Consider the following 57,671-nt stretch of genomic DNA (forward strand, 5'->3'; position numbering starts at 1 on the left):
ACTCCGGGACTCCGGGACTCCGGGACTCCGGGACTCCGGGACTCCGGGACTCCGGGACTCCGGGACTCCGGGACTCCGGGACAGAGGATCCTCCATCCCGCGGCCGGCGGCAACTGGATGTTTCCCGTGAAACATCCGCTTGCCGCCGGCACCGCGGCGCGTCCGCTGCTACTTGCGGCCGACGCGGCGCTCCGCCCGCGCGGCCCGCTTGATGGACTTCTTCGGCGTGCGTTCCGCGCGGCTCAGCCGCTCCGCCGACAGGACCATGGTGGGGGTGGCGAGTATTCCGGAGCCGCATTCCAGGACGGAGAAGTTTCCGGCCCCGGCCAGCTCGACCGCGGCGCGGTCGCGTTCCAGCTCCTCGACCACACTGGCCCCCTTGAGGGCGAGCATATGGCCGTGCTCCCGAAGCAGCGGTATCGACCACTCGGCCAGTCGGGCCAGGGGAGCGACGGCCCGGGAGGTGACGACATCCGCGCCGCCCGCCTCTTGGATGACGCCGGGCTGCTCCGCCCGGCCGCGTACCACGGTGACCGTGAGTCCGGCCGCGTCGATGAATTCCTTCAAGAAGACGGTGCGGCGAAGGAGTGGTTCCACTAGGACGATACGGAGGTCCGGACGGGCCAGGGCGAGGGGAATTCCGGGCAGGCCGGCCCCGCTGCCGATATCGACCACGGAAGCGCCCTCGCCGATCAGTTCACCGACTACCGCACAATTGAGGATGTGCCGCTCCCATAGCCGCGGCACCTCCCGCGGGCCGATCAGTCCGCGCTCCACTCCGGCGGTAGCGAGTGCGGTCCAGTAATCACGTGCCAACTCCAACCGGGCACCGAAGACGATCTCCGCTTCGGCCGGCGGCAGCGATTCCGGTGGGCCGGCCTCCGAATCGCCGAGATCTGGTTTCACGTGAAACACCCTTCTGTGGTCGTGTCGACTCGCTGATATGAACATTCTCTATCGGCCCTCAACCGTAGTTGTCGCGGCACAGCGGCAAGGGAGGGATAGTGGAAACGGGTAAGGCCCGGGTCCACGGACCCGGGCCTTACCCGACCACTCGGCACCCGGCCAGCGCACGGGTCGCGGACTCACTCCGGTACTACAACCACCCGACGGTTCGGCTCGACGCCTTCGCTCTCGCTCGCGACACCCTCGATCGAGGCGACCGCGTCGTGCACGATCTTGCGCTCGAACGGAGTCATGGGGGCGAGCTCTTCGGGGGCTCCGGTCTGCAGGACACGCTGCGCGGCCGCGGCGCCGAGCGCACTCAGATCCGTGCGACGCTTGGCACGCCAGCCCGCCACATCGAGCATGAGGCGACTGCGGATACCGGTCGACTGCTGCACCGCGAGCCGGGTGAGCTCCTGGAGCGCGTCGAGCACCTCGCCGCTGTGGCCGACCAGTTTGGTGAGGTCTTTGCCACCGTCGATACTCACCACCGCGCGGTCGCCTTCGACGTCGAGATCGATATCGCCGTCGAAGTCGAGCACGTCGAGCAGCTGTTCGAGGTAGTCGGCGGCGATCTCACCCTCTTCGATGAGCGCCTCCTCGGCGTCGCTCACCGCGTCGTCGGACTCGGTCTCCACGACGGTCGTGGATACGGTGGCGTCCCCACCTTCGGTCTCGAGAGTCATTTGTTTCCTTTATCTGCTCGCCGGACCCCGGCCTGCCCCGGCCGGGATCACGATCACAAGGGGTCTGGAGGAGTGGCTCAGCGCCGGCGCTTCTGATTGGCCCGGCCGCGGTTACCCGGTCGTTTCTGACCGCTCGACCGACGCTGGCCCGACTGTTTACCACCCGACTTTGTGGTCGGCTTCGCCGCTGCCGAACCGTTCGTTTCCGCCTTGCCGGTCTCCGCCGAATCGGAATGGGCCTCGCCGCCGGGTTTCACCGGCTTCTTCTTGATGTCGACGGGTTTGGCGCCGGGCTTGGGTGCGTTCTCGGCCTGTTTCGCTGCTTTGGCCTGACGCTTGGCTTCTTCTTCTTTGGCCATCCGGCCGAAAACGAGGTGCTGCTGACCGTAGGTCCAGATGTTGTTGGAGACCCAGTAGAGAAGGATGGCGATCGGCAGGAAGGGGCCACCGACGAGCACACCGAACGGGAACACCCACAGCGCGAGCTTGTTCATCAGCGCGGCCTGCGGGTTGGCTGCGGCTTCGGCGCTCTGGCGGGCCACCGAGGCCCGCGCGTTGAAGTGGGTGGCGATCGCGGCAATGATCATCAGCGGGATCGCGACCGCGGCGATGCTGACCTTGCTCGGGACACCGCCGTAGTCCGCGAAGGCCAGCAGCTCGTCGGCCGGTGCGGTGATGAACGCCGAGATCGGCGCGCCGAAGATACGGGCACTCAGGAAGGACTGCACATCGTCGGCGTTGAAGACGTAGTTCGGAGTGTGCGCGTTGGTGTACGGATCCATCCCGAGCTGGCCGAAGCCATGACCGGTCCGGTTGAACGAACGCAGCACGTGGAACAGACCGAGGAACACCGGCACCTGGGCCAGGATCGGCAGGCAACCCATGAGCGGGTTGAAGCCGTGATCCTTCTGCAGCTTCTGCATCTCCAGCGCCATCTTCTGGCGGTCGTTCTTGTACTTCTTCTGCAGCTCTTTGATCTGCGGCTGCAGTTCCTGCATCTGCTTGGTGGTACGCACCTGTCTCACGAACGGCCTGTAGAGCACCAAACGCAGCGTGAAGACGAGGAACACCACGGACAGCGCCCAGGAAAGGCCGTTGTCCGCCCCGAAGGCGAAGCCGAAGACCCGGTGCCAGAACCAGAGGATCCAGGACACCGGATAATAGATGAAATCGAGCACGGCTCTATGCACTCCCGTCGGTAGTGTCACCGATCACCGCATGCGGTGATCCCTTACAAGCTTCGGTCCGCGGATCGTCGTGGTCGACGTTGCGCCGCCGCTCCGGTACGGGATCCCACCCACCAGGGTGCCAGGGGGCGCATTTGGCCAGTCGCACGGCCGTCAGTCCGAGACCGATCACCAGCCCGCGGGTGCGCAGTGCCGTGACCGCGTACTCACTACAGGTGGGGGTGAACCGGCACACCGGCATGCGAGTGGGGGAGACGTAGGTCCGGTACAGCTCGATCGAGAAGATCAGAATATTCGCGGGCCACCGGCGGACGGTCGCCGCGTACGCGCCCAGCGCGCTCATCGCGACGCACCCCGGCCGGCCGTCACGGACGATAGGACACCGAGCTTGCGCAACCCGCTGCGCAGCTGGCGGCTCAGCTCGCCGCTGCCGGCGGCGGCGGCACCGGGAAGTGCGCGGATCACGATATCCACCTCGGCGGGGATGTCGGCGGTCAGTTCTGCACAGATATGACGCAGGCGGCGGGCCGTGCGGTGCCGTACGACCGCGTTGCCCACCGCCTTGCTGACGATCAGCCCGAATCGCGGACCGCCGAATCGAACCGGCGCGTCGCGCAGTGCCGAGTCGGATTCGGCCGGATCGGTCAGCACATGGACGACCAGGTCCCGATTTCCCGTTCGCCGACCACGCCGTACCGTTCGGGAGAAATCGGCACGGTGGTGCAGCCGGTGCGGCTCAGGAAGCACCCGGACGCCCGAGGCTCGTCGAAGCCGCCGCTGCGGTGTAGCTACCGGCGGCGTGGGTTACGGGGTTCGGCGGACCCGGCATCGGACACCGAATTCGACGGGGAATCAGGCGGTGAGGGTGCCGCGGCCCTTACGGCGGCGCGCGGAAACGATAGCGCGGCCCGCACGGGTCCGCATCCGGAGACGGAAACCGTGGACCCGCGCCCGACGACGGTTGTTCGGCTGGAACGTCCGCTTGCCCTTGGCCACGGTCAACACTCCTCGAATTGGTGGGCGCCCTACGGCACCCGAAGCTTTTCGGTGATTCTGGCGATGTCTGCCCGGCGCCGCGGTCCTGGCGAACGGTCAGCACAGAACGGTCACCACGCCGGGGGGTGACTGTACGAGAGTACTTATCCGGTTCTACCGGGTCAAACTCGGCCCCCGGGTCGTGGCGGACCCGGGAACGTCGGCCGATCCCGGACCCCGGCCCGCGGTGGCGATGATCACCATGCGATCGTGGGGCGCGTAGAGGGGTGCAGGTCGGGCGCTCACGGCCGACCCGCGCACAGCGCGGGACCGCGGGTGGTGGTCCGCTGAGATTGTCCCCACCTGTGGATAATTGTGTGGAAATACCCTGTGAATGGCATATTCGTAGGGCCGAAGGTGCCACGCCGCAGCCGGAAGATCGGGGATTCCGGGCAGCGTCCCCGGGCACCGTATCCACGGGGATACGGCAGATCGGTGGTGCGGACGTATGCGGTGTCACTGGGACGAACCAGTACAGTAGACGCACCGCGAGCCCCGGACGTCTGCGCCGAGCAACCGACTCCCGGGGAGGACACTGGATGGACGACGAGCAGAACGTACTGGCCACAGTGTGGCCGGAGGTGGTCGCGGAGTTGACCACCGGTTCGCCCGACGGCGCTATCGGCGCGGTGACCCGAGCTCAGCAGGCGTGGCTCAAGCTGGTCAAACCGTTGATGGTCGTCCAGGGTTTCGCGCTGCTCTCGGTGCCCTCCTCACTCGCTCAGGAAGCCATCGAACGGGACCTGCGTGAACCCATTCTCCGGTCACTCGGCCGTCGGCTCGGGCCACAGGTGGAAGGTCTGGGGGTCCGGATAGCCGCACCCCTGCCCACCGGCGCCGACAACGGTCCCGCCCGGCACGCCCGGATGACCAGCCGGCCCGAGCCGCCCGCCCGGTCCGAGCATTTCGGCAACGGCCGGGCCCGGCCGGGTCCCTCCACTTTTCCCGCGACCGACCCCTCTTTTCCCGCGATCGGTCCGGCCGAGGCCCTGCGCGATTCCGAGGGCGGTGAATACCCGGGCCGCGGATACCAGCCCGACCCCGGCTTCCCGCACCCCGCGGAAGTCCCCGGCGAGCCGCGTTTCCCCGGCCGCGGCTTCTCGCATGAGGCCGAACTACCCCTGACCGGCGAATTGCCCCGCAATCCGACGCTGCCGCGCGGCACCGATCCGCTGCCGGGGGAGGCGCCGCGCCGGCCCGGCCTGCCCGAACTGCCGCACGGCGGAAGCTTTCCGTCCGATCCCGCACTACCCCGGGAAACCGAGGATCCGATACGGGATCCCTACCCGGCGCCACGGTCCTACCCGCGCGAGTACCCACCGGCCACGGAATATCCGCGGGACAACGGCTACGAGCGGGACCGGGAATATCCGCCCGCGGAGTACCTGGACCCCTATGCGGGCAGCCGCGGCGATATCGCCGACCCGGTGACCAACGGCCGGGAGCGTGGTGCGCCGTCGGTCCGCGACGGCGGACCCGAAATGGATCCGATCCTCCCGCCGCGCCACGCCGCCCGGCCCGCTCAGGAAACTCTGTTCGCACCCGATCTCGCCCCCGGCGATCTCGCGCCGCGGGACGAGGTCCGCGATACCGACCGCGACAGTCTGCGCGAGAGCGTGCGCGACCCAGGGGTCGATCCGGAACCCGACGTGCACCTCGAGGACGAGAAGGTGGTGAACGTCCGGGACTCCTGGCCCACCTTCTTCGCGAAGTCCCCCGGCGCCGGGGATACGGCGAAGCCGTCGGCCAGCCTGAACGCCAAGTACACCTTCGAGACCTTCGTCATCGGCGCGTCCAACCGTTTCGCGCACGCCGCGGCCGTCGCCATCGCCGAAGCCCCGGCCCGCGCCTACAACCCGCTGTTCGTCTGGGGGGCGTCGGGTCTGGGCAAGACTCATCTGCTGCATGCCGCCGGTCACTACGCCCAGCGGCTCTTCCCCGGGATGCGGGTCAAATACGTCTCCACCGAGGAATTCACCAACGACTTCATCAACAGTTTGCGCGACGACCGCAAGGTGGCGTTCAAGCGCCGCTACCGGGAGACCGACATCCTGCTGGTGGACGATATCCAGTTCATCGAGGGCAAAGAAGGTATCCAGGAAGAGTTCTTCCACACCTTCAACACCCTGCACAACGCGAACAAGCAGATCGTGGTGTCCTCGGACCGGCCGCCCAAACAGCTGGCCACGCTGGAGGAACGCCTGCGAACCCGCTTCGAGTGGGGTCTGATCACCGACGTGCAGCCGCCCGAGTTGGAGACGCGGATCGCGATTCTGCGCAAGAAGGCGCGCATGGATCGCCTCGATGTGCCGCACGACGTCCTGGAACTCATCGCCAGCCGGGTGGAACGCAATATCCGTGAGCTCGAGGGCGCCCTGATCCGGGTGACGGCTTTCGCGTCGTTGAACGGGCAGCCGCTGGATCAATCGGTGGCCGAGGTGGTGCTGCGCGACCTCATGCCCGAATCACAGGATGTGGAGATCACCGCGTCGACGATCATGGGCGTCACGGCCGAGTACTTCAACACCTCGATGGACGAACTGACCGGCCCGGGTAAGGCCCGCCCGCTCGCCCAGGCCCGGCAGATCGCCATGTACCTCTGCCGGGAACTCACCGATCTGTCCCTGCCCAAGATCGGTCAGGCGTTCGGGCGCGACCATACGACGGTCATGTACGCGGAGAAGAAAGTCCGCAAGGAGATGTCGGAGCGCCGCCGGGTATACGACCAGGTCCAGGAGCTCACCGCACGGATCAAACAGCGCTCCCGCTGACCGTCGCGTCCGCGCGGCGGCCGGGACGCCCCGGGAGGCGGAGCCGAAGCACGTGCGGCCGACGGTTCGGGGGAAGGGGAGCAGGGATGCCGTTCACCGGACTGCCGGCGACCGCGGCATGGTCGCATCAGGACGCCCGGTCGGGCTTCGAGGTGGTCCACCTGCGGCAAGAGGACGACGGCTGTCGTATGGACGGCTGCACCACCGCCGTCGAGGGTGATCAGGCCTGGTTCGTGCACTACGAGATCACAGTCGATCCGGGCTGGGCGACCCGTACCGCGCGCATCACCGGCCGGTCGGCGGCCGGGTGGCATACGGTGTTGCTCGAATCCACCGGCGCCGGACGGTGGCTGGTCGACGGTGCGGAGGCGCCGTATCTGGACGGCTGCCTCGATGTGGACCTGGAATCGTCGGCGATGACGAATATGTTGCCGGTGCACCGCCTGGAGCTGCCTGTGGGCTGCCGGGCCGCGGCACCCGCGGCCTACGTTCGCGCGACCGACCTCTCTGTCGCACGTCTGGAACAGGAATACCGCCGCACCGCCGACGATGGCACCCGGCACCGCTACGACTACTCCGCGCCCGCATTCGATTTCGCCTGCCGCTTGGTCTACGACACCTCGGGCCTCGTGCTGAGCTATCCGGGGATCGCCACCCGCTTCGCCTGAGCTGCCCTCACCACGCCGGGGATTCGTAGGTCCGCCTCCGAGCCGTGGCGTGTAGGTGCCAGGGGCTGTACGGCCGCCGCGGCGGGACCGGTGGCCCGGTTGTCGAGCTGCCTCATCCGGCCATCGAGGCGGCTCTGACACCATGCGTGACCCGGGGTCATCGGCCGGCCATCGATCCGAGCCGCCCGGATCCGCCGGTCCGGCGGCGGACACTCTCCGGTCCTGAAGATCTCTGGCTCGCCGCAGGCCGGAACCGGAAGCCGTTCCGCCACAATCCGCTTGGCGATCCGGACGAATGCCCCGTTCTCCCGCAGCTGTCGCCGGATCCGATGGACCTCGGCGTGTCGGAAGCATCCACAGGTACTTCGCTAACAGCCTGTGGAGCCTTTGAACTGCGGTTTTGCCGTATCCACACCTGTGGATTCCCCAGGTTGTCCACTGGTCCGTCCACAGGATCGGTGGGGGGCTGGGGGCAAGTTGTCCACATGCTGCTTATCCACAGTTTCCACAGGCTATTTCGTCCACAGCTACTGAACAGCGATGTTTCGGTCAGAGGGTTGGGGACAACCTGTGGATTCCTCGAGGAATCCTCGAGGAATCCACAGGTTGTCCACCGATCCATGCACAGTGTGCACAACTGGCCGGAATCTGGGGACCGAGTTGGGGACGCACTGTGGACGCGGTGTGGACAACAAAACCTGTCCACAGCCGCCGTCGATTCATCCTCGAGTTATCCCCTGGCCATCCACAGGCGGACACGCAGTGTGACCTGGTAAAACGAGCGGAATCCACAGTTTCCACAGGGCCTATTACTACTCCTGTTCTTCATCTAGAAAATTTCTCTTCAAAACAGGTTGTGTGGACAAGTCTCGAGCGCACCCGCGCCGACGCCGGGCGCCGGAGGGAGACAAGGACAGCGAGGAGGTCGTCCGGGAGAGCGGCGATCGTGGGCGTGGGCGGCTCCGCACGGCTGCACAGATCTCCCCACTCGTTCGATGGCCGGTGGCCGGACTCGTTCACTGCTCCCTGCCCACACCGGAACCTCGCGCCCGCTACGCTCCGGCGCTCGTCGGCAGTCGAGACCCGCCGCGCACCCGCGCCCGAAGAGCCGGGATGCCGTACTCGGGACCGATCGCGTATCGGCACACGGTCGGCGGCGGGCCGACGCACTCGGCATGTCGATGTGCAGAGCCGCCCCGACGTCGCGCTCGGCCGCCGCGAACCGAAACCGGTACGAAGTTGTCCACACCGCTACCGCGGGACGGCTGTGGATACGGTCACACCACGCGCCCTCGCGAATATCGGAGCTACGGAGCGCACGGTCCACCGCGGCCACATCCGATGTTCATCCACAGCTGTGCACAGCCGTACCCGGGCGATCGGCCCAGGCAGCGGCGATACGGCTCCCTACTACCCGCCCGGCCTGGCCGAGGCACCGCCGGAGGACGTATCCTCCACTCGGAGGGGCAGCCGACCACGTAGCTCGAAACGGGGTACGGTCTGATGTCGGCCGCTTGTGCCGGACTCCTGGGGCGGTAGGTCCGGATCTCCGGCCCCCGCACCGACCGTCGTGCCCCGCGCCGGTGGTGGAGTCGGCACCGCGGGATACACGGGGGCAGCACAGCCGTCGATCCACACTGAACGGGAGAGGACACCTCGGGCGATGGACCTTGCAGGCATGAAGTTTCGGGTCGCGCGTGAGGATTTCGCGGAGTCGGTCGCCTGGGTGGCGCGCAGTCTGCCGTCCCGTCCGCCGGTCCCGGTACTCGGCGGAGTCCTGCTGGTCGCGGACGAGGACGGACTGACCGTTTCCGGGTTCGACTACGAGGTCTCCGCGCAGATGCGGGTCGCCGCCGAGGTCGCCGGCCCCGGTCGCGTGCTTGTCTCGGGCAAACTGCTGGCCGATATCACCAAGGCGCTGTCCAACAAGCCGGTGGACGTTTCCGTGGACGGCACCCGCGTGCTGATCCAGTGCGGCAGCGCCAAGTTCTCGCTGCCCACCATGCCGGTGGAGGACTATCCCCAGTTGCCGGAGGTACCGCAGTCGAGCGGGGAGCTGGCGGTCGAGGTGTTCGGCGAGGCGGTCGGCCAGGTGGCCGTCGCGGCCGGCCGCGACGACACACTGCCCATGCTGACCGGTATCCGGGTCGAGATCGAGGGGCCGCAGGTGGTCCTGGCGGCGACCGACCGGTTCCGGCTCGCGGTGCGGCACATCCAATGGCAGCCCGCCCGCACCGATATCGAGACCGCGGTGCTCATCCCCGCCCGCACGCTGTCCGAGGCCGCCAAGACGCTGGGTGCCTCCGATCGGCCCGTGCAGCTGTCGCTGGGCTCCGGAGCGGGTGCCGACGGGCTGCTGGGCATCGTCAACGGTGGTCGGCGCACCACCACCCGGCTGCTGGATGCCGAATTCCCCAAGTTCCGCCAGTTGCTCCCCAAGGAACACACCTCGATCGCGACGCTGGAAGTCGCCTCGCTCACCGAGGCGATCAAGCGTGTGGCGCTGGTTGCCGAGCGTGGTGCCCAGGTGCGACTGGAATTCTCCGGCGAAGGACTGTTGTTGTCGGCGGGCGGCGACGATGCCGGCCGGGCCGAGGAATGGCTGACCGCCGATTTCCGCGGCGAACCGCTGACCATCGCCTTCAATCCCGGTTACCTCATCGACGGTCTGTCCGCGCTGCGTGCCGAGCGGGTCACCTTCGGGTTCACCACCCCCAGCCGCCCGGCTGTGCTGCTGCCGGCTCGTGAGGAGGAGCCGGAGCCGCTCGAGTCCGGTGCGTATCCGGCGCTGGAGAGCGACTACATCTACCTGTTGATGCCGGTCCGGCTCCCGGGCTGAGCGGGCGTGGGTTCGGTAGCGACGAACCGGCGCACCTCCACCCGGTACCGCCGGTGCCGGTGTACCGTGCCTGCGGTGGCGGCCGGTAGCGATACCTCCGCAAACCAGCGCCACGACCTGCGCTCTCCCCAGTTATCCACAGCTGTGGATAACTGGGCTGTCATTCCCCGGATGGTGTGAACAGGTGCATATCCGTGCTCTGACCTTGCGTGATTTCCGATCCTGGGAGCACGCTGAGATCGAGTTATCCACAGGCCCTACGGTTTTCCTGGGGGCGAACGGTAACGGCAAGACCAACCTGCTCGAAGCGCTGGGCTATCTGTCCACATTGGGGTCGCACCGGGTTTCCAGTGACGCCCCACTCGTCCGGGCCGGCGCCGAACGTGCCCGGATCGGCGCGAATGTGGTGCACCTGGGCCGCGAGTTGCGGATCGATGTGGAACTCAACCGTGGCGCGGCCAACCGGGCACAGATCAACCGGTCCCCGGTGCGCCGGCCGCGCGAGATTCTCGGCATCCTGCACACCGTCCTGTTCGCTCCCGAGGATCTGGCGCTGGTCCGGGGCGATCCGGGGGAGCGGCGTCGTTTCCTGGACGAGTTGTGTACTGCGCGGCGACCCGGGCTGGCCGGTGTGCGCGCCGACTACGACCGAGTGCTGCGGCAGCGTTCGGCCCTGTTGAAATCCGCGGGCCGATCCGCGCGGGGAGATCTCGGCACGCTGGACGTCTGGGACGGACATCTGGCGGGTCATGCCTCGATCCTGCTGGCGGAGCGGTTGCGCCTGGTCCACGAGCTCCATCCGCATCTGGCCCGCGCGTACGCGACGCTCGCGCCGGAGTCGCGGCCGGCGGCGATCGGGTACCGCAGCGGGGCACTGCCCGCGGAATTACTCGATCCCGGCCGTTCGCCCGACCCCGGTGACCCGGCGCTGCTGGAGGGCATCCTGCTGCGCGAACTCGCCACGGCTCGGGCGAAAGAGCTGGAACGAGGGGTTTGCCTGGTGGGCCCGCACCGGGACGAGCTGGAACTGATGCTCGGTGAAACGCCGGCCAAGGGTTTCGCCAGTCACGGTGAGTCCTGGTCGTTCGCGCTGGCGCTGCGGCTGGCTGCCTTCGAACTGCTCCGCGCGGACGGGGCCGAACCGGTGCTGCTGCTCGACGATGTCTTCGCCGAGCTGGACCGGCGTCGCCGCACCGCACTCGCCGCGGTGGCGGCGGCGGCCGAGCAGGTATTGATCACCGCGGCGGTCCCCGAGGACGTGCCGGCCGAGCTGGTCGGCGCTACTTTGCGGGTGACGACCACCGGAGATCCGGAGCACCGGATTTCCGGATTCGCGACGGAGGGCCCGGTCACCGGTGGTGACCCGCCGACGGCGGTCGCCGGTGATTCGCCGGGTTGACGGACACGCGCCCGCCGCCGTCTTGCATGCGCGCCGGGCCATTCGTAGAGTGAGCCGGTACACCGGGCCGTTATCCCCCGTCCGGTATCAGAACCCAGTTATCCACAGCCTGTGGATAACTTATTGGACCAGGTCGTCGCCCCGTACCCCGGACGCTCGCCCGGTCTGTGCGGTGACACCCTGCTCCGGTACCCGATTTATCGGCCCTGACCTGCGGATTTTTCCGGTATATGGGCTATTGCTCCGGTCCTGGTGGCGCGGCGCCGACAACGGGTTCCCGGATGTGCACAGCCTGAGGAAAAACCGGTCGAACCTGGGGATAACTCGCACCGGTGAGCGGAGCAGTAGATGACCGACCAGCCCGGAACGCCCGGTGGCGGAACGCCGCCGAACGAACCGGAGTTGCGCGGGATCGACCTGGCTCGCCGGGCGCTGGAGGAGGCCCGGGCGGCGGCGCGCGCGAGCGGTAAATCCGTGGGCCAAGGACGTTCCTCTCCTCGCCGCGGTCACCGTTCCGGAGCCCGTCGCCGGAGCGGATGGTCCGGTCCCCGCCCCGACGACCGCGATCCGCAGCCGCTCTCCAAACTCGCCACCTCGATCGCGCGTAGTCGTGGCTGGTCCACCAAGGTCGCCGAGGGAACGGTGTTCGGGCACTGGTCGGGTGTGGTCGGGGAGGATATCGCCGCCCATGCGAAACCCATCTCGCTCGAGAACGGGGTATTGAGTGTCGCGGCCGAATCCACCGCCTGGGCCACACAGTTACGTCTGCTACAGGCACAACTGCTCGCGAAGATCAGCGCGGCGGTGGGGCCCGGGGTGGTGCGTTCGCTGCGGATTTCCGGGCCGACGGCACCGAGCTGGCGCAAGGGGCAGCGTCATGTCCGGGGTCGCGGACCCCGCGATACCTACGGTTAGAACCCGGTTTCACGTGGAACGCGGACGCCTGTTCGCCACCCCCGCGCCTCAGTGAACTCTCAGGCCGAATCTGATGCTTCGAAACGGCCGCATCGCGAGGGGACCCGTGCCGGTCCGATTTCTCTCACCCAGGAAGCCGTCAGGGGTGTCGCAGGTGCACTGTAAGTTGGGCCGCGAAGTAGGATGGAAGAGTAAATCAGCGGCGATACCCTCGGCGCGTTGCGTGCAGCCCTCTGATCGGTCCCGGGCCCACGTGCGCTGTCCCACCGCCGTCCCGGGGATCAGCAAGTAAGGAGAGCTACCGACCAGTGGCTGCCAAAGACTCCAAAGCATCAGGCTCGAGCGCATCGGGAAAGCAGGACTACGGTGCCTCCTCCATCAAGGTCCTGGAAGGCCTCGAGGCGGTGCGGATGCGCCCGGGCATGTACATCGGCTCCACGGGTGAGCGCGGTTTGCACCACCTGATCTGGGAGGTCGTGGACAACTCCGTCGACGAGGCGATGGCCGGCCACGCCACCAGAGTCGAGGTCACTCTCCTGGCCGACGGCGGTGTCCAGGTCGTCGACGACGGCCGTGGTATTCCCGTCGCCATGCACGCCCAGGGCATCCCGACCATCGAGGTCGTCATGACCCAGCTGCACGCCGGCGGCAAGTTCGACTCCGATTCCTACGCCGTATCCGGCGGTCTGCACGGTGTCGGTATCTCCGTGGTCAACGCGCTGTCCAGCCGGCTCGAAGCCGAGGTGGACACCGACGGTTACCACTGGAGCCAGACCTACAAGGACGCGGTCCCGGGGCAGCTGGTCCAGGGCGAGCCGACCAAGGCCACCGGCACCACCATCCGGTTCTGGGCCGATCCCGCGGTCTTCGAGACCACCACCTACAACTTCGAGACCGTCTCGCGGCGGCTGCAGGAGATGGCCTTCCTGAACAAGGGCCTGACCATCGTCCTGACCGACGAGCGTGTCAGCGATACCGAGATCACCGACGAGGTGGTCAGCGATACCGCGGAAGCGCCCAAGCACGACGACGGCGGCGAGAAGCCCGCGGCCGAGCCCAAGGTGAAGACCCGCACCTACCACTACCCGGGCGGTCTGGAAGATTTCGTCCGGCACATCAACCGGACCAAGCAGCCGATCCACAACTCGGTGGTCTCGTTCAACGGTAAGGGCACCGGGCACGAGCTCGAGGTCGCGATGCAGTGGAATTCCGGCTACTCCGAGTCGGTGCACACCTTCGCCAACACCATCAACACCCATGAGGGCGGCACCCATGAGGAGGGCTTCCGCGCCGCGCTGACCACGGTGGTCAACCGGTACGCCAAGGAGAAGAAGCTCCTCAAGGAGAAGGACGGAAACCTCACCGGCGACGATATCCGCGAGGGTCTGGCCGCCATCGTCAGTGTGAAGGTCAGCGAACCGCAGTTCGAGGGCCAGACCAAGACCAAACTCGGCAATACCGAGGTGAAGTCGTTCGTGCAGCGTGCCTGCAACGAGCATCTGGCGCACTGGTTCGAGGCCAACCCGGCGGACGCCAAGACCATCGTCAACAAGGCGGTGTCTTCGGCGCAGGCCCGGGTCGCGGCGCGGAAGGCCCGTGAGCTGGTCCGGCGCAAGAGCGCGACCGATATCGGCGGCCTGCCGGGCAAGCTGGCCGACTGCCGGTCCAAGGACCCGAGCAAATCCGAGATCTACATCGTCGAGGGCGACTCCGCCGGCGGTTCGGCCAAATCCGGCCGGGACTCCATGTACCAGGCGATCCTGCCGCTGCGCGGAAAGATCATCAACGTCGAGAAGGCGCGTATCGACAAGGTCCTCAAGAACGCCGAGGTCCAGTCGATCATCACCGCCTTCGGCACCGGTATCCACGACGAGTTCGACATCGCCAAGCTGCGGTATCACAAGATCGTGCTGATGGCCGACGCCGACGTCGACGGCCAGCACATCTCGACGCTGCTGCTCACATTGCTCTTCCGCTTCATGCGGCCGCTCATCGAGCACGGTCACGTGTTCCTGGCGCAGCCGCCGCTGTACAAGCTGAAGTGGCACCGGGTCGAGCCCGAGTTCGCCTACTCCGACCGGGAGCGCGACGGGCTGCTCGAAGCCGGTCTGGCAGCCGGTAAGAAGATCAACAAGGACGACGGTATCCAGCGGTACAAGGGTCTCGGCGAGATGAACCCCAAGGAGCTGTGGGAGACCACCATGGACCCCTCGGTCCGGGTGCTCCGTCAAGTGACGTTGGACGACGCCGCCGCCGCGGACGAACTGTTCAGCGTCCTGATGGGCGAGGATGTGGCGGCGCGTCGCAGCTTCATCACCCGTAATGCCAAGGACGTCCGCTTCCTCGACGTATAGGGCGGTCCGCCCGCAGCGCTCCCGCGCGCGGTGACCCGCCGTATCCCGTCAGTACCTAGGAGATTTCATGACCGACACCACCCTGCCGCCGGAGAGCGCGGGCGACCGGATCGAGCCGGTCGATATCCAGCAGGAGATGCAGAGCAGCTATATCGATTACGCGATGAGCGTGATCGTGGGCCGCGCGCTGCCCGAGGTCCGCGACGGCCTCAAGCCGGTGCACCGCCGGATCCTGTACGCGATGCACGACAACGGCTACCGGCCCGATCGCAGCTATGTGAAGTCGGCGCGGCCGGTGGCCGACACCATGGGCAACTACCACCCGCACGGCGACTCGGCCATCTACGACACCCTGGTCCGCATGGCTCAGCCCTGGGCCATGCGGTATCCACTGGTCGACGGCCAGGGCAACTTCGGCAGCCGCGGTAACGACGGTGCCGCCGCCATGCGGTACACCGAATGCCGGCTCACGCCGCTGGCGATGGAACTGCTGCGCGAAATCGATCACGACACGGTCGATTTCATCCCGAACTACGACGGCAAGACCCAGGAACCCGTCGTCCTGCCCAGCCGCGTACCGAATATGCTGATGAACGGCAGCAACGGTATCGCGGTCGGCATGGCGACCAATATCCCGCCGCACAACCTGACCGAGCTCGCCGAGGCCATCTACTGGGTGCTCGACAACCACGACGCCGACGAGGAAGCCACCCTCGCGGCCTGTATGGAGCGGGTGAAGGGCCCGGACTTCCCGACCGCCGGTCTGATCGTCGGCACCCAGGGCATCCACGATGCCTACACCACCGGACGCGGGTCCATCCGGATGCGCGGCGTGGTGGAGATCGAAGAGGATGCCCGCGGCCGGACCACAATCGTGATCACGGGTCTGCCGTACCAGGTCAACACCGACAACTTCATCAACGCGATCGCCGAGCAGGTCAAAGACGGCCGGATCGCCGGTGTCGCCGATATCCACGACGAGTCCTCGGACCGGGTGGGCCTGCGCATCGTGGTTACCGTCAAGCGGGACGCGATCGCCAAGGTCGTGCTGAACAACCTGTACAAGCACACCCAGCTGCAGACCAGCTTCGGCGCGAACATGCTCTCCATTGTCGAGGGCGTCCCGCGCACCCTGCGGCTGGATCAGATGATCCGGCTGTATGTGAACCATCAGCTGGAAGTCATCGTCCGGCGTACCCGTTACCTGCTGCGCAAGGCCGAGGAACGGGCCCATATCCTGCGCGGTCTGGTCAAGGCGCTGGATCAGCTGGACGAGGTCATCGCGTTGATCCGCCGGTCGGCCAATACCGATACCGCGCGGACCGGCCTGATGGAACTGCTCGATATCGACGAGACCCAGGCCACCGCGATCCTGGATATGCAGTTGCGGCGCCTCTCGGCGCTGGAACGGCAGAAGATCATCGACGAACTGGCCAAGCTCGAGGCCGAGATCGCCGACCTGAAGGACATCCTGGAGAAGCCGGAACGGCAGCGCGCGATCGTCAAGGACGAGCTCGCCGAAATTGTGGAGCGCCACGGCGACGAGCGGCGGACCCAGATCATTTCCGCCGACGGCGATGTGGCCGACGAGGATCTGATCGCCCGTGAGGACGTGGTCGTCACCATCACCGAGACCGGGTACGCCAAGCGCACCAAGACCGACCTGTACCGCAGCCAGAAGCGCGGCGGCAAGGGTGTGCAGGGCGCGGGTCTGAAACAGGACGATATCGTCCGGCACTTCTTCGTCACCTCCACCCACGACTGGTTGTTGTTCTTCACCAACAAGGGCCGGGTGTACCGGGCCAAGGCATACGAACTGCCGGAGGCCAACCGGACCGCGCGCGGGCAGCACGTGGCGAACCTGCTGGCTTTCCAGCCGGACGAGAAGATCGCCCAGGTCATCCGGATCAAGTCCTACGAGGACGCCGCCTACCTGGTGCTGGCCACACAGAAGGGCCTGGTCAAGAAGTCGCGCCTGGTCGATTTCGACTCCAACCGCAGCGGTGGCATCGTGGCGGTGAACCTGCGCGACAACGACGAATTGGTCGGCGCCGTACTGTGTTCGGCCGAGGACGACCTGCTGCTGGTGTCGGCGCAGGGGCAGTCGATCCGCTTCTCGGCCACCGACGAGGCGCTGCGGCCGATGGGACGCGCCACCTCCGGGGTGCAGGGTATGCGGTTCAATGCCGAGGATGCCCTGCTCTCGCTGAACGTGGTCCGTGACGGGACATATCTGCTGGTAGCGACCTCGGGCGGCTACGCCAAGCGGACCGCTATCGAGGAGTACACCGCGCAGGGACGCGGCGGAAAAGGCGTATTGACGATCCAGTACGACACCCGGCGTGGCACCCTGGTGGGAGCGCTCATCGTCGACGACGACGACGAGTTGTATGCCATCACCTCCAGTGGGGGCGTTATCCGTACTGCCGCCCGGCAGGTGCGCAAGGCCGGTAGGCAGACCAAGGGCGTGCGATTGATGAACCTCGCCGAGGGCGATACCTTGCTTGCGATCGCACGTAACGCCGACGAGCCCGAGCAGATCGACGGCGGCGGTTCTTCCGAGCAGTAATCCCATATCGGCGGCAAAGAACGGATCCGAGGATTCCCATTGACCACTCCGAAACAGCCGAGCGACGAGCGGCAGCAGACGAACGGCGTGACCGAGCGGGTCACCCCGTCCCCGATTTCGCCGCGCCCGACTCAGCGGCCGGGCGAGGCCGCGGACCACGAACAGGCCGGTGGGCAGCCGGGCGGTAATCCGTCCGGCGGTTCGCCCGCCGGTGGTTCGCAGCCCGAAAAGCAGGAGCAGCAAGGCGAATTCGCGTCCGAATCGCGCAACGCCCCGGCGGACCGGAATCCCGGTCCGCCGGCCGGCGGCGGGCCGGGCGATCAGCAGGGCGGACCCGGAAACCAACAGGGCGGCAACGGACCCGAGGCGAACCGATACCAGGAGGGCTGGTCGCAGCTGCCGCAGCGGGAACCGCAGTCCAATCTCTCGCGGCCCGGTCATATGCCGGTGGGCGGTGCCCAGCGGCCGGTCGGGCTCCAGGGCGGCGGGGGACTGCAGGGCGGCGGCCTGCAGGGCGGGGTCACCAATGCCCGCACCACCAGCGACCTGGCGGCCAAGGCGGCGCGTAAGGAAGCGGCCATGGCCAAATCCGTTGGCCTGGACGGGCCCACGCGCAGTATCGCGCGTCCGGAGCTGGTGAAGGATATGCCGGATCTTTCCGAGATCCGGCATCCGCTACCCCCGGAACAGCCGACCGGCCCGCAGCACAACCCGTACACACCGCCGGCCGCGGCCCCGTCCGCGCCGGCGGCGCCGCGCGGGCTGCCGCAGGCGGTACTCGGCGGAGAACCGTTGCGCGCCACCGTCCAGGTCCGCCGGATCGATCCGTGGTCCACGCTGAAGATCACCCTGGTGATCAGCGTGGCCATGTTCTTCGTCTGGATGATCGCCGTCGCGCTGCTGTACATGGTGCTCGCGGGGATGGGCGTCTGGGAGCGGCTCAACAGCACCTTCACCGATATGGTGTCCCCGGACAGCGGGTCGGTGGGGCTGATCGACGCGGGTACGGTCTTCGGCTATGCCGGGGTGATCGGGCTCATCAACGTCGTCCTGTTCACCGCGCTGGCCACGGTCGGCACGTTCATCTACAACCAGTGCTGCGATATGGTCGGCGGTATCCAGGTCACCCTGGCCGACCCGGACTAATTCGTGCCTATCCGAAACGGCCGGCGACCGGCATCGGCGCCGGCCGTTTCCCTGCTCGGCCGAGCTTTCATCCCGACGCTTTGACCAGCGGTTTTGGTTGAAATCATGGTTTCCTGTAGTCTCTGTTCTCGGTCGTCGAACTACAGTTTCGAGAGAAACTGCGGTCCGGTGGGCCCCGCGGGTCTATAGCTCAGGCGGTTAGAGCGCTTCGCTGATAACGAAGAGGTCGGAGGTTCAAGTCCTCCTAGACCCACACTTGTAAGAGAACCGACAGCCCTCGAACCCATCACGGTTCGGGGGCTGATTCGTTTCGCGATCTCCTCGGATACCGCCCGGTCCGGAATTGAGCTCTTCCGGGGTCGCAGGACTAGGCTCGAGACCATGAAATACGTTCTCACCATCGGTATTGTCGCTGCGGTTCTCATCGGTATCAGCAAGCTGCGCCAGCGTGACGACGCCGACCTGTGGCACGAGGTCACCACACGCTGATCCCGTCCCGGGCGACGTTCGCGGTCGTAGCCGGCGGGCCCGGTGACGGCCGGGTCGCTGTGATCACGGCCGGGCCAGCAGTTCGATGACCGAGGACACCTGTTCGGTGGTCGGCGTCGGCAGATTGTCCCGGCCGTGGATCAGGCCGAGTCCGATGTAGACCATCGCGCCCGCCCGCAGCCCGGCCTGGTTCTCGTCGAACCCCAGGTCCAGCATCGTCCGGTAGACCGTCTCGAATACCCGCTGGTCGAGGTTGCGCACCGCGTCGGCGACCTTGGGGTTGCCGCGAGACCATTCCCGCACCGTGGTCTCCACGATCCAGTGCCGGTGGTCGACGAGCATGGCGGCCATCTTCTCGATCCGTTCCTCCACCGGGATCTCCACGAAGTCGCCCAGCTCTCGAATCGTTTCACTCTGTACCGCGCTCCAGCGGTCGGCCATCGCCGCCATAAGCTGTTCGATATCGTCGAAATGCCAGTAGAAGCTGCCCTTGGTGACGCCGAGCTCCTGGCACAGCCGCGGGATCCTGATCGCCGCGACACCTTCGCGGGACAGCAGGTTCAGCGCGCCGTCCACCCAGTCGTCATAGGAAAGCCGCGCGGTGCGGCGGCGCCGGGACTGTTGGGCGCGAGCCTTTTTCGATCGGGGTCGTGGTGGCGCCGTCCGGTCGTCGGATGGATCGGGGTGTGATGCTGTGGACGAACCCGCCGTCATCGGTTCGACAGGTCAGCGCTGAGTCTCATACTCCGATGGTAGGGGAGGCGATCGACGGCCTCGATGTATTCGCCCATCACGGCCGACTGCCGGTCGTACGCGGGTTCTGTGTCTCCGTCGGGCGGGCCGGGAAATTTCCCGCGCGGATTCCATACCCTCAAGTACAGTAATTCCGTACGAATTGGTATGGGGCAGGCCACGCGCTCCGTCGCGGGACCGCCGCCAGGCCCGGGGCGGCCCGCCGCGCCGGTGAGGAGAGCAGCGATGTCGATACCAGCGGCGACACCGGCCGACACAGCGACGGACTCGCCGTGCCCGGCGGCCTTCCGCTACTGGCAGGCCCGGGACACGCCCGCGATAAGGCGGGTCGAGCGGTTCTTCCGGATGGTGACCGGGTCGGCGCTGTTCCCGTCCGATGAGCAGGCGCGGGCGCTGTGCGCGGATATGTTCGCCGGCGACCCGGTCGCGGAACGTTTCGTCGCGGAGGTCATGCGGGGGGAGTCCGGGCGCGAGCACGGTCGGCAGCTACTGGAGATCGCCCTGCGGGACGGTATCGGCGCGGTCCCCGACGCTCCCGCTGCCATGCGGGATCTGTTCGACGAGTTCGAGACGGTACCCGGCTGGGTCCGCCCGGAACTGGTGGAACGCGGCGCCGCGGTCTGGCGGCGCTGGGGCACCGTGCTGTTCAGTTTCGCGGGTGCGGAGACATTGGAAATGTACACCGAATCCGCGGTAGCCACACCGCTTTCGCTGGCCGGGGGCTACGCCGGGGACAGTGCGCTGCGCCGTTTCCTCGAGACCTGCCGATTCTGGATGGATGTCTCACAACCCGGAGCGCTGTTGAGCCCCGGGTCGCAGGGGCGCGCCACCGCTCTGAAGGTGCGGATCATGCACGTCTCGGTGCGCGCGGGTGTGCGGCGGCATCCGGAATGGGAGATGCAGCGGTGGGGGTTGCCGATCAGCCAGACCTACCAGCTGCTCACGCTGATCGCCGGAAGCACCATCCCCGGTCTCGGGCTCTGGGCACTGGGTTACCAGACCACCCCCGCGGAGTTCCGGGCGCTCCTGCACTTCCAGAAGTACATGGGATACCTACTGGGCGTCCGGCTGACCTGGCACCCGGAGACCGTGGCCGACACGCTGCGGGTGATGGCGATGACGATGGTCGCCCGGGCGTACGACTCCGGGGCGCAGGGGGCCGAACTCATCGAGTCCTATCCCGCGGCGTTCGCCCCCCGCCCGGAGCAGCGAGGACCCGCCCGGGTGCGGGCGCACTACAACTATCGGATCAACTCGGCGTACGCGGCCCTCTACATGCTGCCCACCACCCGGCGCCGCTACCGGATGCCGGCGGCCTTCCCGTGGGTGCTCGTCCCCATCGCCAGGATCCCGCTGGTCACCGCCGTGGAATTCCTTCGCCGGGTTCCACCGCTGGGCCGGGCGCATGAGCGGATCATGCTGTGGCATCGGGAGAACTGGTATCACGAGCAGATGCAGGGCCGGGAAGCGGAGTTCGAGGCGACCGGCGCACTGCGGCGCTGATCGATGTACGCAGGTATCCTTGTTTGACGGTGTCCGTGCCGGAACGCTAGTGTTTCGCAGGCGACTCGCGGCTCGGGCCGCACGGCTGCCCGGGGCCTTAGCTCAATTGGCAGAGCACTGCCTTTGCAAGGCAGGGGTTAGGGGTTCGATTCCCCTAGGCTCCACTTCCGATGATCAGCAGGCGACTGCGGCCAAATGGCCGCGGTGCCTGTCTCCCCATTCCTCGAGCGGCCGTAGCGCCTGCGCGAGTTCCTCGCCGAGCGGGGTCAGTGAGTATTCGACCCGCGGGGGCACCTCCGCGTACACCTCCCGCCGGACCACGCCGCCGGCTTCGAGCTGGCGCAGGTTCTCGGTCAGCACTTTCTCGCTCACGCCCGTCAACGTCCGGCGGATCTGCCCGAACCGCTGCGGGGTAGTGCCGAGGACCCACATCAGGTGCAGTTTCCACTTACCGCCGACCAGATCGATGGCCAGCGACATCCCGCATACCTGGTGATCCGCATCACTCACGTCGGCCACCTTCTCCTCCTGACCTCATCACGGACCTCACGGTAAGCAACCACAGCCGTAGGTGCGCTCTTGTCCGACTGTACCCGCGTGACCAGCATCGGTAGCGGCGCCGCAAACCAGCTGAACCACTACCGAGAAGGACATCGAATGTCTCAGGAGAAGATCCGGTCCGTCAGTGTCATCGGGCTGGGGCCGATGGGCCGGGCGATGGTGCGGGCGTTCCTCGCGGCCGGTATCGAGGTCACCGTCTGGAATCGCAGCGGCGACAAGGCCGACGCGATGGTGGCCGAAGGCGCCGAACGCGCCGCGACCGTGGCCGCGGCGCTGGAAGCCAATGAAGTGACCGTGCTCAGCCTCACGCACTACGCGGCGATGTACGACGTACTCGGCCCGGCAGCGGACAGCCTGCCCGGCAGGGTGATCGCCAACCTGTCCTCGGATTCGCCCGAGAACGCGCGAAAGGGAGCGGCGTGGGTGCGTGCGCAGGGCGCCGAATTCCTCTCCGGCGGTTTCATGTCCGCGGGCGACAATATCGCGCACCCGGCCTCCTATGTGTTCTACAGCGGTCCCCGCGAGGTCTTCGACGCCCACGCCGAACTTCTGCGGCCGCTGAGCCCGCAGGAGTACCTCGGGGCGGACGACGGTCTGGCGCAGGTCTTCTACCAAGCGCTGCTGACCGTCTTCCATCCGTGGATGCTCGCGTTCGACCAGGCGCTCGCCGTGATCGACCGCTCCGGTGTGGATATCGACCAGTTCCTTCCGTACGCCGTGCGGTCCAGCGAGGCGTACCCGTTCTTCATGACCGAGTACGCGGCGGCCGCGAAGGCCGGCGGCTGGGGTGATCTCGCTTCCTACAAGATGATGGACGCGGGCGCGCAGCACGTCATCGATGCCAGTACCGAGACCGGTGTCGATGCCACTCTTTCCCGTGCGGCACAGGGATTGTGGCGCCGCGCGCGGAGTGCGAGCGAACAGGCCGGACGTCCGGTGCCCATTTTCGAGCTGATGGGTGGCGGCGGCGCCTAGGTGCCGAACCGGGCCCGGCCTCCGCCGCTATCCGCGGGGGCCGGATCCCGGTGCCGGATTCGCCAGCCGCGCCTTCTCGGTGATCTCGGCCGCGTACTCCAGATGGTCCACGCCCGGAAGCTGCTCCAGAGTAAGGCTTTCGATATCCCAGCGCGGCCGGGCGTCGGCGATGAACCGGATGGCGTCGCGGACGAAGCGCTCGCCGGCCGGTTTACCGATATGCGCCGACGGCGTGTACAAGCGGAGCCAGCCCAGCAGATCGGCTGCCGTGCCGTCGATTCCGGTGGCCGACACCGACTCGTCGGCCGTGGAGGTATCCGGCAGCAGCAGACTGGTCGGTGAGACGCCGAGCGCGACCGCCAGGGCGAGGAGATCGTCCACATCCACCCGGCGCTCGCCCCGTTCGATCCGGGACAGGCCGAGTACCGGGATGGGTCGCCCGATGGCCTCGAGCCTGCACGCCAGATCGGCATAGCCGAGGTTCATCCGGTTGCGATATCGCAGGACGTTCGCGCGCACAGTATCGCCGGTGGGGCCGAGCGGGTTCTTCTTGATCACCACCTGACCAGCGTTGTCTATCGTAATGATGGCGTCAACAATCATTACGATGTAGCGATACAGACCACAGTTCGCAGGATTTTCCGGCTCGACTGATCAATCTGATGCCTATCAAAATGATATTGATAAGTATCGTCCTGATGGAAATTGTGTTCCTATCAACTCGAGCGCGTTGCCATGAGGTAGGCCTGCGCGGTCCGCTCCCCGTCCTCCGCCCGGCGCTCGATCCGGAAATCCACGGTGAATCCGTCCGCTACGAGAGAGTCGGCGAGCTCGTCGGCCGAGATGCGGTGGAAGTCCAAGTCGATGGGCCGGCCGTAACCCTCGTCCAGATGCAGCACATCGGTGCCCGACTGGAATGCCAGCAGTAGTCTGCCGCCGGGGCGCAGCACCCGCCGGAACTCGCCCAGCACACCCTTGCGTTCGGCCGGCGGGATATGGATGAGCGAATACCAGGCCACCACACCGGCCCGGCTCTCGTCGGGCAGTTCCAGCGCGGTCATCGAACCCACCTCGAAACCGATCTCCGGGAAGGCGTTCCGCGCCACGTCCACCATCGCCGGGGACAGATCGATACCGTGCACGCGAACCCCCAGGGCGGCCAGGAAGCCGGCGATCCGGCCGGGGCCCGTTCCGATATCCACCACCGGACCCGAATCGCCGACCGACTCGGCGAAGGCGGTGAGAACCGCTCGATCCCAATATCTTTTCTGCATTTCCCCGGCGGCGTGCTCGGCGTAGGCGGTGGCGATCGCGTCGTAACCGGCGCGCGTACGAGCGAGAAATGAGGGTTCGGTCACCGGGAAGACAGTAGTGTCCGGGGCGCGGTCGTGACGTTCGCGGTGCCGGGGCGTAGCTTTGGTGGTGTCGACCCTGTACAGACGAGGGAGAAGACCTGGTAATGCCTGCTTTGGATTTCAGCGGGCCCGGGATCGACGGATCGGACTGGAGGCGCGGGCGGGTCTTCTGGTTCGACTCGGAGAAGGGCTTCGGCTACATCAAACCCGACGACGGGACCGATCAGGTGTTCGTCGAATATCGGTGCATAGAGACCGACGGCTACCGCACCTTGCACGCGGGCCAGCCGGTGCTGTTCATCAGCACTGCCCGGCCCCGCGGGCACGAGGCGGTGACGGTCCGGCCCGAGGCGGGCGCCGGGCTACCCGATACCGCCCCGGGCGGCGGTCCGAGCCGGCGTTAGCGCCGGACGCGCATGGCGCCGCAGATCGGCGCCGGCCAGTCCACCGCCGTGGACGCCAGTTCGCGGTCGATGGCGGCCGCGGTATCGGCGGCGAACGCCGCGGCCGTACGGCTGTGCAGATCGACGTGGACGGCAATGAGCTCGAGGGTGCAACTGAGCCGCCGGGTGGTGTCGTTGACCAGTAGTGCCATGGCGTGTACGACCTTGTCCGAGCGGTCGACTCCGCGTACGTGGACCGAAATCTGCTCGCCGACCCGGTTTTCGGAGTAGTACCGGATGTGGTGTTCGCCGGTGAAGAACCCGGCGCCCCGGGTGGCACGGTATTCATCGGTGATTCCGGCCCGCTCGAACACACCTGTCGCGGCCGATACGCACAGCGAGAAATAGTGCGTGACGTTCATATGGTCGTTCTCGTCGCGGTAGGCCTCCGGGACCGTGATCGGGCCCAATTCGCGGTGCAGCGCCACCACTTGCTCGTAGCTGGGAATCGAAATCGTCCCGGTCATGATCAGCTCCTCCTCGTCCCCGGCGCAGTGTAGCGATACAGAGAACTGCCCCGGATCCCGCGGGATCCGGGGCAGTTACCGTCGGCTCAGAGCGGTCGCACGTCGATGACCTTGCGCAGCCGCGCCTTGTCGCGTTCGAGCCGGCGGGCCTCGTAGGCGATGGGGAAGTACCGCAGCCGTTCCGGCAGCAGCGGCACCAGCCGGGCGAGGAACCAGCCGAGGATTCGCAGTTTGCGCTCGTCGGATTCGCTCCAGGTGAGACCGAGTTTGCGCCGGGCCGCTTCCGGTGTGGTGCCCACGGTGACGAAGTACTGCATCCGGCCGAACGGATCGGTCATCACCCGCCACACCGGGTGCAGAGCCCGGGGCAGCTGCGTGGGCGGGGCGATGGTGCGGATGACCTTCAGGTAGTCCTTCGAGGTCTGGGTGGCCTCCAGATGGTTTTCCACCTGGTCGGCGAAGAACTTCTCGAAGTCGGCGTAGGTCGCCGGCAGTTCCTTGGGGGGTACCGAGAAGTTGCGCATCAACTGCAGGGCCTCGCGGTAGTAATCCTCTTTCTCCGCCGCGGTGAGCGGACGTTTCGAGAAGTACTTCGCGTTCTCGGAGAAGGCGAAAGTGCCGGTGTGCAACACCCAGGCCCACGGGCCGCTGGACAGCGCGGTGTGCCGGACGCCCTTGGCGTCGGTGGTGTTGAGGGTGGCGTGCATCTTGCGTAGCCGGTCGGTCTCGCCCAGCGATTCCTCCCCGCCGTAGGTCCACATCATCACCGCCGAGAGGCTGCGTACCGCGCGGCCGATCGGGTCGGTGCGGAAGGTGGAGTGGGCATCGACCACTGCGGAGATGGTGGGTTCCATGGTCTGCAGGAGGAAGGCCGAGCCGGCGGTGAGGGAGAAGGTGATCAGGCCGGTTTCCTCCCAGGTCCGGGTACCGGGACCGAAGGGACGGCGCTCCACCGGAGCGTGCGTGTCGGTGGCTGCGACGGACGCGGTCATGCGGATCTCCCTTGATCTACTGCATCGATCTGATGAGACGATGATACTCCAAACATCTCACTATTGCGCCGAAAGATCCGCGGGGCAGCCACCTCGGACCGGGAGTGGGGGTTCGCACTTGTTCGTGACCGGTGTTCGCGGAGCGGAACGCGGTGGGGTGGTACGGGAGAGTCGGGTCCGGTTGTGCGGTGGTGACGGAACCCGGATATGAGAGCGGGCCTCGGCGAAGGGGGGGAGTTAGCCGAGGCCCGCGTAGGTCGGCCCGGGGGGGGAGGGGCCGACGGAACCGATCCTACGCGATATCGCGAAAATGCGCGCATAAGGGGCCCAAGAGTTTCGAACTTTTTTCGGTGCGGATCACAGTGGCATTCCGAGGTCGATGTGCTGCGGGTGGATCGGGCCGAACCGATTGCGAGGCAAGGGAATCGAGCTGCCGGATCGGTGTATTCCGCCCAGCGGAACACGGGTCGTCTGGGCTCTGGGCGGGTGTTGCGTGGGGTGACCTGTCGGACCCCGCTGGCACTATGCCGCAGTGGACTGTGAGCGTGCGCACGAACAACTTCACTGTCGTGCTCCGAGGCCCGATCGGACGACCGCGCCGGCCGGATCGAGTGGTGCTCCGGGCGCGATCTCGCGAGTGACGGGTTCGGGAGCCGGCACATCCCGGTCCGGCTGTGCCGAGCCGGATCCGTGTGGTGCGCAGCACCGAGTATGGCGGGGAGGGCACCGGAGAACCGGATAAATCGGATGAAAACGTCGGTGGCCGCGACGATACTGCACAGTGTCGGCCGGTAGCCGAAGCGCCTGAGGTCGGTGGTCCGCCACCGGCGATATACGACTCGTCCTTGTCGATCACTCAGTTCAGGAGAATCATGCCCGACGCAATAGTCGCCGAGGGTCTCGTCAAACACTACGGCCGCCGGGTCCGCGCACTCGACGGTCTCGATCTGACCGTGCCCGAAGGCACTGTCACCGCTCTACTGGGACCCAACGGGGCCGGTAAGACCACCACCGTACGAGTGCTCACCACTCTGCTGGTGCCCGACGCCGGCCGGGCGACTGTCGCCGGGATCGATGTCCTCGCCCGGCCGCGGGCGCTGCGCTCGCGGATCGGGGCCTCGGGCCAGTACGCGGCTGTCGACGAGTATCTGACCGGTTTCGAAAACCTGGAGATGGTCGGGCGGCTGTACCACATGGGCACGCGGCGCAGTAAGGAACGCGCGCGCGAGCTGCTGGATAGGTTCCGGCTCAGCGATGCCGCCGACCGCCCGGTCCGCGGCTATTCCGGTGGTATGCGCCGCCGGCTCGACCTGGCCGGAGCGCTGGTGGCCAACCCGCCGGTGCTGTTCCTCGACGAACCCACCACGGGCCTGGACCCGCGGGCCCGGCTGGACCTCTGGGACGTCATCGAAGAACTCGTCGCCGGTGGTACCACCCTGCTGCTGACGACCCAGTACATGGAAGAGGCCGACCGCCTCGCGGATGCCATCGCGGTCATCGACCGGGGCCAGGTCATCGCCCGGGGCACCGCCGACGAGCTGAAGAGCATGGTCGGGGGCGACCGGATCGAACTGACCGTCGATCACGCCGACAATCTGGCTGTGGCACAGCGGGCGCTGGCGCCGCTGGCCGACGGCGATATCCATGTCGAAGTTGGGCTGCGCCGGCTGGTGGTCCCGGTCAGCGACGGGTCCCAGGCGCTGGTCGCCGCGATCGGAAAGCTGAGCGAGGAGGGTGTGAAGATCCAGGACGTCGGGTTGCGGCGCCCCTCGCTCGACGATGTGTTCCTCACGCTCACCGGGCACGAGGCCGAGGAGATCCCGGACGTCGCCGGCGAATACGAGCAGGGCGGAAAGACCGGCGGCGACGGCCGCACCGGAGGTCCCGTCGCGGCGGACCCGGCGGGCGGAGACGCCCCGGCGCGCGAGGCGGAAGCAATCGAGGCGATGGAAGGAAGAAGCAGATGACCGCGCTGGCCACCGTCGGTGATATCGGGGAGAACCCCACCTTGGTCGAGCGGCTGTCCATGGTGGTCAGTGACAGTCTCACCGTCACCAAGCGCAATGTGATCAAGATAAAGCGAGTCCCCGACGTGCTGATCTTCAGCACTCTCTCGCCGATCATGTTCGTGCTGCTGTTCGCCTATATCTTCGGTACCGCCATCAAGGTGCCGGGAATGGAGGGCGGCTATCGCGAATTCCTGATCGCGGGCATCTTCGTGCAGACGGTGGTGTTCGGGTCCACGTTCACCGGTCTCAGCCTCGCCGAGGATATGCAGAAGGGCATCATCGATCGCTTCCGCTCGCTGCCCATGGCTCCGTCCTCGGTCCTGATCGGGCGCACGGTCAGCGATGTGGTGATCAACGTGGTCAGCCTGGTGGTCATGTCACTGACCGGGCTGGTCGTCGGCTGGCGGATCCGTGGGTCGGTGGTGGACGCGATCCTGGCCTACGTCCTGCTGCTGCTGTTCGCCTACGCGATCTCCTGGATCATGGCCGTGGTCGGCCTGATCGTGCGCACGCCCGAGGTGTTCAACAACGCCAGTTTCATGGTGATCTTCCCGCTCACCTTCCTGGCCAACACCTTCGTGCCGATGGACGAACTGCCGACCCCGCTGCGCGTATTCGCCGAATGGAATCCGGTATCGGCGCTCACCCAGGCGTCCCGGGAACTGTTCGGCAATGCCGCCCCGCTCACCGCGGAATCCACGGCCTGGTCGATGCGGCATCCGGTGGCGACCACCCTGGTTTGGGTGGTCATCATCCTGGCCGTCTTCGTACCGCTCGCGCTGCGGCAGTACCGCAAGACCGTAAGCCGCTGAGCAGGGGTCAGTCCGCGGTGGCTTCGGATTCGTCCGGGGTCACCGCGGCGCCGTTGCGCGTATAGCCGATCCGGGGCGGCGCCGGGGCCGGTTCGGGTGGTTGCGGGCGCTTACTGCGCACCAGCCACGCGGTACCGCCCGCCGCCGCCACCGCGGCGGCGGCCAGCAACCGGTAGCGCGAACGACTGGATGGACGCAGTGGCCTCGAGCTCATGGCTCAACTCTGGCACAGCCCGGCGGATAACGCAGATCGGCAGGTCAGGGCATTACCGTAGGTCCCGGACGCAGAACCGGCGCACTACAGGCCGCGGGCTCGCATGGCACGATGGGCTGGTGAGTACGACACGCCCGGCCAGGTCGGGAGCGCGCGGCGAAACACCTCCGGCGGCGAAGCGGAGTGCCCGGTGAATCCCCAGCAGCCCGCGACCCCGACCCAGGTGTGTGCCCGGCACACCGACCGCCCGACCGGTCTGTCGTGTACCCGCTGCGGCCGTCCGGCCTGTCCGGAATGTCTGCGTCCGGCCTCGGTCGGTCAGCACTGTGTGGATTGTCTGCGCGCCGATCAGCGCAGTACGCCGCAGGTACGGACCGTATCGGGTTCGGCGGCGGCCCGCAGCTCGGTCCCGTTCGTCACCTACACCCTGATCGCGCTCAATATCGTGGTCTATGCCGTGACCGCGGCGCAGTCGCGCAGCGTGATGCAGAACGAGCGCGGCTCGGCGCTGTTCGTGGATTGGGTCATGTACCCGCCGGCCGTGGCCGGCGGCGACTGGTTCCGGGTGATCGGTTCCGGGTTCCTGCACTACGGACTGATCCACCTGCTGCTCAACATGTTCGCGCTGTACATCGTCGGCCGCGATCTCGAACTGGTGCTGGGCAGGGCTCGCTACCTGGCCGTGTATCTCATTTCGCTGCTCGGTGGATCGGCCGCGGTGATGCTACTGGCCCAGGACAGTCTCACGGCCGGAGCTTCGGGCGCGGTGTACGGGTTGTTCGGCGCGATCACCGTCGTGCTGATCCGATTGCGGCAGAACCCGAACAATATGCTGATCCTGATCGCGATCAATGTGTTCATCAGCTTCTCGCTGCCCGGTATCTCGCTGTGGGGTCACCTGGGCGGTCTCGCCGCAGGCACCCTGGCGACACTCGGCATCATGTTCCTGCCCGCCTGGATACGGGTTCGGACACCGGAGCGTGCCCGGCTGGTAGGCGTGTTCGCGCTGGCGGCTCTGACGGTGCTGGCCGTGGCGGTGATAGTTCTCGCGTCGGTTTCGCTCGGTTGAGTCCGCGTGCGGTGGCGCAGCTCCGGCGCGGTGGCTTTCGGCGTGTCGGCATGTTCAACGTGAAACATTCGGGCACGGAACTCCGGGAACCGCGACGCGGCCTGCCCGGTCGCTCAGCGCGTGGAGTCGCCGTGTAACCGCATTTCCGTCCGTACCGCGTCGAAGACATCCTCGGGGCTCGTGCCCAGATCCCAGCGGCCGAAGATCAGCAGTCGTTCGGCCCCCAGATGGTCGACGTCGATCTCCAGCATCGGCGATTTCCGGCCGAGGCGGCGGTAGCCGACCACCCGGGCGCGCAGGATCTGATCACGCGTGTACTCGGTGACGCCGGTGAGCGTGCGCAGCACCAGCCGCGGCTCCTCGCCGGGCACCACGGAGAGTCGTGGCCGCTGGCGCACTCCGAGCGCGGCGAGCCCCAGCAGTACCAGGGCAGCCACCCCGAGCAGGAATTTGCCGGGCACCTCGGACGTGAGTACCGCCGCGACCGCGAGGACCACCCCGCCTCCGGCCGCCGCGATCAACGCGGGCAGGGGCGTTGTCCAGGCAAGACGGGGTCCGGTGCGCTCGGGCTGCACGTGGGGCGTCCTCTCCAGCTGAGGTTGAGGGTTATCCACAGAGTTATCCACAGGTGTGCATTAATTACACGTGTGTAATCCCGGTGTGTTGCCGCTACCGCCACCGCATGGTCATGATCAGACCCACCACCATCAGCCCGAATCCGATCAGGAAGTTCCAGGCATTGAGGCTGCTCATCCAGCTGATCTGATCGGCTGCGAGGTAGTAGACCAGCAGCCACACCAGGCCCGCGAGCATGAAGCCCAGCATGATGGTGACGTACCAGACAGGCGATGGACCGGCTGCCTTCACCTTCACCGGCGTACGGCTGGCGGGGTTGATCGTGTAGTCGGTCTTCTTCCGGACCTTCGACTTGGGCATGATGTCCTCGTGTTCAGCGTGCAGGTCGTGTTCCAAGGCTATCCCACCAGGTAATCGGTGTGATGCCCAGCGGCCGAACAGACCGCGTGGCCGATTGTGGCGCGTTCGCGGGCCGGGCCGGGTGTTCCGGCCCGCGAACACGTAATCTTTGGACATGCGTGTACTGGTCGTCGACAACTACGACAGCTTCGTGTTCAACCTGGTCCAGTATCTGGGCCAGCTCGGCGTCGAGGCAGTGGTCTGGCGTAACGACGACCCGGAGCTGGCGGACCCCACGGCCGTGGCCGGCGATTTCGACGGAATCCTGATCAGCCCCGGCCCCGGCACCCCCGACCGAGCGGGCGCGAGTATCGACCTGGTCCGCGCCTGTGCCGAGCGGAGCACCCCGCTGCTGGGCGTCTGCCTCGGCCATCAGGCCATCGGCGCGGCCTTCGGTGCCACGGTGACCCGGGCCCCGGAGCTGCTGCACGGAAAGACCAGTTCGGTGTTCCATATCGGCACCGGTGTCCTGGCCGGGCTGCCCGACCCGTTCATCGCCACCCGCTACCACTCCCTCACCGTGGTGGAGAAGACGCTACCGCCCGAATTCGACGTCATCGGCCGCACCGAGACGGGAATCGTAATGGCCCTGCGACATCACGAACTGCCGATCCACGGTGTGCAGTTCCATCCGGAATCGGTCCTCACCCAGGGTGGGCACCGGATGCTGGCCAACTGGCTGGAGGTCTGCGGTGAGCGCCCCGAGGAGGGCCTGGTGCAGATGCTGGAAGCCGAGGTCGCCTCGCTGGCGGTCTGACATACGAAACCGGGCGGCCGATCGACGGCCGCCCGGTTTCGTATGTCCTGCCGAATCGCCGGGCCGGGCCCGGCAGCGATCAGGGCGGGCCCAGCGGCATCACGCCGGTATTGACCGTCACCGTCGTCGACGACGGCACCGTGGTCCCGGCGGAGGGCTGCTGGCTGAGTACCTTGCCGGCCTGATCGGAGTTCAGCGTGATCTGCGTGATCTGGCGGACCTGGTTCGCGCTGCCCTGCCAGCCGCTCTCGCGCAGCTTGTCCACGACCTCCGCGGTGGTGAGCCCGACCAGGTTCGGCATCGCGATCCGATCGCTCTGCGCCACCTGGACCGTGATCGTCGAACCCTCGTCGGCCGTCGACCCGCCGGCGGGGCTGGTCGAGAGGACCTCGCCGCGCGGCCGAGCCGATTGGACCTGCTCGATCACGATCTTGAAGCCGGCGCCCTCGAGGTTGGGCTGGGCCACGTCGATCAGCTGGCCGACCACTTCGGTGACGCGGACCTGCTTGGGGCCGGTGCCGATGGTCAGCGTGATCGGACTACCCGCGTCCATCTCGATACCGGGCGAGGGATCCTGCCCGATCACCTTGTCCTTGTCCTGCGCGCTGGACGGTTCCCGCTTCACTTCCGGGTTGACCTGGAGCCCGACATTGTTGAGTTCCTGCTCGGCGTCCTGCTGCGACAGGCCGGTGAGCCGGGGGACCGGCACCTGCTGGGGGCCGGTGGACACCTGCAAGGTGATGGTGCTGCCCTCGTCGGCGCGCGAGCCGCCCAGCGGCTGGGTCGCGATGACATTGCCGGCGCTGATCTTGCCGTCCGGTTTCTCCTGGACGGCCACATCGAAGCCGAGCGAATCCAGCTTCTTCTGTGCCTCGGTGGCGGAAGTGTTGGACAGATCCGGGACCGCCACCTGATCCGGTCTGCTACCCGGGCCGAGCAACATCCAGAACAGACCGAAGGCGGCTACCACCGCGGCGACCACACCTGCGGCGATATATGCCGTCCGCCGGGAACGGCCTCCGGAATCGTGCCCGTAATCGTCGTAGTCGTCGTCCCCGTCGCCGCGATAGCCACGGCCGGAGCCGTCCGCGGGGCCGAGCATGGTGGTGCGGTCCTCGTCGGTCATCACCATCGGGGCACCGGGCTTCTGACCGCCCAGTACCCGGATGAGATCGGCGCGCATCTCCGCCGCGCTCTGATAGCGATTGGCCGGATTCTTGGCCATGGCTTCGAGCACGATCGAGTCCAGCTCGCGCGGCACCCCCTCGTAGACGAGCGAGGGCAACCGGGGATCCTCCCGGACGTGCTGGTAGGCGACGGCCACGGGGGAATCACCGGTGAACGGTGGCTGTCCGGTGAGGATTTCGAACAGCACACAACCGACCGAGTAGACATCGGAACGGGCGTCCACCGTCTCGCCGCGCGCCTGTTCCGGCGACAGATACTGAGCGGTGCCGATCACGGCCGCGGTGGCGGTCATCGGATTGGCGGCGTCCGCGATCGCCCGGGCGATGCCGAAATCCATCACCTTCACCGCACCCGCCCGGTTGATCATGATGTTGGCGGGCTTCATATCGCGGTGCACGATCCCGGCCTTGTGGCTGAAATCGAGCGCCGCGCACACATCGGCGACGACCTCCATCGCCCGCCGGGGCGGCAACGGTCCCTCGTTGCGCACGATATCGCGCAGCGTGTCACCGTCCACGTATTCCATCACGATGAACGGCAGTGGACCGCCGTCGATCTCGGCCTCGCCGGTGTCGTAGACCGCCACGATGGCCGGATGGTTCAGCGCCGCGGCGTTCTGCGCTTCACGTTTGAAACGCAGATAGAACGTGGGGTCACGGGCCAGATCGGCGCGCAGCACCTTGATCGCGACATCGCGGTTGAGCCGCAGATCGCGGGCTTTGTGGACCTCGGACATACCGCCGAACCCGATGATCTCGCCCAGCTCGTAGCGTGAGGAGAGATTCTTCGGGGTCGTCATGGCTGTCCTTGCGGATTATCGGTGTTTCCGAGATGGTCTCCCGTGAAGGGGATATCGATATCGGGGACCGGCGGGCGGCGACGCGTGGTCGTCTCCTGTTCCTCGTCGGTGGTCTCTTCGCTGGCGGTGGTCTCGGTGGTGGTCGGAGCCGCCGAGGTGGTGGTCGGCGGCTGTGTCGTCGTGGTCGTGGCGGGCGGCTGTGTGGTCGTGGTCGTGACCGGCGGCGCGGTGGTGGTGGGTTCCTCGGTGGGGGTCCACACCGGGGGTTCGGTCACCTCGTAGGTCGTGGTGACCGGTGGGGGCAGCGGGCGGGGGGTGGGCGCCGTCGTCGTGGTTTCCGCCGGAGTGCCCGCCGGGTTGGTGTCACCGCCGAACAGCAGCCACAGCACGGCACCGCCCAGCAGGAGCGCGCCGATACCCAGCGCGACCATCCACTTCTGATTCTTGTTGAGGATGCCGCCGCCCGGGTTTTCGCGGTAGTCGTCGTCGCCGGGGTCGTGCATGCCGCGGTCGATCGAGCTCGTCGGCCCGGCCATGGCGGCGGGCGGGGTGTTGTACCGGACGGTGGCGGTCTCGTCGTAGCCCGGTTGTGCGGTCGCGATCACGCTGGTGGGTCCGGCCACCGGGAGATTGCGGGGCGGCGGCGGGCGGCGGCCGGAGCGCACCGCGGCGACCGCCTCCGCGAATTCCCCACCGTCGGCGTATCGCTGGGCCGGGTCCTTGGCCAGCGTGATCTCGACCAGTTCGCGCACATTGGGCGGCAGGTCGGTGGGCATCGGTGGTGGCACTTCGCGGACGTGTTTCATCGCGACGGTGAGCGCACCGTCGCCGGTGAACGGCCGCTGGCCCGCGAGCGCCTCGTAACCCACGACACCGAGGGAGTACACATCGCTGGCCGCGGTGGCGTCCTCACCGACCGCCTGTTCCGGCGCGATGTACTGCGCGGTGCCCATCACCATGCCGGTCTTGGTGACCGGGGAGGCATCGACCGCCTTGGCGATACCGAAATCGGTGATCTTCACCTGGCCGGTGGGGGTGACCAGGATATTTCCCGGTTTCACATCGCGGTGCACCACGCCGGCCAGATGCGCGACCTGTAGCGCCCGCCCGGTCTGCTCCAGCAGGTCCAGGCCCTGGGCCACCGACAGCCGGCCGAGCCGGTTCAGCACGGTGTTGAGCGGCTCGCCCTGAACCAGTTCCATCACCAGATAGGCGGTTTCGCCGCCCTGGGGGTCGTAGGTCTCGCCGTAGTCGTAGATGCCCGCGATACCGGAATGGTTCAGCTGGGCGGTGGTCTTGGCCTCGGTGCGGAACCGATGCCGGAAGGTCGGGTCCGCCGAGAACTCCGATTTCAGGACCTTGACGGCGACCCGGCGATCCAGCCGGGTATCCAGGGCTTCCCAGACCTGGCCCATCCCACCGGTGGCGATCAGCCGCTGCAGCCGGTAGCGGTCCGCGATCAACGCGCCGTTTGTCAGCATCGGGTTCCCCGCAGATTCACTCGCACATCCATCTCGTTCAGCGACCTCGCAGACCTGCGTCCAGTACCGCCCGGGCGACCGGCGCGGCGACCGACCCACCTGTTGCCGCCAGTGCCCGGTCACCGCCGTCCTCCACGATGACCGCGATGGCGATCTTCGGGTTCTCGGCGGGTGCGAAGGCTATGTACCAGGCATGCGGCGGAGTGTTCCGCGGATCGGCGCCGTGTTCGGCCGTACCGGTCTTCGACGCGATCCGATAGGACGTTCCGCCGCTGCCCGCGGTGTTCTCCTCCGAGGCGACCATCAGGTCGGTCAGCGTAGACGCTACCTCGGCGCTCACGGCCTGGCCGACCGAGACCGGCTCGGTGGTGGACAGCTCGCTCAGATCCGGGTTCTGCAACTGGTCGACCAGGTAGGGCTCCATCCGGACACCGCCGTTGGCCACGGTAGCGGCGATCACGGCATTGTCGAGCGGGGTGAGCGCGACATCACGCTGGCCGATGCTGCTCTGCGCGAGAGCGGCGTTGTCCGGGATGCTGCCCACGGTGCTCTCGGCCACCGGCATCGGGATCCCGCGATGCGGCCCGATACCGAATGCCGCGGCCTCGTCTTCCAGGGCCGCCGCCCCGACATCGACGCCGAGTTCCACGAACGCGGTGTTGCACGACCGCCGGAATGCCTCGTAGAGGGTGGCGGTGGCACCGGACCCGCAGGTCGAGCCGTTGTAGTTCTCCAGGGTCGTGCTCGTGCCCGGCAGGGTGATGTTGGGCGCCGCAGTGAACTGGGACTGCGGATTCGCCTTCCCGTTGGACAGCGCGGCCGCCGTGACGACCACCTTGAACGTGGACCCCGGCGGGTAGGTCTGGGAGATCGCCCGGTTGAGCATCGGCTGGTTCTCGTCGGCGCTGAGGTCCTCCCAGGCCTGGGTGCCCTGGGCGCCGTCGTGCCCGGTCAGCAGGTTCGGGTCGTAGCTGGGCGTGGACACCATGGTCAGGATCTTGCCGGTACTGGGTTCGATCGCCACCACCGAGCCGGTGTAACCCTTGCTGGTGAGTTCGTTGTAGGCGACCTGCTGCATCACCGGATCGATGGTGGTGACCACATTGCCGCCGCGCGGGTCCCGACCGGAGACCAGGTCGACCAGCCGGCTGCCGAAGAGCTGGGCGTCCGAACCGTTGAGCACCGGATCCTCGGCCCGCTCCAGCCCGGTGCTGCCGTACTGCATGGAGTAGAAACCGGTGACCGGGGCGAAGGCCTGCGGGTCGGTCGGATAGACGCGCAGGTACTTGTAGCGGTCGTCGGTGGATACCGAACTGGCCAGCACGGTGCCGCCGGCCGAGATCTGACCGCGCTGGCGGGAGTACTCGTCGAGCAGCACCCGAGAGTTACGCGGGTCGGCGCGGTAGTCGTCGGCCTTGATGACCTGCACATAGGTCGCATTCAGCAGCAGGGCGACGATCATCACCATGACCGCCATGGCGACGCGGCGTAATGGTGTGTTCAACGCTGCAGACCCCCTTGCCGTCGTGACACCATCACCGTCTGTGCTTCCGCCAGCGGCGCGGGCGCGGGCTCGCGGCGGCGGGCCGGCGCGGGTTCGCGCGCCGCGTCGGAGATCTTGATGAGCAGCGCGATCAGCACGTAGTTCGCCAGTAGTGAGGAACCGCCGTAGGAGACGAACGGCGTGGTGAGACCGGTCAGCGGGATCAGTTTGGTCACGCCGCCCACCACCACGAAGATCTGGATGGCGATGGTGAACGAGAGCCCGGCCGCGAGCAGTTTGCCGAAACTGTCCCGGATGGCCAGCGCGGTGCGCATACCGCGCAGTACCAGCACCAGGAAGAGAATGAGGATCGCGGTCAGGCCGATGAGGCCGAGTTCCTCACCGATGGTGGTCACGATGAAGTCGGTCTTGGCGAACGGCACCTGCGACGGCCGCCCGGCACCCAGGCCGGTACCCGCGAGACCGCCCGTGGCCAGGCCGAACAGCGACTGCACGATCTGGTAGCCGGTGTTGTTGTAGTCGTCGAACGGGTGCAGCCAGGTCTCCACACGTACCCGCACGTGGCCGAACAGCTGGTAGGCGAAGACGAAACCGAGAGCGAGCAGGCCGCCGCCGATGAGCAGCCAGCCCACGCGTTCGGTAGCGATGTAGAGCATCACCAGGACGGTGCTGAAGATCAGCAGCGAGGTGCCGAGATCCTTCTCGAACACCAGCACACCGATGCACACGATCCATACGGCCAGGATCGGGCCCATATCGCGGGCCCGCGGGAATTCCATGCCGAGGAAATGCCGCCCGGCCGCGGTGAACAGCTCACGTTTCGAGACCAGCACCGAAGCGAAGAAGATGATCAACAGGATCTTCGCGAATTCACCGGGCTGCAGGCTGAGGCCGGGCAGCCGGATCCAGATCTTGGCGCCGTTGACCTCGGACAGCGAGCTGGGCAGGATCGCCGGGATCGCCAGGGCCACCAACCCGACGAGACCGAGGGTGTAGGCGTATTTGGCCAGTGTGCGGTAGTCACGCAGCACCAGCAGGATCCCGACGAACAAGACGATGCCCAGCGCGGTCCACAGGATCTGCTGGTTGGCATCGGGAGAAGGGATGTCCCAGGAGTTGTAGGCGGCGGTCTGCTGATCGGCGAGGTCGAGCCGGTGGATCAGCACCAGGCCGATGCCGTTGAGTAACGCCACGATTGGGAGCAGCAGTGGATCGGTATAGGGCGCGAACCGGCGTACCGCCAGGTGCGCGACGGCGAAGAGGCCGAGGTAGGCCAGGCCGAGCTTGGCGATATCCCAGGTCAGCGATTCTTCCTGGCTCGCTTCCACCAGTGCCAGCGCGGCGGTGGTGATCAGTGCCGCGAATCCGAGTAGCACGAGCTCGGTATTGCGCCGGGTCGTCGGCGACGGCGCCGGAGCGAAACCGCCCGGGGGACTCGGAAAAGCCCCGGCGGACGGTGGTGCCGGTGCGGACATCAGTCCGTCACCCGGCAGTTCTCCCCGGCGATCTGGGGCTGAGCGGTGGTCGTCGGAGCCGGGACGGTGGTGGTCGGAGACGCGGGCGGCGCGGGGTTCTCACCGTTGGCGCCGGGCGCGGGCGGCTGGTTGGCCGGAGCGGGGGTGGCCGCGTCCGTGGGCGTCGGCGCGGGCGGCACCGGTGCGGGCGCGGGGGCCGGGGTGGTGGTGACAACGCCCGGCTGCGCGGCCGAGGCGTTCTTCTTGCACACCGGCAGCAGCTCGCGGTCGGCCAGGACCGCCATCTGCTCGCGGGCCTTGTCCAGGGTGCCGGGCGGCAGTCCGCGCTCGACCTGGTCCCGGCCGGTCTGTTCCAGATCGCTGACCTTCAGGGCTCGGCAGCCCTGCGGCAGGGCGGCGCCGCTCTCGACAAGACTCAGTTCGCCCTTGGCGGTAACACAGCCGACCAGATTCACGTCGTGGATCGAGTAGCCCAGGATCGACCCGGGCAGTCCCTGCATGACCACGACACTGTCGTTGTCGGCACCGACGTAGTAGTTGGTGCGGATCATCTTGTAACCGACGACCAGGCCGACCACGACCGCGAGCACGAGCGCGACCGCCAGCAGCAGCCAGCGCAGTTTATGGGATTTCTTCGGCTGCGGCTCGGGCTCCCCGGCGGCCCGGCGCGGGGCGGCCGCGGGTGGCCGCATGGCGGCGGCCCGTCCGGCCGCGGTGTTCGGCGGCGGGTTGTCCTCGGCTTCGCCGGAGGCGGCGCCCGCCACGATCGGATGACTCTGGCCGTAGTCGAGGTCGATGACATCGGCGACCACGACGGTCACATTGTCCGGTCCGCCGCTGCGCAGGGCGAGCTCGATGAGCCGGTCGGCGCATTCGTCGGTGCTGCCCTCGCGCATGGTGTTGGCGATGGTCTCGTCGCTCACCACATCGGACAGACCATCCGAACAGAGCAGGTAGCGGTCCCCGGCCCGGGCCTCGCGCATCACCAGCGTCGGCTCGATCTCGTTACCGGTGAGGGCGCGCATGATCAGCGAGCGCTGCGGATGGGTATGTGCCTGTTCCGCGGTGATCCGGCCCTCGTCCACCAGGGACTGGACGAACGTGTCGTCTCGGGTGATCTGGGCCAGTTCGCCGTCGCGCAGCATATAGGCGCGCGAGTCGCCGATATGGACCATGCCGAGTTTCTTGCCGGCGAACAGGATGGCGGTGAGCGTGGTGCCCATACCGTCGAGTTCGGGCTCTTCCTCGACCTGCTCGGCGATGGCGGCGTTACCGGCGTGGGTGGCCCGGTTCAGTTTGCCGAGGAGATCCTCGCCGGGTTCGTCGTCGTCGAGATGCGCCAGCGCGGCGATCATCAGTTGCGACGCCACCTCACCGGCCGCGTGCCCACCCATGCCGTCGGCAAGGGCCAGCAGGCGGGCGCCGGCGTAGACGGAATCTTCGTTGTTTGCGCGGACCAGGCCGCGGTCGCTGCGCGCTGCGTAGCGGAGAACAAGTGTCACGATCGGAGCTCGATCACTGTCTTGCCGACCCGGACAGGAGTGCCGAGCGGAACGCGGACTGCGGTGGTGACTTTGGCACGATCCAGGTAGGTACCGTTGGTCGAGCCGAGGTCTTCGACGTACCAGTCGTCACCGCGTAGGGACAGCCGGGCATGTCGGGTGGAGGCGTAATCATCGGTGAGCACCAGCGTGGAATCGTCCGCACGGCCGATCAGCACCGGTTGGGTACCGAGCGTTATGCGGGTACCGGCGAGAGAACCTTGAGTCACCACAAGATATTTGGCGCCCTTCTGGCCCCGGCGCATGGACGGCAGTACCGCGGCACCACGGGGGCCCCGGTTCTGGAGTCGCTTGCCCGAGGCCGCGTAGATATCGCTGCGGAGGGTACGCAGGATTGCCCACACGAACAGCCACAGCAGCAGGAGGAACCCGGCACGGGTCAACTGCAAGATCAATCCCTGCACGGTGCTCCACCTCCTCTTCGACCGTGTGTCGGTGCCGCAGGCGTGGTGGAACCCACCCCACTGCGATGCTCGTCCCCGCGGACCGCAGTGCGGTGCCGCGCGTGTGTTGGCACATCATAGGGCCGTCGGACGATACCGATCACGATTAGGCCGCCCCATTATGCGAGAGCCACCTCGTGATCCGCACGGCGAGCCTACGGCATCAGACGATACGGATGAGGATCTCGGAGTGCCCGGCACGGATGACGTCGCCGTCCGCGAGCTGCCAGTCCTGTACGGGAGACCCGTTCACCAGGGTGCCGTTGGTGGAGCCGAGATCGGACAGCATCGCGGTCTGGCCGTCCCAGCGCACCTCGATATGGCGCCGGGAAACACCGGTGTCGGGGAGGCGGAAGTGCGCGTCCTGTCCGCGGCCGATGATGTTGCTGCCTTCCCGTAGCTGGTAGGTCCGGCCGCTGCCGTCGTCGAGCGCGAGGGTCGCGGAGAAACCGGGGCCGGCCGCCGGCGCGTACCCGCCCGGTGCGCCGTAACCCGCCTGCTGGGCCTGCGGGGGGTAGCCCTGGCCTTGCGGCTGGCCGTAGGCCTGCTGGTCGTAACCCTGGTCGTAGCCGGGCTGCTGGCCGTAGCCCTGCTGGTCGTAACCCTGGTCGTAGCCGGGCTGCGCGTAGCCCTGCTGGTCGTAGCCGCCCTGCTGGGCATAACCCTGCTGGTCGTAGCCCTGATCGTAACCCTGCTGACCCTGGTAACCCTGGTCGTAGCCGGGCTGGCCCTGGTAGCCGCCCTGTTCGTAGCCGGGCTGCTGGCCGTAGCCCTGCTGGTCGTAACCCTGGTCGTAGCCGGGCTGCGCGTAACCCTGCTGGTCGTAGCCGCCCTGCTGGGCATAACCCTGGTCGTAGCCACCCTGCTGGGCGCCGTAGGCCTGCTGCTCGTAGGCGGCGCCACCCTGCTGGTAGTCGTAGCCGTTCTGATAATCCGGGCCGCCGCCGTAGGGCGCGCCGGGACCGTAGTCCTCGGGGTACGCGCCGTTCTGCGGCCCGCGTCCCGCGGGTCCGGGAGCGTACCCGCGATTACGTGGATCGGACTCCGCGTGCTCACGGCTCGGGTCGTAGCCAGAGTTCTGCGTCATGGGGCCAGCTCCTGGTTGCGGGTTAGCGGGTCGTTGTAGCGGTTCGGGGCGGTGAGCCGGGGTGGCTCCGCGGCCGGCGTCGGGGTCGACGCGACCGCTCGTCCTGAACATTCCGGTGTGCAGCGTAGGGGATGCCTCGAACGCCACGTGTACTTCGCCATAGGTCTGCCAGCCTTGCTCACGGATGTAATCCTGCAGATGTTTGGCGAAAGCACGGGTTGTGAGGTCGTGATCGGCGTCGAGCTGCCGGTGGTCCGACGAGTTGATGGTGATCACATAGCTGTTGGGTGCGAGCAGATGCCCGCCGCCGACATCTCGGACGTTGTCGGCGGCTTCACGCTGCAGCGCTGCCTCGACCTCCTGGGGAACGACGTTCCCGCCGAAGACCCTGGCGAAGACGTCACCGACTGCGCCCTGTAGGCGACGCTCGAAACGCGAGACGATCCCCATTCGGGCCCTCCCTTCGGTGAGTCTCTCCTCATTCTTTACGACGACACGCGAATACGGCGTGTCGTTCTACGAGCACGTTCTCTGCATGATATCCACGTTCCGCTGTACCTGTAACTATCGGAACCGTGCCCGAGTTCCCTTCCTGGCGGTCTCCGCCCTTCGATTCCCGGTCAGCGGCCGGTTCGAAAAGCTCGTGACCACGGGATTTCGTCTCCCGGACATCTCCGTGCTAGTGTCTGACCGTCGCTCGGGCGAGTGGCGGAATGGCAGACGCGCTGGCTTCAGGTGCCAGTGTCCTTCGGGACGTGGGGGTTCAAGTCCCCCTTCGCCCACCGAGAAGAAGCCGTGGATCACCGGATCCACGGCTTCTTCGTTTTTGTCGCGAAGGTCCGGGCCACCGCGGAACGCCGGTCCGGGAAGTCGGTGTGTGGCGTTGGTCATGATTGGTCGGCCACGGCCGTGCCCATCATCTAGAACGTGTTCCAGAAACATGTCGGAAAATCCGCGGAACCCGTTGACTCCCGAATCGAACCTGTTCTAATTCATGCCATGCGGAGATATGAAGGCCGTCGAGTACTGGTGACAGGTGCGGGATCGGGTATCGGCCAGGGCGTGGCCCTGCGGCTGCTGGAGGAGGGAGCTCGGCTCGTCGCTGCCGATATCAACGAGCCCGGATTGGCAGCCACGGTGGAGAAAGCCGGCGACGCGGCCGGTCGGCTCAGCACCGTAGCGGTGAACATCGCGGATATAGAGTCGGTACGCGCGGCCGCCGGGACGGCGCTGGAAACACTGGGCGGATTGGATGTGCTCGTCAATTGCGCGGGCATCCTCAAACCGGCTCGTACCCACGAGATGCCGCTCGACGAGTGGAACCGGGTCATCACCGTGAATCTCACGGGCACATTCCTGGTGACCCAGGCGCTGCTGCCGGCCCTGCTGGAATCCGGCCGGGGTGTGGTGATCAACCTGTCGTCGACCTCGGCTTTCCAGTCGGCTCCCTACCTGGCCGCCTATGCCGCCTCCAAGGGCGGTGTCGCCTCCTTCACTCACGCCATCGGCCTGGAGTACGCCAAGCAGGGATTGCGAGCGGTCAATATCGTCCCGGCCGGAATCATGAGCGGGATCACCACCGAATCCATCACCGAACAGCCGGAGGACGCCGACTGGACGCTGTTCGCCCGGCTGACCGGTTGGCTGAACGGTGGCGCCCTGGGCACTCCGGAGGATATCGCCGGCGTCGTGGCGATGGTCGGTTCCGATGACGGCCGCTACATCACCGGCACCGAGATCCGGGTCGACGGTGGCGCGCTCATGTGATCTCTCATGAAGTTCCGGGGCCGCAACGGCGCTCGCGCGAGTCGCGATCGCCGTTGCGGTCTTTTTCTTTCTCGTGGGCCGCGACTCGACTGTGCCGGAGGCGCGTTCGGGCAGGTCGAGGCGGAGCTGCCGCGGTTGTCGAGGCGGGCGCGAACAGTGCGCCGTCCTCCCGGTATGCCTGAATGAGACCAAGGTCACACAAGAACTTTTCGATTGCGGCGGCGCTGCTGAGGGTTGCCTCACTGGACGGCTCCGGTGACCCAGTTCACGTCCTGGAACCGGCTTGGTTAACTACCGCGAGGTGTTTACCGGGTTGCTGTACGGGGGGTGCGGCAGGTTTGTGTGCGCTAAACAAACTCCAGGTATTTTTCGTTAGTGTCGCTCGTCTGGCAACCGTGTTAACGCCGCGCGAACGCGCAGGTCGGCGTGGGAACAGCCGAGTTAACGGCGGTTCGGGTGAACCCTATGGCGAACCCGTTTCCCGTTGTGCGTAACCATGGTTACGGATATGTCCGTGACCAGTAAAAACCAAATGTACTTGCAAATGAAAGCACCGTTGTAAGTCCGCTACCGCCTGCTGGAAGTTAGCTGGATGAGGGTCGAGGTGGGGGTTTCTGGATGTTTGCCGAACTGCGATGCGTACCTGTGACCTCAGCCGCAGCGGGTTGCGTAGGGATAACGATTGTGTAGAGTCGACGGTAACGCTGGCCGCAGCTAGAGCGGCGACTCGCTGCGGCCAGCGGAATTCAAATGGGGGAATCCACGCAGGTCGTTCGAGTCGCGTTGCTGCGACCTCACACAACACTGTCGGTTGCTGTGTGCTCGAGGTTGTCTGCCCGTTACCGCGAAAGTTGCGCTACCGCTACTTTCGCCGTTGTCGACTCGGCCGGTCGGGCGGCTCGGCTGCCGGCGATGAAGATGTAGGCGAGAAAGGCCGCCTCGGCGGCGAGGCCGATGGCGATCCGGGCCGGCGCGGGCAGCGCGCTCGGCGTCACGAACCCCTCCAGAAGTCCGGCTACCAGCAAGGTCGGGACCAAACCGAGGGCGATGGCGGCGGTGGCGCGGCCCTGCCGGGCGACCGCTTCGGTCCGGCTGAGCCGGCCCGGATCGATCAGCGTCCAGCCGAGTTTCAGTCCCGCGCCGCCCGCGATGAAAATGGCTGTCAGCTCCAGCATTCCGTGCGGAAGCAGGAAACCGAAGAACGATTCCAGTCGCCCGGCCTCGGCCATCAACCCCGCCGTAATGCCGATATTCAGGGCATTCATGAACAGTAGGTAGAGCACGGGCACGATGAGCACCCCCAGAAAGAGGGCCAGCGCCGAGACCCACGCATTGTTGGTCCAGACCAATGCGGCGAACGCATCGTTGGAATGCTCGGTGTAGTAGGTCTCGAAGGCGCCGCCGGGCGCGGTCAGCACAGCGGTATCGCCCTGCAGGCCGAGCGTTTCCCGAGCCGACCGGCCGTTCGCGATCCAGACCGCGAATCCGGCTGCCACACTCAGGAAGATCACCGCGACGGCCAGCCACCAGCCCAGCGCCCGATACACCGCGCCGGGGAAACCGTGAGTGACGAACCGGACGACTTCGGTCCAGGTATTCGGTGCGCTGCCGACGATCCGGCCGCGGGCCCGGGCGATCACCGCACTGAGCCCGGCCACCAGTTCCGGTTCGGGACTGTGGGTCTGTAAGCGGGCCAGATGCTGCGAGGTTCGCCGGTACAACTGCACCAGTTCGTCGGTTTCGGCCCCGGTGAGGGTGCGTTGACGAGACAACGTGTCCAACCGGGCCCACAGGTGCCGGTTCCTCGCGCTGTATGCGTCCACATCCATGGGTTCGCCTCCCGCTCCCGCCTGTACCGGCGCCGGCACCCGCCGAGAACCGCGCACAACGGCAGTGACGGCTCGTACTCGGCGACCGATGTCGGCGGCCGTACCCCCCGTATCACCGGCGCAGGGCCGGAAACCGGCCGCCGTGAAAGAATGCTATGCGATATGGCCGAATTCACGACGGGCGAAGCCGTGGCGATCGAACTGCCGGTCGCCCGCGTGCCGACTCGTGCGGCGGCGTTCGTACTCGACCTGATCCTGCAGGCCGTACTCGGGATCGTATTGTTCACCGGCGCGCTGCTGCTCGTCCGCGGCGACGACACCGACCCGTGGTTCACCACCCTGACACTCGTCGCGCTGGTCATCGTGCTCGTCGGCTATCCGGTCGGATTCGAGACCCTGTTGCGCGGCGCCACCCCGGGGAAACTGGCTCTCGGCCTGCGGGTGGTGCGTGCCGACGGCGGCCCGATCGATTTCCGGCACGCCCTGACCCGGGGACTCACCGGCGCGATCGTGGATTTCTGGATGCTCGGGCTCTTCGGTGTGATCGCGGTGGTGAGCTCGATGTGCTCGCCGCACGCGCGCCGAGTGGGCGACGTGCTGGCGGGCACAGTGGTGGTGCATATGCGACAGCGGCTGTCGGTACCCGCGTTGGCCGTCCCGCCGGTATGGCTCACCGGCTGGTCGGCCGAATTGGATCTTGCGGCCCTGCCCGAGGATCTGGCACTCGCTGTGCGGCAATACTTGACCCGGTTCAACTCGCTGACCCCGGCGGCGCAATACGAACTCGGCCACGCACTCGTGCACGCGGTGTGCGGCCGACTGCGGGTCGCGCCGCCGGCCGGGTACCCGCCGGTGCAGGTCCTCGGCAGCGTGATCGCCGAACGCCAGCGGCGCGCCCTGCCGGCGCCCCCACCACCGGCGGCGTTCGCCTTACCGCCGGTGTCGTTCGCTCCCATGCCCTGAGGGGGCGCACCCGGCCGGCTACGGCCTCAGAGGGCCGCGGAGCGTTTGAGTTCCAGATACTCGTCGGCCAGCGCCGCGGGCAGCTCGGACGCGGTTGCGGCGACCACGGCGATTCCCATCCGGCGCAGCGATTCCTGCAGAACCGCGTAGTCGGCGATCCGCGATTCGGCGGCGGCCGCCCGGTACAGCGCGGCCGGGCTGCCGCGGTCGGCTGCCGCGGCGGCGATATCGGGATCGATGACCGACACGATCAGCACCCGATGTCGCTCGGCCAGGACGGGCAGCACCGGAAGCAGGTTCTCGGTGACCGCCGCGCCGTCCGGACTGGTGAACCAGACGACAAGGCTGCGCCGCCGGGCCCGTTGTACGGCGGCCCGGACCAGCCCCTCGGCATCGGTATCGACCAGGGCAGGGGTGACACCGGCCAGGGCATGCATGAGTTTGGGCTGGATACCGCGGCCGACACCGGTGGGTACCTCGGCGCGTACCGTCCGGTCGTAGGCGAGCAGCCCGACCAAATCGCCCCCGGCCGCGGCCAGGCCGCCCAGTAGGAGAGCCGCTTCGATCGAGGCCTCCAGGCGGGTACCCGCACCGACCCGCCCCGCGCTGATCCGGCCGGTGTCGAGAAGCATGAGCACCTGCCGGTTGCGTTCCGGGCGCCAGGTGCGGACGAGGACATCGGTGGCTCGTGCGGTGGCCCGCCAGTCGATGGTGCGGACATCGTCGCCCGGCACGTATTCGCGGAAGGAGTCGAACTCGGTGCCCTGGCCGCGTACATCGGCCAGGTTGCGGCCTTCCAGATGCTGCAGCCGTTTCACCTTGGCGGCGAGGAGCCGTTCGCTGTGGAACGGGGGCAGGGCGCGGACCCGGGCGGGGACGCTGCGGTGGAACTGATGCCCGGCCAGCCCCAACGGCCCCCACAGGCGCAGCGTCACCGGGCCGGCCGTGCGGTCGCCGCGGTGGGTGGGAGCGAGGGTGGTGCGCAGCCGGATCCGGCCGGACGGCGGAACCGCGAGCCGGTGTTCGCGTGCGGCGGCACCGGCGCTGTCGGGCCAGTCGTCCCAGAGCAGGCCGCGCACCGTCCGGGATCCGGTATTGGTCAGCGTCAGCTCGACCTCGGTGCGCGTGCCCAGGCGCAGCACCGACAACTCGGGCCGGTGCAGCGTCACCTCGGCGCTCCGCGCGGCCAGCGAGCGGTCGGTCACGGCGAGCGTGAGAATGAGCGCACTGGCCGCCAGGACCGCGGCCCAGGACGGAGCCAGCACGGTGACCGCCAGGGCCGCGGCGGCCGCGACGGCGACGAGCCGGCCGGTGACGACCACGAGCTACACCGGGACCGGGACGGACAGCAGCAGCGAGGCCATCACCTGTTCGCCGGTGACTCCGTCCAGTTCGGCTTCGGGGCGCAGTCGCAGCCGGTGGCGCAGGGCCGCCACGGCAACGGTTTTCACATCGTCGGGTGTGACGAAACCCCGTCCGTTGAGCCAGGCCAGCGCGCGGGCCGCGGACATGAGCGCGGTGGCGCCGCGGGTGGACGCGCCGTGCTGGACCGCCGCCGCGATCCGGGTGGCGCGGCACAGATCGACGATATAGGCGAGAACTTCCGGATGAACCGTGATCGCGGCGATCGCGGAGCGGGCGGCGGCGATATGCGCCGGCCCGGCCACCGGCCGTAACCCGGCGGCGGTGAGGTCGCGGGGGTCGAATCCCTCGGAGTGGCGCTGCAATACACGGAACTCGTCGTCGCGGTCGGGAAGATGGATATCGACCTTGAACAGGAACCGATCCAGTTGTGCCTCGGGCAGCGGATAGGTGCCCTCCTGCTCGATGGGGTTCTGGGTGGCGACCACGACGAAGGGGTCGGGTAGCGGCCGGGGCGCACCGTCGACCGACACCTGGCGTTCCTCCATGGATTCCAGCAGCGCCGATTGGGTTTTCGGCGGGGTGCGGTTGATCTCGTCGGCCAGGAGCAGATTGGTGAACACCGGACCGTCGCGGAAGGTGAACTCGGCCGAGTGCGGATCGTAGATCTGCGATCCGGTGACATCGGCCGGCATCAGGTCCGGCGTGAACTGGACCCGGGCGTGCCGTAGATCGAGGGCCGTGGCCAGGGCCCGGACCAGCAGGGTCTTCGCCACACCGGGAACCCCTTCCAGCAGCACGTGGCCGCGGCACAGCAGCGCCAGCACCAGGTACATGACGGCGTTGTCATTACCCACCACCGCCTTGCCGATCTCGGTGCGCAGCGCCGCGAAGGCGGCGGCGGCCTCGGCGGGAGAGGGGGCCGTGGCAGCTCCCGTACCGTCCTTACCGGTGTCAATACTGGTCATCCGACCTCCGCTTCGATCCATTCGAGTTGCGCGGCAACGAGTTGCAGGGCCGCCGCGTCCGGCACCGGCCCGTAGAGGGCCGCCCCGACAGTGGCCGGGTCGGCGCGGATCCGCGCGGCGACCGCCGCCGTCAGCTCCTCGGGGGAGGCCCCGGCGCCGAGTGCGCGGCGCAATCTGCGCACGGTCGCGGTGCGCAACACACCCGCGATATGCGCGTGATCCCTGGAACGGCGGTAGAGCCCGGCCTGTCCGTCCAGCAGTTCGTCGGCCGCGACCTCCACCGGCCGCGGTTCGCCGACCACCGTGCCGCGACGCCGTGCCCGCCACCACACCAGCAGGGCCGCGGCGATCAGGAACTGCAATCCGCCGAAGGCCAGCCGGTCGGATGTCCGCTCGAAGAGGGAGTCCTCGCCGGTGGGCCGGGGCAGGTCCGGGTCGTAGTCGCCACTCGGCGGTGGATCCATGGGTGGCGGATCGATCGGCGGTGCATCCGGGGCAGGCGGTGCGGTGGGGCCGGAGCAGCCCTGCAGGACCGCGTACAGCACGAGCAGGATCAGGGCCACCGCGGCCAGTCCGGCCCAGAAGCGGGGGTCGCGCAGGACCGCGGGCCATTCCCCGGAGCCCGGCCGCCATCGTGCCCGGCGGCAGGCCGGTTCGATATCGGTCGGTTCGGCCGCCGGGGGCGGCGCGGCCGCGGAGAACCGGTCGGCCTGGGTCAGGCGGCGGTATTCGTCCTCCGCCGCCCGGCGGCCGCCGTAGACGACCTCGTCGAACGACCGGGCGGCGGACGGGAATTCGCCGGAGACTCCGGCGGGCAGGCGCGCCGCCGCTTCGTGCGACGTTTCGCGGGCTGTGCGCGATCGGCGCACCTCGAGCAGGTCGCGCTGTTCCAGTCCTCGTAGGACAGCCCGGAAGCGTTCGCGTAACGCGGTATCGAAGTCACCGTGCGCGGCCGCGTGTTCGGCGGCGGCCGCGTGGACCACGGCGGCATCCAGCCGGGGCGGATCCGGAACGGACCGGGACGGATCGGTCACCGGTCATCTCCGTCGGGGATGCGGATATCGGCACCCTCGCGCCGGCAACGCAGGTCCAGGTAACCGGTCACCCGGGCACTGGATTCCACGATCTCGGTGAAGGCCCCGAGCAGCAGCCCGGCCACGGTGACCAATACCAGAAACGCCCACCGGTGGGTGCCCGAGATATCGCCGACGAACAGCACGAGACCCAGGAGCGGGGCGACGAGCAGCGTGAAGAGCAGGCGCTGGCAGAGCCACAGACCGGCGCGACGGCCGCGCAGGTTCGCGACCAGCACACCCGACCGCGACAGCGCGGCACCGGCACCGGCGCCCTCGGCGAACAGCACCGGTACGGCCGCGAGGTGACGCGCGCGCAGCCACGCCAGCCCGAGCAGGCAACAGGGGTAGGTGACCACGAACCAGAGCAGGCCGCCGAAAAAGGTGAACGGGAAGAGCAGAGCGCTGATACCGAGGACCGCCACGCCGATGGCGGTGAACGAAAGCTGAGTGAGCAGCAGTGGGCCGAGCCTACCGGCGGTGCGGCGCAGACTCTCCCGCAGCCGGATCGGTGTCCCGCCGACCCGGGCCAGGCCGGTGGTGACCGTGACCCCGCGCAGGACCAGCCGGACGACCCAGGCGGTACCGAGCGTCGCGAACAGGGCGGCGAGGGCGGTCCCCGTGTCGGAACCGTCCGTCAGCTGGGAGACCAGCCCGATCGACCCGGCCACCACCAGTTCCCCGGGCACCAGCAGCACCGCGGCGGCGCCTGCCAGCGTCCGGATATCGGCCTGCAGGAGAGCGAAGGGCGCGTCGAGCAGTTCCCGGAAACTCAGCGGGCGGATCGGCACCGTCGCTGTCCGGGCTCGACCTTCCGGATGTATTCCCGCCCCGACGGAACCGGCCGTATCAGCGGCAGGCTGCACGCGGCCGAGTCTAATGGGCACCGGGGCAGTCCGCGCCCGTCCGGGGCCGAGGCAGCGTTGTGCCCGCCGATGCGGCGGGTCGTGGGGGAGCGTGCGGGCCGAGTCGTCCCCGAGTCCGCCGGTCGTGAGGCCGGCCGCGGTGATCAGCTGCCCGGTGGCAGTTCGCGAGGCGCGGGAATCTTTCGTTCGCCACCCGTGGGTAGCGCGGCGGTCGTGGCCGGCTCGAGATGGGTTGTGGCGGACACGATGGCATCCGCGCCCAGGGTGATATCGGCGTCCCTCGTGTCGCCCCGGCGGCCGGCCGAACGGCTACCGACGACGCCCGCATCCTCGATATCGGTGTCCACGCTGACCTTTCGTGCCCGGCGCAGCGTGAAGGTGATCTCTTCGGCCTCGGTGAGTACCTGGCGAGCGGTGCGCAGCGGCCGGCTCGCGGTGTCGATGGCGGTGTCGATGGCCGAACCGACGAAACCCGGGACGAGTGGGCGGATCCAGCTGGCGGCGGTATCGGTGAACGGGACGGTACCGATGATCGGGAGCTCCAGACCCGCCGGCGGCCGGACCGCGATCTCCTTGCCCAGCGGTACCGGCAGGTCCGGCCCGCCACTTCCCGGCGGCAGCGCGGCGTTGCGGGCCGCTGCCGGGCCGACGGGTTCGGGGTCGCGTTCGGTGACCCCGATCTCCAGGCCACCGAGCGCGGCGATGACCCGGGTGCGCTGGCGTTCACGGTCGATGGTGGTGTCGGCCTCGGCCGCCAGTTCGGCCGCGGTCAGCTGCTGCTCGAGCCGGACGGCAGCGGTATCGGCCCGGATCCGGGCCTCCTTCTCGGCGATCGCCGCGTCGGCGGCGCGTTCGGCGCGGTCGCGGACGGCGTCGGCGGCCCGGCGCCGCTCCTGGGCGGTCTCCCCGCGCCACCAGCGCAGGATCAGTGGCAGCAGCGCCAGCAGCCCGAAGAGCAGCCAGGTCAGCGCCCGAAGTCCCAGGGCGCCCAGCTCGTCGATGGTGTATTCGTGTGCCGCCGACCACCGCGCACCGAACCCGCGGTCACCGTCGCCCGCCGCGGCCTGCGCGTCGTGCAGGGCCAAGCGGGCGTCGGTGATCCGCTGGTCCAGTGGGGCCACGCGGTCCTGCGCGGTGCTCAGCGCGGCGCGGGCATCGTCGAGCATCGCGTTCGCGGTCTGTGCCTCCGGGCCACGGCCCGGCACTCCGGTGATCTTGGTCTGTGGGCACTGCGGGGTCGGATTGAACTCGCACCGGGCGATGATCAGGGCGTTGTCGATATCCGCGGCGGCCGCCGCGATGGTCCCGTCCAGCGCGGCGCGGTCGGCGACCGCGCGGTCCAGCTCGTCCTGAGCGGTACGGACGGCCGGGGCCGTGGCGGCCGCGGTCGCGGCCCGCTCGTCGAGTATCCGGTCCACGGTGCCGCCGAACAGCACAGTCACCGCCATCTCGGCCACCACCACGCCGGCCAGCAGTGCGATGCCCACCCGCGCGGCGACCGCCGGAACATTGAGGGTCCCGGCGGGCAGATCGGGGCGGGCGGTGGGTTCGGCCCCGGCCAGTGCCCGGCCCAGCAGGCCGGCGAGGACTCCGGCCACCAGGGCGATGGCGGCGATCGCGGCGGGTGGTTGATCGGCGGCGCTCATGGCGGAGGCGGTGACCGCGCCGGTGACGAGGGCGAACAGCGCCACGCCGGCTCCGGTGACGGTATAGCCCGTGCGCTCGTATCCCTCGGCGGTTTCGGCGGGCTGCCCGCCGCCGAGCCGGATGAACATGCCGGTGACGCTCATGGGGCCCATATCCTCTGCAGCTGTCATCGATTCGTTGTCTCAGCGTGACAGGACACACGCCTGTCCATCGACCCTTGGCGATCGGGTGTGGGGATCTTCACAGGGGTGTCGCGCAGCATACGGTGACCGCTCCTCGGGCGATGCCCGGGCCGTACCGACAGGGCCGCCGAAACCCTCGCTCGCGCAACACAAGCGATGCGTGCCGCGGGCGGAAAAATGTGTCGTAAACCACTCTGGAGTCGGTTTGCTGATCATGTGCTGAGGGCGCCTTCGGTGAAAACAGGCCGAACGGTCGGATCATGTTCTGTGCTTGTCACGAGGCTGTCACGAACATCTCATCGGGGTGCGCAACAGTTAGCCGCAGGCTGATGGGTTTGCCTTCCGCCGCTGTCGGGAATTCATCTTCGATGCAGGTGAGCGTGGGTTCGGTGGATGCGGCGCGGCATCGCCGAAAGGCTCGGAACCGACGGATCACCGCTGTTCGGAGGGCCGATCCGGGATCGATTCGCCCCCGAAAGCTGCTTTACACTAGAAAACGCGCATATGTGGAGGAACGAATGAAGAAGCCCAGCTAGATCCGATTATTAGGGCAACCTTGGTTGGTTGGGTCCCGGACCTGGCTTATCGTTTGCTCTTACGCCGCACATACCCATGTCCGGCCGAAGGGCATGCTCGGGCGACCACCGATCAGGCCAGCCTAGCGGGCGAAATCCCGCTCCCGGGTTCCGAACGCGTAAGCGTTTCGTTACCGGCGGGTACCTGCGCACAGCGGCGACAGGTGGAAAAACTTCAGACGTGACTGCACGCCGAACACCATCAGCGCGGCTGGTGTCGGCCAACGTACGAACGCAGTCCAAGCAGGGAGCGTTCGACAGTACCGGCGTTCGACAGGGCGTTCTCGCAAAGGCCGCACCACGTCGAGGTCGACTTTCTCGAAGGCAGAGGCATGACGCAACTACCTGGCCACAGGTCCCCCGGACCCATCGGGCTCTACGACCCGGCGAACGAACACGACGCCTGCGGTGTCGCCTTCGTCGGTGATATGCACGGCCGCCGCAGCCGTGACATCGTCGACAAGGCTATTACGGCCCTGTTGAATCTGGAGCACCGCGGTGCCGCGGGCGCCGAGCCGAACTCCGGCGACGGCGCGGGCATCCTCATCCAGGTACCCGACCGGTTCTTCCGGGCAGTCGTCGACTTCGACCTGCCGCCGGAAGGCTCCTATGCCACCGGCATCGCCTTCCTGCCGCAGGCCCGCCGCGAGGCCGCGCGCGCCTGCTACGGCGTCGAGAAGATCGTCAAGGAAGAGGGCCTGACGGTCCTGGGCTGGCGCGAGGTACCGATCGATGAATCGTCGCTCGGTGCGCTCTCGCGGGATGCCATGCCGCTGTTCCGGCAGGTGTTCATCGGTTCGCCCGCCGATTCGGCCGAACCGCTGTCCGGGATGGATCTCGAACGGCGCGCCTACGTGATCCGCAAGCGGGTCGAGCACGAACTCGGTCGCGCGGGCGCCGGCGAGGGCGCGGTGGGCAAGGAGTCGGTGTACTTCCCGAGCCTGTCCGGCCAGACCTTCGTCTACAAGGGCATGTTCACCACCCCGCAGCTGCGGGCCTTCTACCTGGACCTGCAGGACGACCGGGTGGAGAGCGCCCTGGGCATCGTGCACTCCCGGTTCTCCACCAACACATTCCCGTCCTGGCCGCTGGCGCACCCGTTCCGCCGGGTGGCGCACAACGGTGAGATCAATACCGTCGCCGGTAACGAGAACTGGATGCGGGCGCGTGAGGCGCTGCTGCGTTCGGACGTATTCGGCAAGGACTCGGCCGGTAAGAACCGGCTGGACAAGATCTTCCCCGTCTGTACCCCCGGGGCCAGCGATACCGCTCGCTTCGACGAGGTTCTGGAACTGCTCCACCTCGGCGGTCGCAGCCTGCCGCACGCGGTACTGATGATGATTCCCGAGGCATGGGAACGCAACGAGAACATGGACCCGGAACGCCGGGCGTTCTACGAGTACCACTCGATGCTGATGGAGCCGTGGGACGGCCCGGCGTCGGTGTGCTTCACCGACGGTACCGTCATCGGCGCCGTCCTGGACCGCAACGGTCTGCGCCCGAGCCGGGTCTGGGTCACCGACGACGGTCTGGTGGTCATGGCCTCCGAGGTCGGTGTCCTCGATATCGACCAGTCCAAGGTCGTCCGCAAGATCCGCCTGCAGCCCGGTCGTATGTTCCTGGTGGACACCGCCCAGGGGCGCATCGTCGGAGACGACGAGATCAAGGCGCAACTGGCCGCCGAACACCCCTACCGCGAGTGGCTCGACGAGGGCATCAAGCACCTCTCCGACCTCCCGGACCGGCCCCATATCCACATGTCGCACGATCGCGTGCTGATCCGCCAGCAGATCTTCGGGTACACCACCGAGGAACTGAACCTGCTGATCTCGCCGATGGCCAAGACCGGTGCCGAGGCGCTGGGTTCGATGGGTACCGACACTCCGATCGCGGTGCTGTCGGCGCGCCCGCGGCTGCTGTTCGATTACTTCTCCCAGCAGTTCGCGCAGGTCACCAACCCGCCGCTGGACGCCATCCGGGAAGAGGTCGTCACCAGCCTGCGCCGCCATATCGGCCCGGAGTCCGATCTACTGCATCCGAGCCCGGCATCCTGCCGGCAGATCGTGATCCAGCAGCCGATCATCGACAACGACGAACTGGCCAAGCTGGTCCACATCAACGACGACGGCAGCCAGCCCGGGCTGCGCTCGGTCGTGGTGCGCGGCCTGTACGAGGTCGCGGCCGGGGGCGCCGGTCTGCGCCGGGCGCTGGACGCGATCAACACCCAGGTCTCGGCCGCCATCGACGGCGGTGCCCGGATCATCGTGCTGTCCGACCGCGAATCCAACGAGAAGCTCGCGCCGATCCCGTCGCTGCTGCTGACCGCGTCGGTGCACCATCACCTGGTCCGGGAGCGCACCCGCACCATGGTCGGCCTGGTGGTCGAGGCCGGTGACGCCCGCGAGGTGCACCATATGGCCACGCTGGTCGGTTTCGGCGCCGCCGCGATCAACCCCTACATGGCCTTCGAGTCGATCGAGGACATGCTCGAGCGCGGCGCGCTGGAGATCCCCGGCAGCACCGGGGACCTGGCCGCCGACTACCGCAAGGCCGTCGCGAACTACAACAAGGCCGCCAGCAAGGGCGTGCTGAAGGTGATGTCCAAGATGGGCATCTCCACCGTCGCCTCCTACAACGGCGCGCAGCTGTTCCAGGTGATCGGCCTGTCGCAGGAACTGGTGGACGAGTACTTCACCGGACTGCGCTCGCATCTGGACGGGATCGGCCTGGACGAGATCGCCACCGATGTGGCGACCCGGCACGCCGTGGCGTTCCTGGAGAACCGCAACGAGCGCGCGCATCGCGAGCTCGAGGTGGGCGGCGAGTACCAGTGGCGGCGTGAGGGCGAGTACCACCTCTTCAACCCGGACACCGTCTTCAAACTGCAGCACGCCACCCGCAGCGGTCAGTACTCGATCTTCAAGGAGTACACCAAGCTGGTCGACGACCAGTCCGAGCGGCTGGCCTCGCTGCGCGGCCTGTTCCGGTTCAAGAAGGGCGCGCGCTCCCCGATCCCGATCGAGGAGGTCGAGCCCGCGTCCGAGATCGTGAAGCGCTTCTCCACCGGCGCCATGAGCTACGGCTCCATCTCGGCCGAGGCGCACGAAACCCTCGCCATCGCCATGAACCGTCTCGGCGGCCGCTCCAACTCCGGTGAGGGTGGCGAATCGCCGGCCCGCTTCGAGCCGGAGGACAACGGCGACTGGCGGCGCAGCGCGATCAAACAGGTGGCCTCGGGCCGCTTCGGCGTGACCGCGCACTACCTGACCAACTGCACCGATATCCAGATCAAGATGGCCCAGGGTGCCAAGCCCGGTGAGGGCGGCCAACTGCCCGCGCACAAGGTGTACCCGTGGGTCGCCGAGGTCCGCCACTCCACCCCGGGTGTCGGCCTGATCTCGCCGCCGCCGCATCACGACATCTACTCGATCGAGGATCTGGCGCAGCTCATCCACGACCTGAAGAACGCGAATCCGCAGGCGCGGATCCACGTGAAGCTGGTCGCCGAGCCCGGCGTCGGCACGGTCGCGGCGGGTGTCTCCAAGGCGCACGCCGACGTGGTACTCATCTCCGGCCACGACGGTGGGACCGGCGCCTCCCCGCTGACCTCGCTCAAACACGCCGGTGGCCCGTGGGAGCTCGGCCTGGCCGAGACCCAGCAGACCCTGCTGCTCAACGGACTGCGTGACCGGATCGTGGTGCAGGTCGACGGCCAGATGAAGACCGGCCGTGACGTGATGATCGCGGCCCTGCTGGGCGCCGAGGAATACGGTTTCGCGACCGCGCCGCTCGTGGTCTCGGGCTGCATCATGATGCGGGTCTGCCACCTCGACACCTGCCCGGTCGGCGTGGCCACCCAGAATCCGGTGCTGCGGGAACGCTTCACCGGTAAGGCCGAGTTCGTCGTGAACTTCTTCATGTACATCGCCGAGGAAGTCCGGGAACTGCTGGCGGAGCTGGGTTTCCGCACGCTGGACGAGGCTATCGGCCGGGTCGATCTGCTCGACACCGCCAAGGCCAAGCGGCACTGGAAGGCGAGCAAACTGGATCTTTCGCCCATCCTCGACGATGTCGAGACGGCGTTCATGTTCCAGGACCGCCGCCGGACCAAGGAGCAGGACCACGGCTTGGACAAGGCGCTGGACAACGAGCTCATCGCGCAGAGCCGCGACGCGCTCGAGTACGGCAAGCCGGTCCGGATCGACACCAAGATCACGAACGTGAACCGCACGGTCGGCACCATGCTCGGCCACGAGGTGACCAAGCTCTACGGTGGCGCCGGCCTGCCCGACGACACCATCGACATCACGCTCACCGGCTCGGCCGGTAACAGCTTCGGCGCGTTCGTCCCCGCCGGTATCACCCTGCGGGTGCAGGGCGACGCGAACGACTATGTCGGCAAGGGTCTTTCGGGTGGCCACCTGGTGGTCCGCCCGGCGCCCAACGCCCCGGCCGATTTCCGGGCCGAGGACAACATCATCGCCGGCAACGTCATCCTGTTCGGCGCGACCAGCGGCCAGGCGTTCATCAGCGGTGTGGTCGGCGAACGGTTCGCCGTGCGCAACTCCGGCGCCACCGCGGTGGTCGAGGGCGTCGGTGACCACGCCTGCGAGTACATGACCGGTGGGCGGGTCGTCATCCTGGGTGACACCGGACGCAACTTCGGCGCCGGTATGTCCGGTGGCCTGGCGTTCGTCTACGACCCCGACGGCACCTTCGCCGGCCGGGTCAACCCGGAACAGGCCGAAGCCATCGAACCGCTGTCCGGTGACGATTTCACCTGGCTGCGCGACATCATCGGCCAGCACCGCGATCAGACCGGCTCGGCGGTGGCCGAACGGATCCTGGGCGATTGGTCCCAGCAGGTCAACCACTTTGTAAAGGTCATGCCGCGCGAGTACAAGAAGGTGCTGCTCGCTATCTCCGAGGCCGAGAAGAGCGGTAAGGACGTCGACGAGGCGATCATGGAGGCCGCTCGTGGCTAGTAAGACAATTCCGCAGAGGGCGTCGAC

General features: G+C 67.5%; 47 protein-coding genes and 3 tRNA genes. 22 read left to right on the forward strand and 28 right to left on the reverse strand.

The annotated features are described in order from the left end of the window. Positions 1-168: 168 nt before the first annotated feature. The 6 genes from rsmG to rpmH all read right to left on the reverse strand — a co-directional run bounded on the left by rsmG (position 169) and on the right by rpmH (position 3,814). Positions 169-915: a 16S rRNA (guanine(527)-N(7))-methyltransferase RsmG gene (gene rsmG, locus ON38_RS00005; protein ID WP_174372372.1), complete on the reverse strand. Its 747-nt coding sequence runs from the start codon at positions 913-915 to the stop codon at positions 169-171. Between the two features lie 170 nt (positions 916-1,085). Further along, positions 1,086-1,631, reverse strand: a complete 546-nt coding sequence (locus ON38_RS00010) for a Jag family protein (RefSeq protein ID WP_039821292.1) — start codon at positions 1,629-1,631, stop codon at positions 1,086-1,088. A gap of 77 nt (positions 1,632-1,708) precedes the next feature. Beyond that, positions 1,709-2,809: a membrane protein insertase YidC gene (gene yidC, locus ON38_RS00015; RefSeq protein ID WP_039821293.1), complete on the reverse strand. Its 1,101-nt coding sequence runs from the start codon at positions 2,807-2,809 to the stop codon at positions 1,709-1,711. Positions 2,810-2,813: 4 nt separating this feature from the next. Next, a complete protein-coding gene (yidD, locus tag ON38_RS00020) occupies positions 2,814-3,161 on the reverse strand; it encodes a membrane protein insertion efficiency factor YidD (protein ID WP_036515366.1) in 348 nt (115 codons plus the stop codon). Then, on the reverse strand, positions 3,158-3,565 hold the full coding sequence (rnpA, locus tag ON38_RS00025) for a ribonuclease P protein component (protein ID WP_083872032.1): 408 nt from the start codon (positions 3,563-3,565) through the stop codon (positions 3,158-3,160). The genes yidD and rnpA overlap by 4 nt, the downstream gene beginning before the upstream one ends. A gap of 105 nt (positions 3,566-3,670) precedes the next feature. Next, entirely contained in the window at positions 3,671-3,814 is a 144-nt protein-coding gene (rpmH, locus tag ON38_RS34575) for a 50S ribosomal protein L34 (protein WP_058854877.1), read from the reverse strand. A gap of 1,241 nt (positions 3,815-5,055) precedes the next feature. Here rpmH and dnaA point away from each other — a divergent pair. From dnaA to ON38_RS36965, 10 genes are all read left to right on the forward strand, one after another. Continuing rightward, positions 5,056-6,624: a chromosomal replication initiator protein DnaA gene (dnaA, locus tag ON38_RS00030; protein WP_506330612.1), complete on the forward strand. Its 1,569-nt coding sequence runs from the start codon at positions 5,056-5,058 to the stop codon at positions 6,622-6,624. Between the two features lie 86 nt (positions 6,625-6,710). Then, the gene (locus tag ON38_RS00035; RefSeq protein WP_039821297.1) at positions 6,711-7,292 is read left to right on the forward strand and encodes a putative glycolipid-binding domain-containing protein; all 582 of its coding nucleotides are present in this window, start codon (positions 6,711-6,713) and stop codon (positions 7,290-7,292) included. Between the two features lie 1,663 nt (positions 7,293-8,955). Continuing rightward, on the forward strand, positions 8,956-10,131 hold the full coding sequence (gene dnaN, locus ON38_RS00040; RefSeq protein ID WP_039821298.1) for a DNA polymerase III subunit beta: 1,176 nt from the start codon (positions 8,956-8,958) through the stop codon (positions 10,129-10,131). A 184-nt stretch (positions 10,132-10,315) separates the two neighbouring features. Further along, complete coding sequence (gene recF / locus ON38_RS00045; RefSeq protein ID WP_051164206.1) at positions 10,316-11,530, forward strand: DNA replication/repair protein RecF; 1,215 nt, start codon at positions 10,316-10,318, stop codon at positions 11,528-11,530. 348 nt (positions 11,531-11,878) lie between these two features. Next, positions 11,879-12,445 carry a DUF721 family protein gene (locus ON38_RS00050; protein WP_039821299.1) on the forward strand — a complete coding sequence of 189 codons (567 nt, stop codon included), beginning with the start codon at positions 11,879-11,881 and terminating at the stop codon, positions 12,443-12,445. A gap of 308 nt (positions 12,446-12,753) precedes the next feature. Beyond that, a complete protein-coding gene (gene gyrB / locus ON38_RS00055) occupies positions 12,754-14,799 on the forward strand; it encodes a DNA topoisomerase (ATP-hydrolyzing) subunit B (protein ID WP_039821301.1) in 2,046 nt (681 codons plus the stop codon). Between the two features lie 67 nt (positions 14,800-14,866). Next, a complete protein-coding gene (gene gyrA, locus ON38_RS00060) occupies positions 14,867-17,368 on the forward strand; it encodes a DNA gyrase subunit A (RefSeq protein ID WP_039821302.1) in 2,502 nt (833 codons plus the stop codon). 39 nt (positions 17,369-17,407) lie between these two features. Next, positions 17,408-18,514 carry a DUF3566 domain-containing protein gene (locus ON38_RS00065; protein WP_039821303.1) on the forward strand — a complete coding sequence of 369 codons (1,107 nt, stop codon included), beginning with the start codon at positions 17,408-17,410 and terminating at the stop codon, positions 18,512-18,514. Between the two features lie 179 nt (positions 18,515-18,693). Continuing rightward, positions 18,694-18,767 (forward strand) — tRNA-Ile (locus tag ON38_RS00070). A 128-nt stretch (positions 18,768-18,895) separates the two neighbouring features. After that, a complete protein-coding gene (locus ON38_RS36965) occupies positions 18,896-19,003 on the forward strand; it encodes a DLW-39 family protein (RefSeq protein ID WP_218000722.1) in 108 nt (35 codons plus the stop codon). 63 nt (positions 19,004-19,066) lie between these two features. Here ON38_RS36965 and ON38_RS00075 read toward each other — a convergent pair whose 3' ends face one another. After that, complete coding sequence (locus ON38_RS00075; RefSeq protein WP_051164207.1) at positions 19,067-19,579, reverse strand: TetR/AcrR family transcriptional regulator; 513 nt, start codon at positions 19,577-19,579, stop codon at positions 19,067-19,069. A 402-nt stretch (positions 19,580-19,981) separates the two neighbouring features. Between ON38_RS00075 and ON38_RS00080 the strand changes: the two genes are divergently transcribed. Both ON38_RS00080 and ON38_RS00085 read left to right on the forward strand, forming a co-directional pair. Continuing rightward, entirely contained in the window at positions 19,982-21,259 is a 1,278-nt protein-coding gene (locus tag ON38_RS00080; protein WP_039821304.1) for an oxygenase MpaB family protein, read from the forward strand. A 91-nt stretch (positions 21,260-21,350) separates the two neighbouring features. Further along, positions 21,351-21,423 (forward strand) — tRNA-Ala (locus ON38_RS00085). A gap of 10 nt (positions 21,424-21,433) precedes the next feature. Here ON38_RS00085 and ON38_RS00090 read toward each other — a convergent pair. Further along, entirely contained in the window at positions 21,434-21,739 is a 306-nt protein-coding gene (locus ON38_RS00090; RefSeq protein ID WP_051164208.1) for a winged helix-turn-helix transcriptional regulator, read from the reverse strand. A gap of 177 nt (positions 21,740-21,916) precedes the next feature. On the opposite strand from ON38_RS00090, the gene ON38_RS00095 reads away from it, so the two are divergent. Beyond that, positions 21,917-22,795, forward strand: a complete 879-nt coding sequence (locus ON38_RS00095; protein WP_039821307.1) for an NAD(P)-dependent oxidoreductase — start codon at positions 21,917-21,919, stop codon at positions 22,793-22,795. 27 nt (positions 22,796-22,822) lie between these two features. On the opposite strand, the gene ON38_RS35760 is transcribed toward ON38_RS00095, so the two are convergent. Both ON38_RS35760 and ON38_RS00105 read right to left on the reverse strand, forming a co-directional pair. Beyond that, entirely contained in the window at positions 22,823-23,356 is a 534-nt protein-coding gene (locus ON38_RS35760; RefSeq protein ID WP_051164209.1) for a helix-turn-helix domain-containing protein, read from the reverse strand. 155 nt (positions 23,357-23,511) lie between these two features. Then, the gene (locus ON38_RS00105; RefSeq protein WP_039821308.1) at positions 23,512-24,153 is read right to left on the reverse strand and encodes a class I SAM-dependent methyltransferase; all 642 of its coding nucleotides are present in this window, start codon (positions 24,151-24,153) and stop codon (positions 23,512-23,514) included. Positions 24,154-24,254: 101 nt separating this feature from the next. Here ON38_RS00105 and ON38_RS00110 point away from each other — a divergent pair, with 101 nt between their 5' ends. Further along, complete coding sequence (locus ON38_RS00110; RefSeq protein ID WP_051164210.1) at positions 24,255-24,554, forward strand: cold-shock protein; 300 nt, start codon at positions 24,255-24,257, stop codon at positions 24,552-24,554. On the opposite strand, the gene ON38_RS00115 is transcribed toward ON38_RS00110, so the two are convergent. Then, positions 24,551-25,060: an acyl-CoA thioesterase gene (locus ON38_RS00115; protein WP_039821310.1), complete on the reverse strand. Its 510-nt coding sequence runs from the start codon at positions 25,058-25,060 to the stop codon at positions 24,551-24,553. The genes ON38_RS00110 and ON38_RS00115 overlap by 4 nt on opposite strands. Positions 25,061-25,146: 86 nt before the next feature. After that, positions 25,147-26,052, reverse strand: a complete 906-nt coding sequence (locus ON38_RS00120; protein WP_039821312.1) for an oxygenase MpaB family protein — start codon at positions 26,050-26,052, stop codon at positions 25,147-25,149. 872 nt (positions 26,053-26,924) lie between these two features. Between ON38_RS00120 and ON38_RS00125 the strand changes: the two genes are divergently transcribed. Together ON38_RS00125 and ON38_RS00130 are read left to right on the forward strand one after the other, a co-directional pair. Continuing rightward, a complete protein-coding gene (locus ON38_RS00125; RefSeq protein WP_083872034.1) occupies positions 26,925-28,019 on the forward strand; it encodes an ATP-binding cassette domain-containing protein in 1,095 nt (364 codons plus the stop codon). Positions 28,020-28,078: 59 nt separating this feature from the next. Then, on the forward strand, positions 28,079-28,873 hold the full coding sequence (locus ON38_RS00130) for an ABC transporter permease (RefSeq protein WP_039821388.1): 795 nt from the start codon (positions 28,079-28,081) through the stop codon (positions 28,871-28,873). 7 nt (positions 28,874-28,880) lie between these two features. Here ON38_RS00130 and ON38_RS00135 read toward each other — a convergent pair whose 3' ends face one another. Continuing rightward, a complete protein-coding gene (locus ON38_RS00135) occupies positions 28,881-29,087 on the reverse strand; it encodes a hypothetical protein (protein ID WP_039821313.1) in 207 nt (68 codons plus the stop codon). A 190-nt stretch (positions 29,088-29,277) separates the two neighbouring features. Between ON38_RS00135 and ON38_RS00140 the strand changes: the two genes are divergently transcribed. Further along, positions 29,278-30,156: a rhomboid family intramembrane serine protease gene (locus ON38_RS00140; RefSeq protein ID WP_051164223.1), complete on the forward strand. Its 879-nt coding sequence runs from the start codon at positions 29,278-29,280 to the stop codon at positions 30,154-30,156. Between the two features lie 113 nt (positions 30,157-30,269). On the opposite strand, the gene ON38_RS00145 is transcribed toward ON38_RS00140, so the two are convergent. Both ON38_RS00145 and crgA read right to left on the reverse strand, forming a co-directional pair. Continuing rightward, positions 30,270-30,731 (reverse strand): PH domain-containing protein, encoded by a 462-nt coding sequence (locus ON38_RS00145; protein ID WP_039821315.1) that lies wholly within the window; start codon positions 30,729-30,731, stop codon positions 30,270-30,272. 94 nt (positions 30,732-30,825) lie between these two features. After that, complete coding sequence (gene crgA / locus ON38_RS00150) at positions 30,826-31,092, reverse strand: cell division protein CrgA (protein WP_039821391.1); 267 nt, start codon at positions 31,090-31,092, stop codon at positions 30,826-30,828. A 154-nt stretch (positions 31,093-31,246) separates the two neighbouring features. On the opposite strand from crgA, the gene ON38_RS00155 reads away from it, so the two are divergent. Continuing rightward, entirely contained in the window at positions 31,247-31,888 is a 642-nt protein-coding gene (locus tag ON38_RS00155) for an aminodeoxychorismate/anthranilate synthase component II (protein ID WP_039821316.1), read from the forward strand. Positions 31,889-31,967: 79 nt separating this feature from the next. On the opposite strand, the gene pknB is transcribed toward ON38_RS00155, so the two are convergent. From pknB to ON38_RS00190, 7 genes are all read right to left on the reverse strand, one after another. Further along, on the reverse strand, positions 31,968-33,875 hold the full coding sequence (pknB, locus tag ON38_RS00160) for a Stk1 family PASTA domain-containing Ser/Thr kinase (protein WP_039821317.1): 1,908 nt from the start codon (positions 33,873-33,875) through the stop codon (positions 31,968-31,970). Beyond that, the gene (locus tag ON38_RS00165) at positions 33,872-35,356 is read right to left on the reverse strand and encodes a serine/threonine-protein kinase (protein WP_039821319.1); all 1,485 of its coding nucleotides are present in this window, start codon (positions 35,354-35,356) and stop codon (positions 33,872-33,874) included. The genes pknB and ON38_RS00165 overlap by 4 nt, the downstream gene beginning before the upstream one ends. A 37-nt stretch (positions 35,357-35,393) precedes the next feature. Then, entirely contained in the window at positions 35,394-36,860 is a 1,467-nt protein-coding gene (locus ON38_RS00170; protein WP_039821320.1) for a peptidoglycan D,D-transpeptidase FtsI family protein, read from the reverse strand. Next, the gene (locus ON38_RS00175; protein WP_039821322.1) at positions 36,857-38,335 is read right to left on the reverse strand and encodes an FtsW/RodA/SpoVE family cell cycle protein; all 1,479 of its coding nucleotides are present in this window, start codon (positions 38,333-38,335) and stop codon (positions 36,857-36,859) included. Before ON38_RS00175 ends, ON38_RS00170 begins: the two co-directional genes overlap by 4 nt. Next, positions 38,335-39,837, reverse strand: coding sequence for a PP2C family protein-serine/threonine phosphatase (locus ON38_RS00180; protein ID WP_039821323.1), 1,503 nt, complete (start codon positions 39,835-39,837; stop codon positions 38,335-38,337). The genes ON38_RS00175 and ON38_RS00180 overlap by 1 nt, the downstream gene beginning before the upstream one ends. Further along, positions 39,834-40,301 carry an FHA domain-containing protein FhaB/FipA gene (locus ON38_RS00185; RefSeq protein WP_039821324.1) on the reverse strand — a complete coding sequence of 156 codons (468 nt, stop codon included), beginning with the start codon at positions 40,299-40,301 and terminating at the stop codon, positions 39,834-39,836. Before ON38_RS00185 ends, ON38_RS00180 begins: the two co-directional genes overlap by 4 nt. Before the next feature lie 202 nt (positions 40,302-40,503). Then, entirely contained in the window at positions 40,504-41,877 is a 1,374-nt protein-coding gene (locus ON38_RS00190; protein ID WP_039821326.1) for an FhaA domain-containing protein, read from the reverse strand. 249 nt (positions 41,878-42,126) lie between these two features. Here ON38_RS00190 and ON38_RS00195 point away from each other — a divergent pair. Then, positions 42,127-42,209 (forward strand) — tRNA-Leu (locus tag ON38_RS00195). A gap of 217 nt (positions 42,210-42,426) precedes the next feature. Continuing rightward, positions 42,427-43,194, forward strand: coding sequence for an SDR family NAD(P)-dependent oxidoreductase (locus tag ON38_RS00200; protein WP_039821328.1), 768 nt, complete (start codon positions 42,427-42,429; stop codon positions 43,192-43,194). 839 nt (positions 43,195-44,033) lie between these two features. Here the strand turns inward: ON38_RS00200 and ON38_RS00205 are convergent. Beyond that, entirely contained in the window at positions 44,034-45,023 is a 990-nt protein-coding gene (locus ON38_RS00205; RefSeq protein ID WP_039821330.1) for a stage II sporulation protein M, read from the reverse strand. 162 nt (positions 45,024-45,185) lie between these two features. On the opposite strand from ON38_RS00205, the gene ON38_RS00210 reads away from it, so the two are divergent. After that, positions 45,186-45,986 (forward strand): RDD family protein, encoded by an 801-nt coding sequence (locus ON38_RS00210; protein WP_051164211.1) that lies wholly within the window; start codon positions 45,186-45,188, stop codon positions 45,984-45,986. A gap of 26 nt (positions 45,987-46,012) precedes the next feature. Here the strand turns inward: ON38_RS00210 and ON38_RS00215 are convergent, their stop codons facing one another. The 5 genes from ON38_RS00215 to ON38_RS00235 form a co-directional block, all read right to left on the reverse strand. After that, the gene (locus ON38_RS00215; protein ID WP_039821332.1) at positions 46,013-47,308 is read right to left on the reverse strand and encodes a DUF58 domain-containing protein; all 1,296 of its coding nucleotides are present in this window, start codon (positions 47,306-47,308) and stop codon (positions 46,013-46,015) included. Positions 47,309-47,311: 3 nt separating this feature from the next. After that, positions 47,312-48,316, reverse strand: a complete 1,005-nt coding sequence (locus tag ON38_RS00220) for an AAA family ATPase (protein ID WP_039821333.1) — start codon at positions 48,314-48,316, stop codon at positions 47,312-47,314. Then, positions 48,313-49,350, reverse strand: a complete 1,038-nt coding sequence (locus ON38_RS00225; protein WP_039821335.1) for a DUF4129 domain-containing protein — start codon at positions 49,348-49,350, stop codon at positions 48,313-48,315. The genes ON38_RS00220 and ON38_RS00225 overlap by 4 nt, the downstream gene beginning before the upstream one ends. Continuing rightward, on the reverse strand, positions 49,347-50,255 hold the full coding sequence (locus ON38_RS00230) for a hypothetical protein (protein WP_039821337.1): 909 nt from the start codon (positions 50,253-50,255) through the stop codon (positions 49,347-49,349). The genes ON38_RS00225 and ON38_RS00230 overlap by 4 nt, the downstream gene beginning before the upstream one ends. 143 nt (positions 50,256-50,398) lie before the next feature. Further along, the gene (locus ON38_RS00235) at positions 50,399-52,072 is read right to left on the reverse strand and encodes a DUF4407 domain-containing protein (protein ID WP_085995312.1); all 1,674 of its coding nucleotides are present in this window, start codon (positions 52,070-52,072) and stop codon (positions 50,399-50,401) included. A 919-nt stretch (positions 52,073-52,991) separates the two neighbouring features. Between ON38_RS00235 and gltB the strand changes: the two genes are divergently transcribed. Next, complete coding sequence (gene gltB, locus ON38_RS00240; protein ID WP_039821339.1) at positions 52,992-57,644, forward strand: glutamate synthase large subunit; 4,653 nt, start codon at positions 52,992-52,994, stop codon at positions 57,642-57,644. The last annotated feature ends 27 nt before the right edge of the window (positions 57,645-57,671 follow it).

It is taken from the genome of Nocardia testacea NBRC 100365 (genome assembly GCF_000308775.1).
Taxonomy (GTDB): domain Bacteria; phylum Actinomycetota; class Actinomycetes; order Mycobacteriales; family Mycobacteriaceae; genus Nocardia; species Nocardia testacea.

Coding starts and splice junctions, on each gene's coding strand:
- ON38_RS00010 (WP_039821292.1), bottom strand. CDS start 1,631: ATGACTCTCGAGACCGAAGGTGGGGACGCCACCGTATCCACGACCGTC.
- yidD (WP_036515366.1), bottom strand. CDS start 3,161: ATGAGCGCGCTGGGCGCGTACGCGGCGACCGTCCGCCGGTGGCCCGCG.
- ON38_RS00035 (WP_039821297.1), top strand. CDS start 6,711: ATGCCGTTCACCGGACTGCCGGCGACCGCGGCATGGTCGCATCAGGAC.
- dnaN (WP_039821298.1), top strand. CDS start 8,956: ATGGACCTTGCAGGCATGAAGTTTCGGGTCGCGCGTGAGGATTTCGCG.
- ON38_RS00050 (WP_039821299.1), top strand. CDS start 11,879: ATGACCGACCAGCCCGGAACGCCCGGTGGCGGAACGCCGCCGAACGAA.
- gyrA (WP_039821302.1), top strand. CDS start 14,867: ATGACCGACACCACCCTGCCGCCGGAGAGCGCGGGCGACCGGATCGAG.
- ON38_RS36965 (WP_218000722.1), top strand. CDS start 18,896: ATGAAATACGTTCTCACCATCGGTATTGTCGCTGCGGTTCTCATCGGT.
- ON38_RS00080 (WP_039821304.1), top strand. CDS start 19,982: ATGTCGATACCAGCGGCGACACCGGCCGACACAGCGACGGACTCGCCG.
- ON38_RS00090 (WP_051164208.1), bottom strand. CDS start 21,739: ATGTCGCTGGCCATCGATCTGGTCGGCGGTAAGTGGAAACTGCACCTG.
- ON38_RS00095 (WP_039821307.1), top strand. CDS start 21,917: ATGTCTCAGGAGAAGATCCGGTCCGTCAGTGTCATCGGGCTGGGGCCG.
- ON38_RS00110 (WP_051164210.1), top strand. CDS start 24,255: ATGCCTGCTTTGGATTTCAGCGGGCCCGGGATCGACGGATCGGACTGG.
- ON38_RS00115 (WP_039821310.1), bottom strand. CDS start 25,060: ATGACCGGGACGATTTCGATTCCCAGCTACGAGCAAGTGGTGGCGCTG.
- ON38_RS00120 (WP_039821312.1), bottom strand. CDS start 26,052: ATGACCGCGTCCGTCGCAGCCACCGACACGCACGCTCCGGTGGAGCGC.
- ON38_RS00125 (WP_083872034.1), top strand. CDS start 26,925: ATGCCCGACGCAATAGTCGCCGAGGGTCTCGTCAAACACTACGGCCGC.
- ON38_RS00130 (WP_039821388.1), top strand. CDS start 28,079: ATGGTGGTCAGTGACAGTCTCACCGTCACCAAGCGCAATGTGATCAAG.
- ON38_RS00135 (WP_039821313.1), bottom strand. CDS start 29,087: ATGAGCTCGAGGCCACTGCGTCCATCCAGTCGTTCGCGCTACCGGTTG.
- crgA (WP_039821391.1), bottom strand. CDS start 31,092: ATGCCCAAGTCGAAGGTCCGGAAGAAGACCGACTACACGATCAACCCC.
- ON38_RS00155 (WP_039821316.1), top strand. CDS start 31,247: ATGCGTGTACTGGTCGTCGACAACTACGACAGCTTCGTGTTCAACCTG.
- pknB (WP_039821317.1), bottom strand. CDS start 33,875: ATGACGACCCCGAAGAATCTCTCCTCACGCTACGAGCTGGGCGAGATC.
- ON38_RS00165 (WP_039821319.1), bottom strand. CDS start 35,356: ATGCTGACAAACGGCGCGTTGATCGCGGACCGCTACCGGCTGCAGCGG.
- ON38_RS00175 (WP_039821322.1), bottom strand. CDS start 38,335: ATGTCCGCACCGGCACCACCGTCCGCCGGGGCTTTTCCGAGTCCCCCG.
- ON38_RS00190 (WP_039821326.1), bottom strand. CDS start 41,877: ATGGGGATCGTCTCGCGTTTCGAGCGTCGCCTACAGGGCGCAGTCGGT.
- ON38_RS00200 (WP_039821328.1), top strand. CDS start 42,427: ATGCGGAGATATGAAGGCCGTCGAGTACTGGTGACAGGTGCGGGATCG.
- ON38_RS00205 (WP_039821330.1), bottom strand. CDS start 45,023: ATGGATGTGGACGCATACAGCGCGAGGAACCGGCACCTGTGGGCCCGG.
- ON38_RS00210 (WP_051164211.1), top strand. CDS start 45,186: ATGGCCGAATTCACGACGGGCGAAGCCGTGGCGATCGAACTGCCGGTC.
- ON38_RS00220 (WP_039821333.1), bottom strand. CDS start 48,316: ATGACCAGTATTGACACCGGTAAGGACGGTACGGGAGCTGCCACGGCC.
- ON38_RS00235 (WP_085995312.1), bottom strand. CDS start 52,072: ATGACAGCTGCAGAGGATATGGGCCCCATGAGCGTCACCGGCATGTTC.
- gltB (WP_039821339.1), top strand. CDS start 52,992: ATGACGCAACTACCTGGCCACAGGTCCCCCGGACCCATCGGGCTCTAC.